The organism is Tabrizicola sp. T46 (assembly GCF_057219895.1).
On sequence record NZ_JBXVVV010000002.1, the window covers coordinates 820524 to 876609 of the forward strand.

The following is a 56086-nucleotide window of genomic DNA, read 5'->3' on the forward strand; positions in this document are numbered from 1 at the left end:
TGAAGCGCGAGGAGGTGTCCTTCGGCCCCTCGACCAGCGCCAATACCTATGTGCTGGCGCAGGCGGTGCGAAAGTGGCTGGAGGGCACGGGCGGCGCGGTGGTGGTGACCGACCAGGACCACGAGGCGAACTCGGGCGTCTGGCGCCGGCTCGCCGACGAGGGGATCGAGATCCGTGAATGGCAGATCGACCGCGAGACGGGGGCGCTGGAACTGCCGACGCTCGCGGCGCTGCTGGCCGACGGAATGGTGAAGCTGGTGTGCTTTCCGCATTGTTCGAACGTCATTGCCGAGATCAACGACGTGGCCGCGATCTCAGCCATGGCCCGCGATGCCGGCGCGCGGACGGTGGTGGACGGGGTGTCCTACGCGCCGCATGGGTTTCCCGATATCCCGGCGCTGGGGTGCGATGTGTACCTCTTCTCGGCCTACAAGACCTATGGGCCCCATCAGGGGATCATGGTCCTTAGCGAGGCCTTCGGGTTCGAGCTGCCCGGGCAGGCGCATTTCTTCAATCATGGAGTGCTTTACAAGCGGCATACTCCGGCGGGACCGGACCACGCCCAGATCGCGGCCTGTGCGGGGATGGCGGATTACGTGGATGCGCTGGCCGAGCGGCATGGCATTGCGGGCGATCCGGCGGCGCGGAACCGGGGGGTGCACGACCTGATGCGGGCGCAGGAGGTGGCGGTGATCCGGCCGCTGCTGGACTACCTCGGCCAGCGGAACGATGTGCGCCTCCTTGGCCCCCGCGATGCGGGGCGCCGGGCTCCGACCGTGGCGGTGGACCTTGGCCGCGTGGCCGAGCCGGTGTCGGAAGAGCTTGGGCGCAACGGGATCGCCTGCTGGGCAGGTGATTTCTACGCTGTCCGACCCCTGCAGGCGCTTGGGATCGACCTGGAAAAGGGGGTCCTCCGGATGTCGGCAGTGCATTACACCAGCGCGGATGAGGTGGCCCAGCTGATCGCCGCGCTGGACCGGGTTCTCTAGCGGCAGCAAGCCGGACGCGCGGTGCCGCGCGACGCCTTTCCTTTCGCCTCTGGTCGTGCAGGCGCGACCAAAGGCGGTACGCGAGGGCATTCTACCCCCGCACCCCCTGAGGATACTTGGGCAGAAAGGAAGCTGCTCGGGTGATCCGGGGCAGGGCGGCGGGCGTATCCGTTAGCCATGGGAAAAAAGTCCGAATGTCCGACCTGCCGTTGATCCTGTGGTTTCGACGCGACCTGCGTCTTGCTGACCAGCCGATGCTTGCGGCAGCGGTGGCGACGGGTCGGCCGCTGGTGCCCGTCTTCATCCTCGACCCCGAGACCGAGGCTATCGGCGCCGCGCCGAAATGGCGGTTGGGGCTTGGTGTCGCGGCCTTCGCCAACGCGCTGGAGTCGCTGGGCGCGCGGCTGATCCTGCGGCGCGGTCCGGCGCTGGAGGTCTTGCGGGCGCTGGGGACGGAGACCGGAGCGGGCGGGGTCTGGTGGTCGCGGCTGTACGATCCGGCCTCGGTGGCGCGGGACACGGGCGTGAAGGCGGCGCTGAAGGCCGAGGGGATCGAGGCGCGGAGTTTCGCGGGGCATCTGCTGCACGAGCCGTGGGAGGTCGAGACCGGGCAGGGCGGGTTCTACCGAGTTTTCACGCCTTACTGGCGGGCGATGCGCGGTCTGGAGGTGGCAGCACCCGAGGCGGCACTGAAGCGGCTGCGCGGGCCCGAGGCCTGGCCCGGAAGCGACCGGCTGGACGACTGGCGGCTTGGGGCGGCGATGAAACGGGGCGCGGCGGTTGTCCTGCGCCACCAAGCGGTCGGCGAGGCGGCAGCGGGGGCGAAGCTCGCGGCTTTTCTTGCGGGGCCTGTGGCAGGCTATGCCGAGGCACGGGACCTGCCCGGGGTGGCCGGCACCTCGCGCCTGTCCGAGAACCTGACCTATGGCGAGATCGGCATCCGCACCGTCTGGCATGCCGGTCAGCGCGCGCGGGACGAGGGCAGGGCAGGCGCGGAAAGCTTTCTGCGCGAGCTTGCCTGGCGCGAGTTCAGCTATCACCTGATGCATCACACGCCGCATATCACCCACGCCAACTGGAAGCCCGAATGGGACGACTTCCCCTGGCGTAGTGACAACCCGGAGGCGGAACGCTGGCAGCGCGGGCTGACCGGCGAGCCTTTCGTCGATGCGGCGATGCGCGAGATGTATGTGACCGGGACAATGCACAACCGCGCCCGGATGATCGCGGGAAGCTACCTCACGAAACACCTTCTGACCCATTGGAAGCTGGGGCTCGACTGGTTTGCCGACTGCCTGACCGACTGGGACCCGGCGGCGAATGCGATGGGCTGGCAATGGGTTGCAGGCTCGGGCCCGGATGCGGCGCCCTATTTCCGGGTGTTCAACCCCGCAGGCCAGGCCGAAAAGTTCGACCCAAAGGGTGACTATCGCCGCCGGTTCGTGGCGGAACTGTCCCGGCAGCCCGGGCAGGATGCGCTGGACTTTTTCGCGGCGGTGCCGCGGTCATGGAATCTTGATCCGAAAGCGCCCTATCCTGCGCCGGTGATCGACCTAGCCGAGGGACGCGCGCGTGCCCTTGCGGCATTTCAGGCACGAAAGGCTTGAGCAGAGGGTGCCTTTCATGGAACTTGCAGACAAGACCAAGAACCCTTGGGGAGGGGCAATGGACGTGACGACCGTTCTGACCGGCGTGCAGGGGGTTCATGACCTGCCGCGCTACTTTGCAACGGCCTTCGAGGTGGCGAAGCGGCTGGCCGAGGGGCGGCTGGACTTCGTGCTTCCCGACGGGCGGCGGTTCCGGGTCGAGGGCGAGGCCCCCGGACCTGCGGCCGAACTGCACATCCACAACGCCGATCTTTTCGCCCGGCTGATCCGCGAGGGCGACCTTGGGTTCTGCGATGCCTATCTGGAGGGCTGGTGGTCGACGCCCGACCTGCAGGCCTTCCTTGACCTCGTGCAGCGGCGCGCGAACAATCCGGTGCAGGACAGCTATCCCGGTATGTCCCTTCTGCGCGCCTATGAACGGCTGCGCTTCTGGCTGCAGTCGAACTCGAAAAGCCAGGCGAAGAAGAACATCTCGTATCACTACGACCTTGGGAATGACTTCTACCGGCTGTGGCTGGACGAGACGATGACCTATTCCTCGGCAATCTTCGAGAACCCGCAGGAAAGCCTCGAGGCGGCACAGCGCCGGAAATATGCCAGCATGGTCGACCAGATGGGCGCGCAGCCGGGCGATCATGTGCTGGAGATCGGCTGCGGCTGGGGCGGCTTTGCCGAATATGCCGCGAAGGAGCGGGGGCTGAAGGTCACCGGGCTGACGATCAGCCAGGCGCAGCATGATTACGCGGTGGAGCGGATCGCGAAAGCGGGCCTGTCGGACCGGGTGGAGATCAAGCTGCAGGACTACCGGGACGAGCGCGGAAGCTATGACGGCATTGCCTCGATCGAGATGTTCGAGGCGGTGGGCGAACGCTACTGGCCGGTCTACTTCGCCGCCCTGCGCGACAGGCTGAAGCCCGGGCGGCATGCGACGCTGCAGATCATCACCGTCGCGGACGACCGCTGGCACGCCTACCGCAAGGGCGTGGACTTCATCCAGAAATACATCTTCCCTGGCGGGATGCTGCCAGCGCCGTCGGTTCTGCGGGCCGAGGTTGAAAAGGCCGGCCTCAAGGTCAAGGGATCGATCGAGTTCGGGGAAAGCTACAGCATCACCTTGCGGCGCTGGCACGAGACGTTCAACGAGCGCTGGTCCGAGGTGCGCCGGCTGGGCTTTGACGAAAGGTTCAAGCGGATGTGGGACTTCTACCTCGCCTCTTGCGCGGGGGCCTTTCAGAGTGGAAACTGCGACGTGACGCAGATCACGGTGACGCGTCCGACCTGAGGTGAGCTGATGGCTGGTACACCCATGCCGACCGGAGCAAAGGCCATGGCCGCCCTTTGCTTTGCAGTGGTGGGCTGGATCACGGCGCATGTCTATGTGCAGAACATGGAGATAGAGACGAGTGTCGGCAGGCTGCGCGAGATCACCGCGTTGCTTGGTGCGATCGTCGGCTGGCGGGTGATGGGAAATTCGGTCGGCAAGGGGTATTTCCGGGCCATCGGGTCGGGCTGGAAGACCATGGTCGTACTGGTCATCGCGACGCTTCTGGCATTCGGCCTGGTCGAAATGCTGCAGCTTTCGGTCAAGATGCGCTATGACGGCCCGATCGAGGCGATCCTTGACGTCTTCCAGCGGATGCTGGACCGGTCCTTCCCGCTTGCAACCGTGCCGGTGCTGGCCGTGATGGTGATCGGCGGCGGGATCGCCGGAATGCTGACGGAAAATGCCAGCCGCCGCTGGCGCTGAGCCGGTCCTGCCGCGCGTGACCGGTCCTGCCGCGCTGCTGGCCATTGTCGCCGGAACGGAGGACGAGGCCGCCCGGTTGGCGTTCTACTGCGAGGTGATGGGGCTGCAGCCGACCTCCGCGCCGGATGGTGCCCCGGTCATCGACCTTGGCCCGGGCGGCGCAGGGCCCGAGGCGCTGGCGGCGGTGATCATGGAGGCCTTTGGCCAGCTTGATGCGGCCTCGGTGCGCCGCCGGTTGGGATCGGTTGCGGTGGCTGCTGCCAGCCGGGTCAGGGCTGCGGCCGCCGCCGGGCGCGCGCTTCGGGTCGGAACCGGAGAGGTTGACCTGGCCGCACGGCGCCAGGCGCATGCCGGGTTCTTCGGGCTGGAGGTTCTGGACCTGGCGCACCGCCGGTTTGACGGCAGCATGGGGCCAAGGATCACGCGCGAGGTTTTCGTCTCGGGCGATGCAGTCACGGTGCTGCCCTATGATCCGGTCCGCGACCGCGTGCTTCTGGTGGAACAGTTCCGTACCGGGCCCCTGGGACGGGGCGACCCCTTGCCGTGGCAGCTTGAGGCCATCGCCGGACGGATCGACCCGGGCGAGACGCCGGAAGACGCCGCCCGCCGCGAAGCGGTCGAGGAGGCCGGGCTGGTGCTGGGCCGGTTGGAGAGGGTTGCGGAGTACTATCCGTCGCCCGGCGCGATGACGGAGTATATCTATTCCTACGTCGCGCTCTGCGACCTGCCGGACGGGGTGGCGGGGGTCTTCGGTTCCGTGGAGGAGGCCGAGGATATCCGGGGGCACCTTCTGTCCTTCGACGCGCTGATGGCGGCGGTTGCGGGGGGTGAGGTGGCCAATGCGCCGATGATCCTGACCGCGTTCTGGCTGCAGCGCGAGAGGGAGCGGTTGCGGCAAGGGGCCGTTCCGGCAAGCCCTTGAGTTCGCGGCGTTAATCGCCGAGCGCGACAAGGCCACGCCCGTCTTCCTTGTGTCTTCCAGGCGTCTTCCTTCTGTCTTCCCTTGGACGGCGCAAGGCTGCGGTTAACCCTGCGCCGCCCGTGGTGCGCGACTCAGAGGTTGAGGCCGACCCACGCGCCGTTGCGGGCCGAGGAACGGACGCAGGCATCGACGAAAGCCACGCCTTCGAGCCCTTCTTTCAGGCCCGGGAAGGTGGTGCCTTCGGGAAGGGCGGTGCCGTCCTTTGCCGCACGGATGGCTCGGGCGGCCTCGGCGTAGATGTTGGCGAAGCCTTCCAGGTAGCCTTCGGGGTGGCCGGGGGGCACGCGGGTCACACGCCCTGCTTCGGGGCCCGCACCGGCGCCGCCCCGGGTGATCAGCCGCTTCGGCTGGCCGAGCGGAGTGAACCAGAGGTAATTCGGGTCCTCCTGCGCCCATTCGAGGCCACCCTTGGTGCCATAGACCCTGAGGCGGAGCGCGTTCTCGTTGCCGGGGGCGACCTGGCTGCACCAGAGCATGCCCTTCGCCCCACCCTTGTAGCGCATCAGGACATGGCCGTTGTCATCGACCCGCCGCCCCGGGACAAAGGCGGTCAGGTCGGCGGCAAGCTGGTCGAGCGTCAGGCCCGAGACGAAGTTCGCAAGGTTGAAGGCATGGGTGCCGATGTCGCCGGTGGACCCGCCCGCGCCCGACCGGGCGGGATCGGTGCGCCAGTCGGCCTGTTTCTGGCCCGAAGCCTCCAAGGGTTCGCTGAGCCAGTCCTGCACATATTCGACGTTCACGAGGCGGATGTCACCGAGCTCCCCCGCCGCGACCATGGCCTTCGCGTGCCGGATCATCGGATAGCCCGTGTAGTTGTGTGTCAGCGCGAAGACGACGCCCGAGGCCTCGGCAGCCTTGGCGAGCTTCTTCGCTTCGGGAAGGGTGGCGGTGAGGGGCTTGTCGCAGATGACGTGGATCCCGCGGCGCAGGAACTGCATCGCGACGGGCGCGTGCATGTGGTTCGGTGTCACGATGGCGACGGCGTCGATGCCGTCCTTCTTGCGCGCCTCGCGGCTGGCCATTTCAGAAAAGCTTTCATAGCAGCGGGCCGGATCAAGCCCGAGGTCGGCGCCCGAAGCCCTGGACTTTTCGGGGCTGGAGGAGAAACAGCCGGCGACCAGTTCGTACTGGTCATCGATCCGGGCGGCGATGCGGTGGACGGCGCCGATGAAGGCATCGCGGCCGCCGCCGACCATGCCAAGGCGGAGGCGCGGCGGACGGGCGGTATGGGCGGCATCAATGGGCATTTTGGACTCCTTTACGCGGCAAGGCCCCGGCGGATCAGCGCGATGGCCTCGGTGGTGACATTCTCGTAACTTGGGAAGAGCGGGCGCCAGACCCTTGTTGCGGCGGCAATATCCGGGAGGGCATGGCCGAAGGCCTCGACCGTCAGCCAGCCGTCATATCCGCCGGCACGGGCGGCCGCGATGGCGGGCAGGATCGGCGCATGGCCGGTGCCGGGGGTGCCGCGGTCGTTCTCGGAGATGTGGATGTGGGTGACCTGGGGAAGGGTGGCGGTCAGTGCGGCGACGGCATCCTTTTCCTCGATGTTCGAGTGGAAGGTATCGAAGAGATAGCCATAGCCGGGCCGGTTCACCGCCTTGACCAGCTCTGCCGCCCGTTCGCAGGTGTTGAGCGCGTAGCATTCGAAACGGTTCAGGGGTTCGACCGCAAGGGTGACCGCGCCGCCCGCATGGTCGGCCATCGCCGTCTGGGTGCGGATAAGGCGCGCCCATTCCTCGTCGCTGAGGGGTTTGCCGGAGAAGACCCCGAGCGGTTGGTAGAACGGCCCGGCCAGCACCTCGGCCCCAAGGGCGACCGAGCAATCGACCAGCCATTTCAGGTAGTCGACCCCGGCGGCCTCATTGGCCGCCGAGAGGGGGTTGCGTGCCTCGTCCTGGACGATGGCGACGACGGTGGAGGCCAGCCCCTCACCGTCGAGCATGGTCTTCACGCCCCGGTAGTAGGCCGGATCGCCGCCGAAGATCGGCACCTCGACCCCGTCATAGCCAAGCGCCTTGAGGGCGCGGAGCGTGGGCAGGAGCGAGGTGTCGAGATGGGTCGTCCAGAGAAGAAGGTTGAACCCGATCTTCATCCTACCCGAGCCCCAGCATCCTGCGGTTGGCAGCGCGGTCGGTGCCGGCGTCGGCGAAATCGTCAAAGGACTTTTCAGTCACGCGGATGATATGGGCATCGACGAAGGCAGCACCTTCGCGGGCGCCGTCCTCGGGATGCTTCAGGCAGCATTCCCATTCCACCACGGCCCAGCCGTCGAAGCCGTACTGGGTGAGCTTGGAGAAGATGCCGCCAAAGTCCACCTGCCCGTCGCCGGGCGAGCGGAAGCGGCCCGCGCGGTTGACCCAGGACTGGAAGCCGCCATAGACGCCCTGCCGCCCGGTCGGGTTCAGTTCGGCATCCTTGACGTGGAACATCTTGATCCGGTCGTGGTAGATGTCGATATGGTCAAGGTAATCAAGGTGTTGCAGGACGTAGTGCGAAGGGTCGTAAAGCATGTTGGCGCGTTTGTGACCTTTCACCCGGTCGAGGAACATCTCGAAGGTGACGCCATCGTGCAGGTCCTCGCCGGGGTGGATTTCGTAAGCGACATCGACGCCGCAATCCTCGGCATGGTTCAGGATCGGGGTCCAGCGGCGGGCGAGTTCGTCGAAGGCCTCTTCCACCAGACCGGCGGGGCGCTGGGGCCAGGGATAGAGGTAAGGCCAGGCGAGCGCGCCGGAGAAGGTGGCATGGGCGCTGAGGCCGAGGTTCTTCGAGGCGGTCAGCGCCTTCTTCACCTGGTCTACTGCCCATTCCGCGCGGGCCTTCGGATTGCCGCGCACGGCGGGGGCGGCAAAGCCATCGAACTGGGTATCATAGGCCGGGTGGACGGCGACGAGCTGTCCTTGCAGGTGGGTGGAGAGCTCGGTCACTTGAAGGCCGGCGTCGTTCGCAATTCCCTTGAACTCGTCGCAATAGGTCTTTGAACTCGCAGCCTTTTCCAGATCGAAGAGGCGCCCGTCCCAGCTTGGAACTTGCACACCGACATAGCCGCAATCCGCGGCCCAGTCGGTGATCGACTTCCAGGAATTGAACGGCGCCGCATCGCCCGCGAATTGCGCCAGGAACAGCGCCGGACCCTTGATCGTCTTCATGTCTTCCCTCCCATCCAGGGGCCGCGGCCCCATTCCACCTTGTCAGGAACCTCAAGCCGCTGTCTCTGGTCAAGCGCGCGCTTCTCGATCGTCGCGACCAGGGCGTGGGCGAGGAAATCACCGGCCCGCCCGACATCCTCGGGCACGATGATGATGTCGCGGCGGAACCGGCGCAGGACCGGGATGGCTTCCTTCGCCACAAGGTCGAAGTCGCGGCCAAGCACGCCGCCGGACTGCTCAGCCCCGGCGATGGCTGACATCGCAGCGGTCGTCGACCCGACGAGGAGCCCGTCCGGCGGGTTGGGCGCGGCGAAGCGGCGGGCGGTCCCCGTTTCGATCACATTGCCGCCGCTGTCCGAAGTGAAGCCTTCGGCGATCTCGAACCGCAGCCCCTGAAGGGCGGCTTCGTCGGAAAAGCCATAGGTCATGTGGCGGGCGTAAAGATGCGAGCGGGGCGGGGCGATCAGCAGAAGGCGCTTTCGGCCACGCTGGACAAGGGCGCGCACTGCGACCCGGGCGAAGGCTTCGTTGTCGAAGTCGAAATAAGGATGGTCGATCCCCATGTCGGTCCGGCCATGGGCCGCGAAAGGGAACCCGCGGTCGGTCATGTAGCGGATGCGGGGATCGTCGGGCATGGTCTGGTTCAGGATGATCCCGTCCGCGCTTTCCGTCTCGACGATGTAGCGGATCGGGTCCATCGGGTCCTGGTCGGGGAAATAGGGCATCACCACCATGTGGTAGGCGGTGCCGCGGAGCGCGTTGGCGATCGAATAGATCAGACGGGAGGTGTGGTTCATCACATCCGCCTCGGTCGACAGGACAAGCGCGATGACATTGGTCTTGCCCGTGCGGAGGCGCACACCGGCGCGGTTCGGGCGATAGCCGAGCTGCGTTGCCGTCTCGCGGACCCGGCGTTTGGTCTCCTCGCCGATGTCGGGGGCATCCTTCAGCGCGCGGCTGACGGTGGCGATGGCAAGGCCGGTGGCGGCGGCGATGGTCTTGAGGGTGGGGCGCTCGGTCTCCGAATCAGGGAGGACGGCGGGGGCTGGATCAAGCGGCAAGGGCATGGCCGGCTCCCTTCGTGATCCGTGGCATTTGCGCGCGGCAGCGAATCTCGCCGGATGATTCGGTCCGTGAGCTGAGTTTCGCGGTCGCAGAAACCCAGCCAGCGAAGCGGGCAGCAAACGCCCGTCCAGCAAGTGTTTCGACGCTGTTTCGGCACTGCGGCATCTTGCGATCCAGACCCAGAAATCCGCTTGGGTTTCCGCCTTCCAATCCCCTCATCAAGACTTGGGCAGCGGGGGCAAACAAGCGAAAAGATTGGTTGATCCATAAAACTACAACGTTATAGAAATCGACTATAACGTTTCAGAAACCGGGAGGAACGGACGAAACTGACGAAACTGACGGCGGTGCTCTGCGCGTCGGTGGCCATGCCTGCCATGGCGACCGAGCTTGAAGTCACCCACTGGTGGACCTCGGGCGGTGAGGCGGCTGCGGTCGCCGAGCTGGCCAAGGCGTTTGACGCTTCGGGCGACAAGTGGATCGACGGTGCCATCGCCGGCAGCGGCGGCACGGCACGTCCGATCATGATCGCGCGCATCACCGGCGGCGACCCGATGGGGGCCACCCAGTTCAACCACGGCCAGCAGGCGCTGGAACTGGTCGAGGCCGGTCTGATGCTGGACCTGACCGACGTGGCCGAGGCGAACAACTGGAAGGAAATCATCTATCCGCCCAGCCTGCTGGATGCCTGCACCGTTGATGGCAAGATCTACTGCGCCCCGGTGAACATCCACTCGCCCGAGTGGCTGTGGCTGTCGAACAAGGTTTACGAGGACCTGGGCATTCCGGTTCCGACCAACTGGAACGAGTTCGTCGCGACCGCCGAGCAGGTGCGCGCGGCCGGCAAGATCCCGCTGGCGCTGGGCGACCAGCCTTGGCAGTCGAACCTTGCCTTCGGCGCGATGCAGATCGCCGTGGCCGGGCTTGACGCCTGGAAGGCCGTGAACGTCGACAAGAACATGGAAGTCGCGGCCGGCCCGGAATACGCCAAGGTCTTCGAAGCGGCCGCCGCGGCACGTGAACTGGCCAAGGGGTCGAACGTGCAGGACTGGAACCAGGCGACCAACCTTGTCATCACCGATCAGGCCGCAGGCCAGATCATGGGTGACTGGGCGCAGGGCGAATTCCAGGTCGCGGGCGAAGTGGCCGGCAAGGATTATACCTGCCTTCTGGGTCTGGGCCTGAACGAGTACATCTCGACCGGCGGCGACGCCTTCTACTTCCCGAAACTGGATGATCCCGAGAAGGAAGCCGCGCAGAAGCGCCTCGCTGCCCTTCTGGTCAGCCCGGAAGTGCAGGTGGCCTTCAACCTGAAGAAGGGCTCGCTGCCGATCCGGGGCGACGTCGACCTTGCATCCGCCAACGACTGCATGAAGAAGGGCCTTGAGGTCCTGGCCGGTGGCAACATCGTCCCGGCGGGCGATATGAACTGGTCGCCCGATACCCAGAAGCAGTCGGAAGACCTGATGGTCGAGTTCTGGAAGTCAGACATGGCCCCTGCCGATGCCCATGCGAAGTGGGTGGAAATCCTGTCGGCCAACTGACCGGCACCTGACACGGACCAAAGACGTCACGGGCCGCCCTTGATCTCGGGCGGCCCGTTCCCGCAACCCCTTGCGAGAAGCCCGCGCCCGTGTTCCTTGACCTTCTGAATGCCGTCGTCGACCTGAACTGGCAGGTCCTTCTGATCGGTTCGATCATCGTCGTGGGCCTTCTGGCCCTCTACAACCGCAAGATCGCCCGGCGGAACCCGTCGGCGCTGATTGCCGGCATCCCGATGGTGCTGGTGGTCTTCTGGGTCTTCGTCTATGGCACCGCCTGGACGGTCCTGTTTTCCTTCACCAATTCCAAGCTTCTGCCCAGGACGAACTTCGTCGGGCTGGACCAGTACGAGCGGCTCTGGTCGAACAGTCGCTGGACGATCTCGATCGAGAACCTCGCCTTCTACGGGGTGATGTCGCTGATCTTCACGATCTCGATGGGCTTCCTGCTGGCCGTGCTGATGGACCAGAAGATCCGGTTCGAGGACACGTTCCGCACCATCATGCTTTACCCCTTCGCGCTTTCGTTCATCGTGACGGGGCTGGTCTGGCAGTGGATCCTGAACCCGGATTTCGGCCTGCAGGGCATCGTGCGCGGCTGGGGCTGGGAAAGCTTTACCTTCGACCCGCTGCACAATCCCGACACTGTGCTCTATGGCCTCTTGATAGCCGGTCTCTGGCAGGGCACGGGGTTTGTCATGTGCCTGATGCTGGCGGGCCTGCGCGGCATCGACGACGATATCTGGAAGGCCGCACGGGTAGACGGCATTCCAACCTGGAAAACCTACCTTGTCGTCGTCATCCCGATGATGCGGGCGGTCTTCATCACCACGCTGGTGATCGTCGCATCCGGCATCATCCGGCTTTACGACCTTGTCGTTGCGATGACCTCCGGAGGACCCGGCGGCAACGCATCCCAGGTGCCGGCGATGTATGTCTATGACTACATGTTCCAGGCGCAGAACCTTGGGCAGGGCTTCGCGGCCTCGACCATGATGCTTCTCTCTGTGCTGATCGTGCTGATCCCCTGGGCCTACCTTGAATTCGGAGGCAAGAAGCATGGCTGACGCCACCATCGGCATGACCGGCACCCGGTCCGACGCGATGACCGGCCCGCGCGGCGCCCGGCCGCGCAAGGCGATCTCGTCGCGCAACATCATCCTTTACGGCATCCTCGGGCTGGTCGCGCTGTACTACATCCTGCCCCTGTGGGTCATGATCATGACCAGCCTCAAGGGCATGCCGGAGGTTCGCCTGGGCAACATCTTCGCCCCGCCGGTCGAGATCACTTTCGAGCCCTGGGTCAAGGCCTGGGCCACGGCCTGCACGGGCCTCAATTGCGACGGTCTGAGCCGGGGCTTCTGGAACTCGGTCATCATCACCGTGCCGTCGGTGATCCTGTCGATCCTGATCGCATCCGTGAACGGCTATGCGCTGATCAACTGGAAGTTCAAGGGATCCGAGGTCTTCTTCACCATCCTGATCTTCGGATCCTTCATTCCCTACCAGATCATGCTTTACCCGATCGTGATCATGCTGCGCGAGATGGGGCTTTACGGATCGCTCTGGGGGCTTGTGATCGTCCACACGATCTTCGGGATGCCGATCCTGACGCTACTCTTCCGCAACTACTTCAGCTCGATCCCGGAGGAGTTGTTCAAGGCGGCGCGGGTGGATGGTGCCGGATTCTGGGGGATCTACTTCCGCATCATGCTGCCGATGAGCCTGCCGATCTTCGTGGTGGCGCTGATCCTGCAGGTGACCGGCATCTGGAACGACTTCCTCTTCGGCGTCGTCTACACCAAGCCCGAGCTTTACCCGATGACCGTTCAGCTGAACAATATCGTCAACTCTGTCCAGGGGGTGAAGGAATACAACGTCAACATGGCCGCTACGCTGCTTACGGGCCTTGTGCCGCTGATCATCTACTTCGTCTCGGGAAAACTCTTCGTCCGCGGTATCGCCGCCGGTGCCGTGAAAGGCTGAAACAGCATGGCTAAATCCATTGAAGTCAAGGACCTGACGCTGAACTTCGGCGCGGTGTCGGTCCTGAAGAACATGAACATCGACGTCGAGGAGGGGGAGTTCATCGTGCTTCTCGGACCCTCGGGCTGCGGGAAATCGACGCTGCTGAACTGCCTTGCCGGGCTTCTCGACATCACCGACGGGCAGATCTGGATCAAGGGCAAGAACGTCACCTGGTCCGAACCCAGCGAGCGCGGGATCGGGATGGTGTTCCAGTCCTACGCGCTTTACCCGCAGATGACCGTGCGCGGGAACCTGTCGTTCGGTCTGAAGAACGCCCGGATGCCGAAGGACGAGATCGAAAAGCGCGTCGCGCGGGCGGCCGAGATCCTGCAGATCCAGCCGCTTCTGGACCGCAAGCCGGGCGCGCTGTCCGGCGGGCAGCGGCAGCGGGTGGCCATCGGGCGGGCGCTGGTGCGGGATGTCGACGTCTATCTTTTCGACGAGCCGCTGTCGAACCTGGACGCGAAACTGCGGTCCGAGCTTCGGGTCGAGATCAAACGCCTGCATGAGCGGCTGAAGAACACGATGGTCTATGTGACCCATGACCAGATTGAGGCCCTGACGCTGGCGGACCGGATCGCGGTGATGAAGGGCGGGGTGATCCAGCAGCTGGCTGACCCGCAGACGATCTACAACCGGCCCTCGAACCTCTTTGTTGCAGGCTTCATCGGCAGCCCGTCGATGAACTTCCTGCATGGCCGGACGGTTGACGGCGGCAAGACCTTCGATTTCGACGGCAACCGGATCGACCTTCAGGGCTATCAGGGCGGCGCGGTGCTGGAGCGCGACCAGGCGATCCTGGGCGTCCGGCCGGAGCACATCACCATTTCGGCCATGCCGATTCCCGGCCCGTCCATCCCGGCAGTGGTGGAACTGGACGAACATCTCGGGGCCGACAGCCTGATGTGGCTGGATGCCGGCGGCAAGAACATCTGCGTGCGCATCCCTGTTGAGGGGCGACTGCCTGCCGGAACGCATGTGCACCTCGGGCTTGATATCGGCAAGGCATCGCTTTTCGACGCCAAGACGGAACAAAGGATCTGACCCATGCTCGACCTTGCGGGCGGCTGGACGCTTTCGGACGAAAGCGGCACCCATGTCATTTCTTTCGATCTGCCCGGCGACGGTGTTTCGGCCCTTGAGCGGGCGGGGGTGATCCCCGATCCCTATCGTGGCCGGAATGAATACGATGTCCGCTGGGTCAGCGAACGCGACTGGCTGGCGCGGCGCTACTTCACCCATGACGGCAGTGCCGCGGCGCTGGTGGTCGAGGGGCTGGACACGGTGGCCGAGGTCCGGCTGAACGGGCAGCTTGTCCTGACGGCAGCGAACGTCCACCGGCGCTGGCGGGTGGATGTGTCCAGCGCGCTGAAGGCGGGTGCCAACACGATCGAAATCCTGTTCCGCAGCCCCGTGCGCGAGGCGGCGGCGCGGGCGGCGCGGATGCCCTTTCCGATTCCCTACCAGCAGGTGAACGGCCCGATCCCGCATGCCAACATGCTGCGCAAGCAGCAATGCGACTTCGGCTGGGACTGGAACATCGCGCTGGGCATCTTCGGGGTGTCGGGCTGTATCCGGTTGGAGCCGATTGGTCCCCGGATTGGCGACATGGTGGTAACGCAGGTCCACCGCCCCGGCATGGCCGAGGTGACGCTGGCGATCCATGCCGAGGGGCTGGACGAGGTGACGGCGAGCCTGTGCGGCGTCATGGGCGTGGCCCCGGTGCGCCAGGGCGTGGCGCGCCTGACGCTGGCGATCCCCGATCCGCAGCTCTGGTGGCCGGTGGGTTTTGGACGCCAAGTGCTGCATGAGCTTGTGGTGACGGGGCAGGGTGCCCGCGTCACCCGCCGTATCGGCCTGCGCGACATGCGGCTGGCCAGCGAACCCGATGCGGCGGGGCGCAGCTTTGGGGTGGAGGTGAACGGCAGGCCGGTCTTTGCGCGCGGTGCGAACTGGATTCCGGCCGATGCCCTCTTTGGGCGGATCACGGTCGAGGGCGTGCGGGGCCTGCTGCAATCCGCGGTCGATGCCAACATGAACATGATCCGCATCTGGGGCGGCGGGCGCTACGAGCCGGACTGGTTCTACGACCTCTGCGACGAGATGGGCCTGATGGTCTGGCAGGATTTCATGTTCGCCTGCCACCTTTACCCCTCGACGCCCGAGTTCCTGGCCGAGGTGGATGCCGAGGTGCGCGACGTGGTGGCGCGCATCAACCACCATGCCTGCATGGCCGTCTGGTGCGGCGACAACGAGCTGATCGGCGCGCTGACCTGGTTCCCCGAAAGCCGCAAGGACCGGGACCGGTATCTTGTGAACTATGACCGGCTGAACCGCACGGTCGAGGCGGCGCTGCATTCGGTCTTGCCGGGGGCGAACTGGTGGCCGTCCTCGCCGAGCCCGGGGCCGCTGGCATTCGGAGATGCCTGGCATGACGACAGCTCAGGCGACATGCACTTCTGGTCCGTCTGGCACGAGGGGCGCGATTTCGACCACTACCGCGACGTCTCGCCCCGGTTCTGTTCGGAGTTCGGCTTCCAGTCCTACCCCTCGCTGACCGCGATCCGTAGCTTTGCCGACGAGGCGGACTGGAACATCGCCGCCCCGGTGATGGAAAGCCACCAGAAGAACCCCGGCGGCAACGCGCGGATCGCCGAGACGATGTTCCGCTACTTCCGCTTTCCGGTGGATTTCCCGAACTTCGTCTACCTGTCGCAGGTCCAGCAGGGACTGGCGATCAAGACGGCGGTCACCCACTGGCGGAGCCTCAAGCCGCATTGCCAGGGCACGCTGTACTGGCAGCTGAACGACACCTGGCCGGTCTGTTCCTGGGCAAGCCTTGATTACGGCGGCAACTGGAAGCTTCTGCATCACATGGCGGCCCGCTTCTACGCGCCGGTGACGGTGGTGGCGGTGCCGAAAGAGGGCGCGATCACGCTGAAGGCGGTGAATGACCGGCCGGAGGCGGTGACGATCACGGTTACCGCCAATGCGGCGGCGATGGACGGGGCAATGCGGAAGCTGGCCGAGGCGACAGTGACCGTGCCGCCGGATGCGGCGGTCCCGGTGCTGACGCTGGCCCCCGGTGCGCTGGCCAAGGGGGAGGTACTGGCCTTCATCTGGTCGGGCGATGCCCAAGGCGGTGACGTTCATGCACCAAAGCCCTGGAAGGCCTATGACCTTCTGCCTGCGGGCCTGACAGCGGATGTGCAACCTGACGGTGCACGGTGGACCCTGACCCTGAAGGTCAAGGCGCTCGCCCCCTTTGTCGCGGTCGAGGCGGATGTTCCTGGGCGGTTTTCAACGAATGCCGTGACCCTGTTTCCGGGGTATCCCTCGACCTTCACCTTCACCCCTGAGGACCCCGCGGCGCGCCCCAGCTTCACCTTCCGAGACCTCCATACCGCCACCTATGGCGGCTGACGAAAGGCCAGACCGATGTTCTCCTACCAGCTCTACTCCTCGCGCAACTTCCCGCCGATGTCGAAGACGTTCGAGATGGTTGCGAAGGCCGGGTACACGGCCGTCGAAGGCTATGGCGCGCTTTACGCCGACGATGCCGCCGTCGAGGCGACGAAGGCCGGGCTTGCCGCAACCGGCCTGACCATGCCGACCGGGCATTTCGGCCTTGGCCAGCTTGAGACGGATGTCGACAAGGTCCTTGGCATCGCCAAGGCGCTGAAGATGGAACGGTTGTACTGTCCCTATGTCATGCCGGATGACCGCCCGACCGATGCCGCTGGGTGGAAGGCCTTCGGTGCTCGGTTGCAGAAGGCGGGTGCGCCCTACCGCGCGGGGGGATATGGCTTCGGCTGGCACAACCACGATTTCGAGTTCAAGCCGCTCGCCGACGGCAGCCTGCCGCAGGACCGCATCCTCGAGGGCGGCCCGGACCTTGAATGGGAGATCGACGTGGCCTGGGTCATCAAGGGCGGTGCGGACCCGCTGGCCTGGATCGAGAAATACAAGGACCGCATCACCGCAGCCCATATCAAGGACATCGCCCCCGCAGGTCAGAACGCGGACGAGGATGGCTGGGCCGATGTCGGCCACGGTACGGTGGACTGGAAGGCGCTGACCGCCGCCCTGCGCGGGATCGGCGTGAAGCATCTGGTCATGGAACACGACAACCCGAAGGACGACGTGCGTTTCGCCACGCGGTCCATCGCATCAGCCAAGACATTCTGAGGACTTGAAAAAATGGCAAAGCTCGGTATCGGCATCATCGGCTGCGGCAATATCTCGACCACCTATCTGCGGCTGGCACCGCTGTTCAAGGGCCTGAAGGTCCGTGCGGTCGCGGACATCAACATGGATGCGGCGAAGGCGCGGGGCGAGGAATACGGGGTCAAGGCCCAGTCGGTCGATGACCTTCTGGCGAACCCCGAGGTCGACGTGGTCATCAACCTGACCATCCCCGACGCGCATTTCGGGGTGACGAAGCGGATCCTTGAGGCGGGCAAGCACGCCTATTCGGAAAAGCCGCTGGTCCTTTCGCTGAAGGACGGCAAGACGCTGCGCGATCTGGCCACAAAGAAGGGGCTGGCCGTCGGCTGCGCGCCCGACACCTTCCTTGGCGGCGCTCACCAGCAGGCCCGCGCCGCGCTGGATGAGGGAGACGTCGGCACGATCACCTCCGGCTCGGCCGCCGTGCTGAACCACGGGATGGAGCATTGGCATCCGAACCCCGACTTCTTCTTCCTGCCGGGTGCCGGGCCGATGCTGGACCTTGGGCCCTACTACGTGGCGAACCTGATCAACCTCTTGGGCCCGGTGAAGCGGGTCGGGGCGCTGACCTCATCGGCGCAGGCGGAACGCACCATCTCCAACGGTCCCCGCAACGGCCAGACCGTCCCGGTCAAGACGCCGACGAATATCCATGCGCTCCTGGAGTTCCACTCGGGCGCGACGATCAACCTGTCCACCTCCTGGGATGTCTGGCACCACAAGCGCAACCATTTCGAGCTTTATGGCACCGAGGGCACGCTTTACGTCCCCGACCCGAACTTCTTCGGCGGCACGGTCGAGATCGGCAGCAAGGCGGGCAAGCTGAAGGCGCTGAAGCCCTGGAAGCACCCCTTCGGCAAGATCAACCAGAACCACAACGGGCGGGAGCTGGCGAACTACCGCACCGCCGGGCTGGCCGACATGGTCGCGGCGGTGATGGAAGGCCGCGATGCCCGGTGTTCCCTGGAACGCGCGCTGCACGGGGTGGACGTGATGACCGCCTGCCTGACCTCGGGCGAGACGGGCAAGTTCGTCACGCTCAGCACGACATGCACGCGTCCCGCGGCGCTTTCCCCGGCCGAGGCGCGCGCGCTTCTGAAATAGGACAGCCGCTTCCGGCGCCTCCCTGCCGGAAGGGGCCTTGCGGGTGGAAGGTTCCCAAGGGCCTTCCGCCCGCACTCATGTGCAAGGTGGACCATGCTGCAGAACCCCGTGATCCGAGGCTTCAACGCCGACCCCAGCTTCTGCCGTGTCGGGCGGGACTACTACATCGCCACCTCGACCTTCGAATGGTATCCGGGGGTGCAGATCCACCATTCGCGCGACCTTTCGAACTGGCGGCTCGTCAGCCGCCCCTTGCGCCGGGCCAGCCAGCTGGACATGCGCGGCAACCCGGACAGCTGCGGCATCTGGGCGCCCTGCCTCAGCCATGAGGACGGGCGGTTCTGGCTGGTCTATACCGACGTGAAGCGGCTGGATGGGGCGTTCAAGGATGCCCACAACTACATCGTCACCTGTTACACCATCGACGGTGACTGGTCCGATCCGGTTTACGTCAATTCCTCGGGCTTCGATCCGTCGCTGTTCCACGATGACGACGGGCGGAAGTGGTTCGTCAACATGCGCTGGAACCACCGGGGCAAGGGTACTGGCCTCAACCCCGCGCATGACAGTTTCGACGGGATCGAGCTGCAGGAATGGCATCCGGAACGCGGCCTGCTGGGCGAGGTCACCACGATCTATACCGGGACCGACCTTGGCCTGACCGAAGCGCCGCATCTCTTCAAGCGCGACGGCTGGTACTACCTGACGACCGCCGAGGGCGGCACCGGCTATGACCACGCGGTGACGATGGCGCGGTCGCGCGACATCCGGGGGCCTTACGAGACGCATCCGGCCAAACACCTGATCACGGCGCGGTTCAACCCCGAAAACCCGATCCAGCGGATGGGCCACGGGCAGTATGTCGAAGGCCATGACGGGCGGCATTGGCACAGCTTTCTTTGCGGTCGCCCGCAACAGGGGCCGCGCGGCCCCTTCTGCGCCACCGGGCGTGAGACAGGGCTCGCCGAGGTCATCTGGCGCGACGGCTGGCTTTGGCTGAAGGGCGGGGGGCAGTTGCCGCCGACGACGGTGGACCTGCCTGCGGCGAATGAACCAGCCGCTGCGGAGGAGACGGACTTCTCCGGCCCCGACCTTCCGGCAGCATTCCAGTGGCTCCGCACCCCCCATCCCGAACGGCTGTTCACAATGTCCGGCAAGGCCCTTCGGCTGACCGGGCGGGAAAGCCTTGGGTCGTGGTTCGAACAGTCACTGGTCGCGCGGCGGCAGGACGAAGCGGCCTACGAGGCCGAGGCGGATTTCCATGCCGATCCCGTGACCTGGCAGCAGGCGGCAGGGCTGATCACCTATTACAACCGCCACAAATTCCACGCGGCGCTGATCACCCGCGAGGGCGGCGAGCGCGTCGTCACCCTTGTCTCCTGCCTCGGCGACTGGCCGGGCGAGGCGCTGACCTTTCACGGGCGGTTCCCGGTCGCGGACGGCAAGGTGACGCTGGGGGTTTCGGTTGACCGGGCGAGCCAGCAATTCCGGGTGAACGGCACGCCGGTCGGGCCGGTTCTGGATGCCTCGATCGTCTCGGACGAAGGGGGGAGGGGGGAACATGCCTCGTTCACCGGGGCTTTCGTCGGAGTCGTGGCCCATGATCTGACCGGGCAGGGCTGGACGGCGGATGTCACCCGCTTCCGCTATGCGCCGGTTGTCGCCTGAAGTCCGGGCCGGAAAATTTGATCACATCTTGATTGCCGGGCGGATGCGGGCATAAAGGGCCGTGGAAAAGGAAGGCCCGATGGACGCAGATTCCCGCAAGATTCCCAGCCACGAGGTCACCTACGCGCGCTTGCGCGACATGATCCTGTTCGGCCATCTGGCACCGGGTCAGCCGGTCACGATCCAGGGCCTGATCTCGGACCTTGGGGCGGGCATGACCCCGGTGCGCGAGGCGATCCGTCGGCTGACCGCCGAAGGGGCGCTTCTGCCGCAGGGAAACCGCCGCGTCGCGGTGCCTGCCATGTCGGCGGAAATGCTGGACCAGGTGGCCTTCGCGCGCCTTGCCATCGAGCCAGACCTTGCCGCCCGCGCGGCACCCCGGCTGACCAAAGCCGAGATCGACCGGCTGGAAGCCATCGACGCGCAGGTCAACCGGGCGATCGATGCCGGGAACCTGCCGGATTACCTTGCCGCCAACCACGCCTTCCACTTCGCGCTTTACGAGGCGGCGGATGCGCCCGTTCTCCTTGACCTCGCACGGTCGCTCTGGCTGCGCGCCGGGCCGTCGTTGCGCGTGGTGATCGACCGTTTCGGCCGTGAAACGGCCCCTGACCTTCACCGCGAGGCGCTGGCCGCCATGCGCGCTGGCGATGCCGGGGCGCTTGCTGGGGCGATCCGCCGCGATATCGAGCAGGGTGTCGACCATGTCCGGCAGGCGATGACCGAGGCCGGGCGATCCGCACGGTGAAGCAGCCGTTCCTGCGGGGGCGCGTCAGGCACCCAAGGGCTGAAAGGCAATCGACGCAAGAAGGCCAGCGCCCGACCGCCCCCGGCCCAGCCGCAGACCGCTGCTGAAAAGGTCCGCAATCTCGACTGCGACGGCCAGCCCAAGGCCCATGCCGTTCGCCTGACCCTTCGCCAGGTGCGGCAGGGGCCGCGCTGCCCCGCGCCCGGCCTCGACCGCCGCGATCTGCTGATCCGACAGACCGGGGCCATTGTCCTCGACCTCCAGCACCAGCTGTTCGCCATCCCGCTGGACCCGCACGGTCACGATCGCCCCGCGCCCGGCATGGGCGATCGCGTTCGACACGAGGTTGCGCAGAAGTTCGGCCAGTAGGATCGGGTCGGCGGCTACTTCGGCTTTCTCCAGGCCCTCAAAGCCAAGGTCGATGTCCCGGGCCAGCGCCGCAGGCACCATTTCGGCCGTGACTTCCTTGGCGACGGTGACAAGGTCGACCGGGGTCAGCACGGCCTCGCCCGCGCTGGCATCGACGCGGGCAAGCACCAGAAGGTGCGAGAGCACCCGCTCGGCCCGTTCCAGCGCCGCGCGGGCCTTGTCGCTGGCCGCCGCCGTATCGTCCGGGCCGGTGCTGCGGTCGATCAGGGCAAGCTGGGTGCGCACCACGGCAAGGGGGGTTCGCAGCTGGTGGCTGGCATTGCCGGTGAAGTTGCGGAGGCTGTCGAGCGCGCTTTTGAGGCGCCCCATGAAGAGGTTGATCGCCTCGACCAAGGGCTCGACCTCTTCCGGTGTGTCGGCGGTCACGGCGCGCAGGTCATCGGGCGAACGTTCTGCAATCGCTTCGCCCAGCCGTTCCAGCGGGCGCAGCGCCACGGTGACCGCGACCCAGACCAGGACCGCCACGCCCGCCACCAGAAGCGCCAGCCGCAGCGCCGAGCGGATCAGGATCGCCCGCGCCAGGGCCGCACGGGCGCGGGTCGACTCCGCTACCGTGACCGCGAAGAGAATGGACTCCGCCCCGGTCGAGATCTCGCGCATCAGGGTGGCGCTGCGGATGCGGACATCGTCGTAGGTCCCGTCGGCAAAGGCCACGTCACCCGCTACGGGCGTGATCACCGCAAGGTCGGGATAGCCGGTCAGAAAGGTGCCGACCGGCCCATCCACGCGGTAGAACACCTTGTCCTGCGCGGTCGAACTCAGCATTTCGAGCGAGGAGAAGGGGACATCGACTTCCAGCCCCCCGGCCTCGTCCACGCTGACCCGTTCCGCGATGGCCAGCGCCGAACCGACAAGTACGCGGTCCGACACGCTTTGCGCCGTCCGCAGCGCCTCGCGCCAGGTGTCGACCAGCGCCAGAAGGCCAAGGATGGCCGTTGCGAGAAGAAGCCACAGAAGAAGCCGCCGGCGCAGGGAATAGGGTCTCATCCCGCATCGCCCGGCCGTTCCAGAAGATAGCCGAGGCCGCGCACGGTGCGCAGGTTCAGCCCCAGTGGCTGCAACCGGCGGCGGAGGCGCGAGATGTACTGCTCGATGGCGTTGTCCGACAGGATGTCCTCCAGCGATGTCACGGACTGGACGATCGTTTCCTTTGTCACGACCTTCCCTGCGCGCGTCACAAGAAGTTCCAGAAGGGCGCGTTCGCGCGGGGGCAGGTCGATAACCTGGCCATTGCCGGAAAACTGCCGGCTGGTCAGGTCCAGCGAAAGTGCGCCGAGGGTAACGGTCGAGGAACGAAGCCCCGCCTGACGGCGCAGCAATGACCGGACCCGCGCCTCGAACTCGCGGATGTCGAAAGGCTTGGCCATGTAGTCGTCGGCCCCAAGGTCCAGCCCGCGCACCCTGTCTTCGGCCGCCCCGCGTGCGGTCAGGATCATCACCGCCGCGCGGTTGCCTTGCGCACGCATGGTCTTCAGCACCGACAGGCCGTCCAGTTCGGGCAGGTTGAGGTCAAGGATCATCAGGTCGAACTCTTCGGTCGCGACCAGCGCCTTCGCCGCCTCGCCGTCATGCACGCAGTCGACCGCATGGCCGGACGAGACCAGAAGCGCCAGAAGCGCCTCGGCCAGCGGCAGATCATCCTCGACCAGAAGCAGACGCATGCATCCCCCCGGCGGACAGGTTAGGCGCTGTCGGGACGGTTGTGAACTCTTCCCCGTTCGGGCAGGTTTCCGGCATGCGCCTCGTCCTCGGTCTTCTCCTCTGTCTCGCGGCCCCCGCGCTGGCCGACACCACGCTTTACCCCGCGATCGGCGAGGGCAGGCGGGAACTGGTGATCTACTCGACCCTCGACAGCCAGCACGCCTCGCCCCTGATCGAGGCGTTTCAGGCCGAAAATCCCGAGGTCGCCATCCGGTATGAGGACATGCTGGCCAGCGACATCGCCGCGCGGGTGATTGCCGAGACCGATGCCGGGCGACCGACGGCCGATTTCCTGTTTTCCTCGGCGCAGGACCTGCAGTTGAAGCTTGCGAATGACGGCTACGGCCAGATGGCCCCGGTGGACGAGGCGCGCGACTGGCCGGACTGGGCCAAGTGGCAGGATACGGCCTTTGCCCTGACCTATGAGCCTGCGGTCCTTGTCTACCACAAGCCAAGCTTCCCCGACGGCCCCCCGCAATCGCGGCTGGAGCTGCTGGCCTGGCTTGCGGAAGCCCCGGCCGACATGAGCGCCCGGATCGGCACCTATGACATCGACCGGTCAGCCGTGGGCTATCTTTTCCTTGCCCGCGATGCCGAACACTTCCCCGACATCTGGTCGCTGTTGCGGGCGATGGGCCGGGCCGGGTTGCAGACCTATCCGACCTCGCAGGACATCATCGACCGCGTCGTCGATGGCCGGCTGGTCCTTGGTTACAACATTCTTGGGTCCTATGCCGCCGAACAGGCGCGCCTCGCACCGGACCTCGGGCTGGTCCTCTTGCGCGACTACACCGTCGTCGCCTCGCGCGTGGCGATGGTGCCGCGCGCCGCGGCCTCGCCCGAGCTGGGCCGCGCCTTTCTTGGCTTCCTGATGAGCGACGCGGGCCAGACCCTGCTGTCCGATCGGTTGCTTCTGCCCTCGGTCGGCCTTGGCGAGCCTGGCATGGCCCTTGGTCCCGCGATGCAGGCCGAACCGGGAAGCCAGCTGCGCCCGATCCCGGTCAGCCCCGGCGTGCTGGTCTACCTCGACCAGGCCAAACGGCAGCGGCTCCTACGTCTCTGGCGGCAGGCGCTGGCGGGCGAATAGGGTGTCAGCTTCCTGACAGGTTGTCGTGCTGAACTTCACCCAAGGTCGGCGCGAGGAGGCGCTGCCTTGGGATAACCGCACGGGCAAACCCGTGCCTTGGGAGGAGAATCGGAATGAAACACACGCTTCTGAGCGTTGTTCTTGCAACGGCCATGGCCCTGCCGGCGGTCGCGCAGGATTACATGATCATGGCCCCGGCGGCCCCCGGCGGCGGCTGGGACGGCACCGCCCGTGCGATGCAGGAGGTCATGCAGGCCGAAGGCATCGCTGCCTCGGTCCAGGTGCAGAACGTCCCCGGTGCCGGCGGGACGGTCGGCCTGGCGCAATTCGCCTCGACCGCGGCGGGTGACCCGAGCCAGCTGATCGTCGGCGGCTATGTCATGGTCGGCGCGATCCTGACCAACGCTTCGCCCGTCACCCTGGCCGACGTGACCCCGATCGCCCGGCTGACCGGCGAAGCCGTCGGCATCGCGGTCTCGGCCTCGAGCCCGATCCAGAACATCAACGAACTTGTCGAGATGATGAAGGCCGATCCGGGCTCCGTCTCCTGGGCCGGTGGCTCGGCGGGCGGCGTCGACCACATCACCGTCGGTCTACTGGCAAAGGCGGCGGGGATCGACCCGACCAAGATCAACTACGTCGCCTTCTCGGGCGGTGGCGAGGCGCTGGCGGCGATCCTTGGCAACCAGGTGACCGTCGGCATCTCGGGCGTGGGCGAATTCCTGCCCCAGGTCGAGGCGGGGACCATGCGGATGCTTGCCGTCTCGACCGCCGAGAAATGGCCGGGCACCGATGCCCCGACGCTGATGGAATCGGGCTATGACGTGAACGTCCAGAACTGGCGCATGGTCGCCGCAGCGCCGGGCCTGACGGACGAGCAGAAGGCCGCCGTCGCCGCCGACATCGACAAGCTGGCCAACTCGGCGGGCTGGAAGGCGATGCTCGACTCGAAGGGCTGGGCCAACACCTACCTTTCCGGCGCTGACTTCGAGGCGCAGCTTGCCAAGGAGATCGAGGCCACGACGGCTGTCCTGAAGGACATCGGTCTGGTGCAATGAGCGGTTTCGACCCCGCAACCGGACGCCGCCCTGACCGGGCGGCGTTCTTTATCGCGGCCCTTTTGGCCGGTCTCGGCACGCTGGTGATCTGGCAGGGCCTGATCATCCCCGACAAGGGCGGCTACGCCGGGATCGGGTCGGGTGACCTGCCGGTCTTCATCGGCATCTGCCTCTGGCTTCTGGCTGCGGCACACGTCTGGAAAGGTCTTCGCCAGGCCGCGCCGGGCATCCCGCGCCAGCAACCCGTGCCGGTTCTCTTCATCATCGCGGGGCTTCTGCTTCAGCTTGTCCTGCTGCATCCCTTGGGCTTTTCCATCGCCTCGGGCCTTCTGTTCGCCTGCACCGCTGCGGCCTTCGGCAAGCGCAACTTTGCCCTGACGCTGCCGGTCGGCTTTGTCTTCGCCTTCGCCGTCTATGGCGTCTTCGACCAGCTGCTGAAGCTGAACCTTCCTGCCGGGGTCCCCGAGACCCTGATCTTCGGAGGCTGAGCCATGGGCACCTTCGACTTCCTGATGCAGGGCTTCGCCACCGCGCTTGACCCGATGATCCTCTTGTACGCCTTGATCGGCGTCACCCTTGGGACTGCCGTCGGCGTCCTTCCGGGGATCGGTCCCGCGCTGACCGTGGCGCTCTTGCTGCCCGTGACCTACGGGCTTGATCCGGCCGGGTCGCTGATCATGTTCGCGGGCATCTACTACGGGGGCATGTACGGGGGCTCGACCACCTCGATCCTTCTCAACACACCCGGCGAAAGTGCCTCCATCGTCACGGCGCTAGAGGGCAACAAGATGGCCCGCGCCGGGCGCGGCGGGCCGGCGCTGGCCACGGCAGCCATCGGCTCCTTTGTCGCGGGCCTACTGGCGACCCTGGCGCTGGCCTTCCTCGCCCCGCATATCGTCAAGCTGGCCCTGGTCTTCGGCCCCCGCGAATACTTCGCGCTGATGGTGCTGGCCTTCGTCACCGTCTCGGCAGCTTTCGGCGAAAGCACGATGAAAGGGCTAACCTCGCTGTTCGTCGGCCTTTCGCTGGCCATCGTCGGGATCGACGGCCTGACGGGGCAGGCGCGGCTTTCGTTCGGCGTGCCGCAGCTTCTGGACGGGATCGAGGTGACCACCCTCGCCGTCGCCATGTTCGCGATCGGCGAGGCGCTCTATGTCGCGGCACAGGGGACGGGGATGCAGGACAAGGTCCACGCGATCAAGGGTTCGGTCGCGATGACGCGCGCCGACTGGTCACGGTCCTGGAAGCCCTGGCTGCGGGGCACCGCCATCGGCTTTCCCATCGGTGCGATGCCGGCGGGCGGGGCGGATATCGCCAGTTTCCTGTCCTACGGAACGGAAAAGCGGATGACGAAGCACCCGGAGGAGTTCGGCCATGGCGCCATCGAAGGCGTCGCCGGACCCGAGGCCGCGAACAACGCCGCGGCGGCGGGAACGCTGGTGCCGCTTCTGACGCTGGGCCTGCCGACCACCGCCACGGCGGCCATCATGCTGGCGGGGTTCCAGCAGTTCGGGCTGCAACCCGGCCCGCTGCTCTTTGCCACCTCGCCGCAGCTGGTCTGGGGGCTGATCGCCAGCCTTCTCATCGCCAACATCATGCTTCTGGTCCTGAACCTGCCGATGATCCGGTTCTGGGTGAAGCTTCTGACGATCCCGCGCCACTGGCTTTACGCGGGCATCCTGCTGTTCGCGACCCTTGGGACGATTGGCCTCAACCCTTCGCCGGTCGAGCTGTCGATGCTGCTGATCTTCGGTGTGCTTGGCTACCTCATGCGGCTTTACGGCTATCCGATCGCTCCGGTTGTCGTGGGGCTGATCCTTGGACCGATGGCCGAACAGCAGCTGCGCCGGGCGCTGTCGATCTCGCAGGGCGACTGGACGACGCTGGTCAGCACGCCTCTGTCCGCCGGGCTTCTGACGGTGGCGTTTCTTGCGCTGGTCATCCCGCCTCTCTTGCGGTGGCGCGGCAGGGGCGCGGTGCTGACCCAGATTGCCGGCGACACTGACTGAGCCGGTAAGGAAGGGCACGGGGCCTCTGGTCCCGCGCCGCCTCAGGCGACGAGCCGACCCGTCTCGACGTCGAAGAAGCGCAGCGTGTCGGTCGCCACGTCCAGACCGATCTGGTCGGTCCCCGGATTGCTGCGCCCGCCCAGACGCGCGGTCACCAGCTTCGCCCCGAGCCGGAAGTTCACGTAAAGGTCGGATCCCGTGTTTTCGATCAGCTCGGGCTGCACTGAAAGCGCCTTGCCAAGGCTGAAGGTTTCCGGTCGCAGACCGACAACCACCGAGCGCCGGCCCGTCACCGCTTCGGGCAGGTCAGGCACCGGCAGGACCGTCTCGCCAAAGCGCAGGGCGCCGGGGCCGACTTCGGCCTCGACCAGGTTCATCGGCGGCACGCCCATGAAGTCGGCGACGAAGGTGTTCGCGGGGCGGTTGTAGATCTCGTCCGGGGTGCCGACCTGCTGCACGATCCCGTCCTTCAGGACGACGATCCGCGTTGCCAGCGTCATCGCTTCGATCTGGTCATGGGTGACATAGACGATCGAGGCGTGCGTGGTCTGGTGCAGCCGCTTGATCTCGGCCCGCATCTCGACCCGGAGCTTGGCGTCAAGGTTCGAGAGGGGTTCGTCGAACAGGAACAGCGCCGGGTTCCGTACCAGGGCCCGGCCCATGGCCACCCGCTGCCGCTGCCCGCCCGAAAGCTGGCTGGGACGGCGGTCTAGGAGATGGCCGATCTGCAAGAGCCCCGCGACCTCGGTCACCTTGGCGTCGATCTCGGCCTTCGGCAGGCGGCGCACCTTCATGCCGAAGGCGATGTTCTCGGCCACCGACATCGTCGGATAAAGCGCATAGGACTGAAACACCATCGCGATGTCCCGGTCGCGCGGGGGCAGGGCGGTCACGTCCCGCCCGTTGATCATGATCCGCCCGGCCGAGGTTTCCTCGAGCCCCGCGATGCAGTTCAGAAGCGTCGACTTGCCGCAGCCCGAAGGGCCGACAAGCACGAGGAACTCGCCCGGCGCGATGGCGGCCGAGATGTCCTTCAGCACATGGACCTGCCCGTAGGACTTGCCCAGGGATTCGATGGAAAGGGCGGGGGTTACGTCCATGGCAAGGCTCCGTGGATTGGGCCGGTGGTGGCGCGGATGATAAGCTCGGCCCGGGCGATTGTCTGCAACTCCGCCGCGGGCGTTCCGGCGAGCAGGGCGTGAATCTTGTCGGCCAGCGGGGTGCAGGCCTGAACGAGGGGCGAGCGGGTGACGGTGAGGGCGGGAAGGGCATCAAGGCTGCGGGGCTGGGGAACACCGTCGTCATGGCCGATGAGCGAAACGTCGTCGCCTATCGTCAGCCCCTTGTCCGCAACCGCCGCGAGGATGCCGGCGGCGACAAAAGTGTTCGCAGCGACGAAGGCCGTTGGTGGTTCGGGGTCCGAGAGGCAGGCAAGCGCGGCGCGATAGCCGTAGTCCTCGGTCGGGGTGTCCTGCAGGATGAACCTTTCCGGCACCGGAAGCCCGCGTTCCTCCATCGCCTGAAGAAACCCGCGCCGCCGCGCCTCGGCATAGGCAAAGCCAAGCGGCCCGTTCAGAAGCGCAATCCGGCGGTGGCCAAGGTCCAGAAGCAGGCGCGCGCTGTCGAAGGCAAGCCCGAAGTTGTCGATATCGTAGAAGGCATGGTCCGGCGCATCCTCGCTGCGGCCGTGGACGACAAAGGGGATGCCTTCGGCACGCAGGAAGGCGATCCGCGGATCGTCCAGCTTCGGCGCGTTCAGGATGAAACCGTCGAGGAGGTTCTTCGCGACAAGTCGGCGGTAGGGCGACACCTCGTCTCCGCCAGGCACGGCGTGGAATACGAGGTCCACATCATGGTCGGCCAGCCGTTGCGACAGGCCCGTCATCACCTGGAAGAACGACGGGTCCATTGCGGCATCCGCAGCCGACCGCAGGACCATCCCGATCATTCCCGACCGCCCGGTCACCAGCTTCTGCGCCACCTGGTTCGGGCGGTACTTCAGCCGCGACGCCGCCTCGGTCACCCGGGCGCGGGTGCCGGCATTCACCTCGGGAAAACCGTTCAGCGCCCGGCTGACGGTCGCCGGGGACAGGCCAAGCTCGGCCGCGATCTTCTTGAGAGTGGTCAAGCGAAATTCCCGCCCGAAGTCCTGCAATCGTTTTGAACGTGCATCAATGATCACCGAAACTCAACCATTTTCTTCCTATCTTTGTTGACGCAGCGGCAAATTCAAAACGTTTTGAGAATTCCGAAAAGCCGACTAAGCTGTGGGGCGAATCATGCGGCGATGGATCGCCCGGGGAGGGCATGGATGCGGGACTGGTGGCGGGGGTCAGTGACCTATCAGGTCTACCCCCGGTCGTTTCAGGACACGAACGGCGACGGCGTCGGTGACCTGCCCGGGATCACCGCGCGGCTGCCCTATCTGGCCGATCTCGGCGTCGATGCCATCTGGCTTTCGCCGATCTTCCGCAGCCCGATGGCCGACATGGGCTACGATGTGTCCGACTACACCGACATCGACCCCCTCTTCGGCAGCCTGGCCGATTTCGACACCCTCGTCGCCCGCGCGCATGACCTTGGCCTCAAGGTCATCATCGACCAGGTCATCAGCCACTCCTCCGACCAGCACCCCTTCTTCGCCGAAAGCCGCCGGAGCCGGGTGAACCCGAAGGCCGACTGGTATGTCTGGGCCGATGCGAAGGCCGATGGCAGCCCGCCGAACAACTGGCTTTCGGTCTTCGGCGGGTCGGCCTGGGAATGGGACGCGCGGCGGCGGCAGTATTACCTGCACAATTTCCTTGCCAGCCAGCCGGACCTGAACTTCCACAACCCGGATGTTCAGGACTGGGCGCTTTCGGTCCTGCGCTTCTGGCTGGACCGGGGGGTGGACGGCTTCCGCCTCGACACGGTCAACTACTACTTCCACGACCGCGACCTTCGGTCGAACGGTCCGCTGCCGCCCGGCAACGGCCCCTCGCCGCACAATCCCTATGAGATGCAGGACCATCTCTATTCCAAGTCCCGGCCCGAGAACCTCGGCTGGCTGGAACGGATGCGCGCGCTGTTGGACGAATACGACGGCCGCATGCTGGTGGGCGAGGTCGGCGACAACCCCCTCCGCAGCATCGGCCTCATGGTCGACTACACGCGTCCGGGGCGGCTTCACATGGCCTATAGCTTCGACATGCTTGGGCCCCAGTTCACCGCCCGCCACTTCCGCTCGAAGATCGAGGGGTTCTTTGCGGCCGGTCCCGAAAGTTGGCCGATGTGGGCCTTTTCCAACCACGACGTGATGCGCCACGTCAGCCGCTGGGAGGAATTCGGCACGCAGGAAGACGTCGCACGCTTGGCAGCCGCGATGCTTCTCTCGTTCGAAGGCTCGATCTGCCTTTATCAGGGCGAGGAGCTTGGCCAGACCGAGACTGAGCTTGAGTTTCACGAGCTTACCGATCCCCCAGGCATCCGCTTCTGGCCCGAACACAAGGGCCGCGACGGATGCCGCACGCCGATGGTCTGGGATGCCTCGCCCCACGGCGGCTTCACCTCCGGCACGCCCTGGCTGCCGGTCAAGGCCCCGCAGGCCGCACGCCATGTCGAAGGCCAAGCGGGCAAAGCCGGATCCGTGCTCGAATTCTACCGCCAGATGCTGGCCCATCGCCGCAGGACGCCCGCGCTCCTGACCGGCCGCACCCGGTTTCTTGACCTTGCCGAGCCGGTGCTGGGCTTCCTGCGCGGGCCGGACCTCGCCTGCCTTTTCAACCTCTCGCCCGACCCCGTCACGCTGACGGTCGAAGGCCGGCTTGCCGACGCTCCAAGCCAGGCTGCCGCCCTTGCTGGCAAGACGCTGACCCTGGGCCCGAACGGGTTCTGCCACCTTTCCCCGGCAGCGGGGAAGCTTTCCGTAACCGACTGAAAACCGGGGCAGACTGCCCCGCCATCCTTGGGAGGACACCATGAAGAAGACATTCCTGGCCGCCAGCCTGATGCTGACGACTGCCCTGCCGGCGCTCGCGCTGGAAGAAGGCACGCTGACGATCTGGCTCGGGCCCCAGAAGGCCGATGCGAACCTTGCCTCGGTCGCCGAGAAGTTCACCGCCGAGCTTGGCGTGCCCGTCAAGGTCGAGGTCGTGGACCCCGCCGTCGAGAAGTTCCAGAACGCCGCCGCCACGGGCGACGGCCCCGACATCATGATCTGGGCGCATGACCGCTTTGGCGAATGGGCCGCCGGGGGCCTGATCCAGGCCGTGTCGCCCAGCCAGGAAGTGGTCGACGGCATCCTGCCGACCGCCTGGGACGCGGTCAGCTTCGGCGGCAAGGTCTGGGGCTACCCCGTCTCGGTCGAGGCGGTGGGCCTGATCTACAACAAGGCCCTCATCCAGACCCCGCCGGCCGACTTCGCCGACATCGCGAACATCACGGTTCCCGAAGGCGTCAAGCCGATCATGTGGGACTACAACAACACCTACTTCACCATGCCGCTTCTGATGGCGAATGGCGGCTATGCCTTCGTCAAGAAGGACGGCAGCTATGACGGCAAGGACACCGGTGTGGCCAACGAAGGCGCCATTGCCGGGGCCACGGTTCTTGACGGCCTGATCGAGAGCGGCCTCATGCCGGCGGGCGTCGACTACGGCGTCATGGATGGCGCGATGGCCAAGGGCGAGGTCGCGATGGTCCTCAACGGGCCCTGGGCCTGGTCGGGCTACAAGGCGGCTGGCATCGACATCGGCGTGGCGCCGATCCCGATGGTGAACGGCAAGGTCTCGCCGCCCTTCCTCGGCGTCTATTCGGCCGCGATCAACGCCGCTTCGCCGAACGCCGACCTTGCGGTCGAGTTCATCGAGAACTTCATGCTGACCGACGAAGGCCTTGCCGCCTGGAACGCGAACGGCGATCTTGGCGCTTTGGCCGACATCTCTGCCGGTGCGGCGCAGAACGACCCGCTGGTCACTGCGACGCTCGCCAATGCGGCGACTGGCATCCCGATGCCGTCAAACCCGGAAATGGGCGCCTTCTGGTCGGCCATGCAACCGGCGCTGACCTCGATCACCACGGGGGCGGCCGATCCGAAAACTGCGCTGGAAGACGCGGCCAAGCGCATCCTCGGCGGCGAATAAGACGACAGGGCAGGGCGGCCGGGGCGATCCCCGACCGCCCTTTCCGACTTGAAGGGGGGACCATGGCAGACGTGACCGACCGGGCCGCCGAGCCCTTTCCCGTCGCGCGCATCGCGCTGGCGACACTGGCCGCAATCGCCTCGGCCTACGCCGCCTTCCTGCTCTATGCGATGGCCGAGCCGATGTATGGCGCGATGGCCCTTGCCCTCGCGGTCCTGACCGCCCTTGTCTATTTCTGGCGTGGTGCCTCGGCCTGGCGCTTCGTCTTTCCGGGGCTTGCCGGCATCTTGCTCTTTGTCCTTTTCCCGGTCGTCTACACGATCTGGATCGGGTTCACGAACTACTCGTCCTTCAACCTTCTCAGCTACGACCGGGCCGTGCAGGTCCTGATGTCGAACCGCACGGTGAACAAGGACAGCGAGCTTGGCTTCGTCGTCGCCCGTGACGGCGACCGCTACCGGCTCTGGTTCGAGGATGCCGCCCTGATCTCGCCGCCTCTTGCGCTTGACGGCAGCGAGACCGCCGCCACCCTTGAACCCGGCACCACGCCCGCCGAGCTGCTTGAAAGGCGCGACGCGATCAAGCTGCGCGATGCGCTCCAGGCGCTGGAGCTGACCCGCCCCGACGGCAGCGTCATCCGTAATTCGGGGCTCAGGACTTTCGCCGAGGTGATCTCGGAATACGAGCGTATCGACGCCGACACCCTGCGGCGCGTCTCGGACGGCGCGCTGCTGACCGCCGACCATTCCACTGGCTTCTTCGTGACCGAGGCGGGGGAACAGGTGCCGCCCGGCTGGCGGGTGATAATCGGCTGGGACAATTTCACCCGGGTCTTCACCAACCCCGGCATCTCTGAACCGATGGTGTCGATCTTCATCTGGACGATGGTCTTTTCCACCGTCTCGGTCCTTGGCACCTTCGCGCTGGGGCTTCTGCTGGCGGTGATCCTGCAATGGCCGCATCTGAAGGGAAAGGCGGTCTACCGGATCCTTCTGATCCTGCCCTACGCGGTGCCAAGCTTTATCTCGATCCTCGTCTTCCGCGGGCTCTTCAACCAGAACTTCGGCGAGATCAACCTGATCCTCGAAAGCCTCTTCGGCCTGCGTCCCGAATGGTTCACCGACGCGGGGTTGGCGCGGACGATGATCCTGATCGTGAACCTCTGGCTCGGCTATCCCTACATGATGCTTCTGGCGATGGGCTTCCTTCAGGGCGTGCCCGAGGACCACAAGAAGGCCGCAGCACTCGAAGGGGCGGGGCCCTTGCGGGTGTTCTTCACCATCACCCTGCCGCAGATCCTGCCGCCCTTCCTGCCCCTTCTGATCGCGTCCTTCGCCTTCAATTTCAACAATATCGTCCTCGTGCTCCTCATGACGCGCGGCGGCCCTGACATCCCCGGCACCGCGATCCCCGCCGGGGCGACCGACATCATGGGAAGCTTCACCTACCGGGTCGCCTTCATGGACACGGGCACCCAGTTCGGCCTCGCCGGGGCGATCACCTTCCTGATCTTCATCGTCGTGGGGGTCATCGCCTACGTCAACTTCGTCGCCATGCGCCGCGCCGCCAACCGGAGCCTTGCCCGATGATCGTCGAGAACCCCCGCCGCCTGCGCCTGCAGAAGATCGCCGCCCACGGCTTCCTGTGCATTTTCCTTGCGCTGATCCTCTTTCCCTTCGCGATGGTCCTGTCGATCTCCTTGCGCGAGGGCAACTTCACCATCGGCGAGCTGATCCCCTCGAACCCGACGCTGGAGCATTGGTATCTCGCGCTTGGGCTGGACTACGCACGCGCCGACGGGACAGTCGTGTCCCCGCCCTATCCAGTGCTTCTATGGATGTGGAACTCGGTCAAGATCGGCCTCGCGGCGGCCTTCGGCGTGCTCGTTCTCTCGACCGTCTCGGCCTATGCCTTCAGCCGAATCCGCTTTCGCGGCAAGGGCGCGCTTCTCGACAGCCTCCTGATCCTGCAGATGTTCCCCACCACGCTGACGCTGGTCGCGCTCTTCGCGATCTTCGACAGCCTCGGCTCCGTCTCGCCTGTGATCGGGATCGACAGCCACATGTCGCTGGTCCTTGTCTACATGTCCGCGATCATGATGCACATCTGGACGCTGAAGGGCTATTTCGACAACGTCGACCCCGCGCTTGACAAGGCGGCAGCGATGGACGGCGCGACGCCCTGGCAGACCTTCCGCCACATCTTCCTGCCGCTGGCCGTTCCCATGATGGCGGTGATCTTCGTCCTCGTCTTCATTGGCTGCGTCAACGAATACGCGACCGCCAGCGTCCTGATCCGGTCGGAAGAGCAGATGACCCTTGCCGTCGGCTCGCGGCTTTACCTCAACGAATTCAAATACCTCTGGGGCGACTTCGCCGCCGCCGCGATCCTGTCGGGCCTGCCGATCACGGTGGTCTTCCTCATCGCGCAGAAATACCTCGTCAGCGGGCTTTCGGACGGCGCAGTCAAGGGCTGACCGCGCCATTCTTGTCCCGCCGGCCTGCCACGGAACCGATCACGCCCTGACACCGTTATCGCTTTGCCGTCATCCACAGGCGACACCTGCGGAAACCTGACTTTCGTCGCCCATTCGACCGGCTGAAGGCGAACGCGCAACGAAGGGTCCGGTTTGGATAAAGGCAGCCCTCACGCCAGAAGGATTCGCAACGGACGCGGCAGGCATCCCCTGTCGCGGGATCGGTCGTGGTGTGCAAGATGACGCCCGCACCCCGTGATCAGACCCGGGTCGCAAGCCTTGTCGGGCCCGTCACCCTTGCGACCCTCCACCAGCACCGGGCCATGCTGCAGGACTGCCGGGCCGGGGTTCTGGACCTCTCCCAGGTCACCATGCTTGATACTGCCGGGGCCCGGGCCATCGCCTCCTTCCTCGCCACCGAGCGTGCCAAGGGCCGCACAATCACGACGCAAAACGCCACCGAAGCGCAGGCCCTCCTCCTCCGGACGGTCGCCGATGCGCTGCCCCCCATCCGCAAGCGCCGCCGCCGCCTTCCGCATCATGAGGCCGGCGACCTCCTCCTTCAGATTGGCCGGGCCGTCACAGGCTTTGCTGCAAGCCTTGGCCAGAACCTCGGCTTCCTTGGCCTTGTCCTCTCGCGGCTGGCCTTCGCGCTGCTGCATCCCTCGCGCCTGCGGCTGACCTCGGTCACCCATCACATGCAGCAAACGGGCCTCCACGCCGTCCCGATCGTCGCGCTGATGGGCTTCCTGATCGGGATCGTCCTGGCCTTCCAAGGCGCCTCGCAGCTCGAACAATTCGGAGCCGAGATCTACGTCGCCGACCTGATCTCGATCTCGATGCTGCGCGAGCTTGGCATCCTTCTGACCGCCATCATCGTCGCAGGACGGTCGGCCTCGGCCTTCACGGCCGCGATCGGTTCCATGAAGATGCGCGAAGAGATCGAGGCGATGCGCGTCCTTGGCCTTGACCCGGTCGAGCTTCTGGTCCTTCCCCGCGTGCTGGCCACGCTGATCCTTCTGCCGGTCCTTGGCTTCATCGCCAGCATGGCAGGCCTTCTTGGCGGGGCGCTGATGGCCTGGATCGACCTTGGCATTTCGCCCGCGCTCTTTCGCACGCAGCTTGTCGCCAACACCTCGGTCACCCATGCGCTGGTCGGCCTTTCCAAGGCCCCCGCCTTCGCCATGATCATCGCCCTTGTCGGCTGCTACCAGGGGCTGCAGGTCGAAGGGACCACGGACTCGCTCGGCTCCCGCACCTCACCGTCGGTGGTCGTCGCGATCTTCCTGGTGATCGTCGTCGATGCGCTGGCCTCGATCTTCTTTTCGGTCTGGGGGGTCTTATGGACGACATTGCCATCAGCGTGCGGAACCTCACCAACCGCTTCGGCGCCAATGTCGTGCACCAGAACCTCGACCTCGACGTGCGGCGGGGCGAGGTGCTGGGCGTGGTGGGCGCCTCGGGCAGCGGCAAGTCCGTCCTCCTGCGCAGCATCGTTGGTTTGCAGCGTCCGGCCGCCGGAACGATCACTGTCCTCGGAACCCCGGTGCTGGACGACACCGCCGATCCCGGTGACCCCGGCAGCCTGAAGGCGGTCCAGGATCGCTGGGGCGTGATGTTTCAAGACGGGGCGCTTTTCTCGTCGCTGACGGTGCGGGAAAAGGTCGAAACACCGATGCGCGAGAAGCTGGACCTCGACCGGACCACCCGCGCGGCACTCGCCGACCTTCGCATCGCGATGGTGGGCCTCCCGCCCCGCGCGGGCGACCTTTACCCGTCCGAATTGTCCGGCGGCATGCGCAAGCGCGCCGGACTTGCCCGCGCGCTGGCGCTGGATCCGGAGATCCTGTTCCTTGACAAACCCACGGCCGGGCTCGACCCGATCAGCGCGACCGAATTCGATACCCTCATCGTTTCCTTGCAAAAGGCCCTTGGGCTGACTGTGTTCCTTGTCACCCACGACCTCGACACCCTGCATGCCAGTTGCGACCGAATCGCCGTCCTTGCCCAGAAGAAGGTGCTGGTGATCGGCACTATGGCCGAGATGATGTCCGTCGATGACCCCTGGGTCCGGTCCTACTTTCACGGCCCCCGCGCACATGCCGCCCAGCCGACCGGGGCCGCGTGATGGAAACGAACGCCCGATACATCCTCGTCGGCGCCTTCACCCTCGGGTCGATCGCCGCCCTCCTGGCTTTTCTCCTGTGGCTCGCCCAGGTCGAGCTCAACCGTACATATGCCCAGTACGACATCGTGTTCGAAACGGTCTCGGGACTGAACGAGGACAGCGTGGTGCTTTACAACGGGGTCGATGTGGGTCGGGTGCTTTCGATCGATCTCGACCGGCAGAACCCCCAGTTCGTTCGGGTCCGGGTCGAAGTCAGCGCTGCCACGCCGGTGCGTCAGGACACGGTCGCGACGCTTGCCACTCAGGGTGTCACCGGGGTCTCGGTCGTGGCGCTGGAAGGCGGTAGCCCGCGTTCCCCGCCACTTGCCGCCGTGCCGCCAGCTCGCGTTCCCGTGATCGCGGCAAAGCCTTCGATGGTGCAGGAACTGACCGATGCCGCGCCCGACCTCCTCAATGAGGCCGTGGCGCTGATCGAGGATGTGCGCCAGTTCACCACGCCGGCGCACTCGCCACCGACCGCATCCTGATCAAGCCCTTGCCCTACCAGGCGCAATGCCTGCCCGACGGCCGCTGGTCCGAGCCTGCTCCGAACCTGGTGCAGACCCTTCTGGTCGCGTCGTTCCAGAACCTTGGCGGCTTCCGGTTGGTCGGGCGCACGGCCAACGGGCTGATGCCGGATTACACCCTGATGACCGAACTCCTCGACTTCCAGGCCGAGCCCGGAGCCGAGCCGTCCGAATACATCGTCCGGGTTACCCTGATGATGACCCTGATCCGCGAATCCGACTGGCGCATCGCTGACACCCGCCGGTTCTCCGTGACCGGGACCGTAGGGTCGGACGACACCGCCGCGCTGGTTGCCACCTTCGATCGCGTGCTTCAGGGCCTTCTGCCCGAAATCGTTGCCTGGACCGCCCGCTGAACCACGCGTCAGCCTTGCGCATCCCAAGGGCCACCATGTATGCGATACTGCCTCAGGCCTTTGCATCCAGCCAAGGCGGGGACCAAGGGTCTTTCCGGGGCAAGTGCTGCATGAACAGTTCCTCACCAAACAAGGACAAGCCGGAAACCGCCGTTGGGCATGGCTCCCAACGCCTTTCCGTCGCGCCGATGATGGACTGGACCGACCGCCACTGCCGCGTCTTTCACCGGCAGATGACGCGCCGTGCGATGCTTTACACCGAAATGGTCACCGCTCCGGCCATCGTGCACGGGCCGAAGGCGCGGTTGCTTGACTATTCACCCGTCGAACATCCCGTCGCGCTGCAGCTTGGCGGCTCGGACCCCGGCGAACTCGCGCAGGCGGTCCGCCTTGCCCAGCCTTGGGGCTATGACGAGATCAACCTGAACTGCGGCTGCCCCTCGGACCGGGTGCAGTCCGGCTGCTTCGGTGCCGTCCTGATGGAACGCCCCGCCCTCGTCGCCGAGATCCTTTCCGCCATGCGGGCGGAAACCGATGTCCCGGTGACCGTGAAATGCCGCATCGGCGTGGATGACCAGGACCCGGAAACCATCCTGCCGCATTTCATCGAAACCGTCGCCGGGACTGGCATCCGCCACGTCATCATCCACGCCCGCAAGGCCTGGCTTCAGGGCCTGAGCCCCAAGGAGAACCGCGAGATACCGCCCCTCGACCACGCCCTTGTGATCCGGATGAAGCGGCAGTTCCCCGAGCTCACCATCTGCATCAACGGCGGCATCACCTCGCTGGCCGAGGTGCGCGGCTTTCTCGACGCGGGCCTTGACGGGGTGATGCTCGGCCGCGCGGCCTATCATGACCCGGCCTCCGTCCTGATCGGGGTCGACGCGCTTTGGGGCGAGGATTTCGCCCCCGACGCCGTCACCGTCGTCCAGTCGATGCGTTCCTACATCGCCGATCATCTGGCCGCAGGTGGCAGGCTCCACCAGATCACCCGCCACATGCTTGGGCTTTTCCACGGCCAGCCCGGCGCGCGCGGCTGGAGGCGCGTGCTCTCGGAACAAGCCAGCCGCGACGGCGCCGGGCTTGAGGTCCTTGACCGCGCTCTGGATCAGGTCCTGACTGCCGCGGCCTGACGCGGGATCAGCCACGACAGCCCCAGCGCCAGCGCCCCGCAGAGGGCGATCGCCGCCTGCATCGGCACGACCGTCCCGTCAAGGAACGGCCCCGCCGCCCCGACCAGCACCCCCGCCGCCACCATCTGCTGCGTGCCGCCAAGCGAGGACGCCAGCCCCGCATTCGCCCCGTGATCCTCCAGCGCCTGCACCTGCGCGGTGGGCAGGATCACCCCCAGGAACACGTTCCCGATGAACAGCGCCGCCATCGTCACCGGCAGGCTCGCGAGCCCGGCAAGCCCAAGTCCGAAGCCCGCAAAGGTCGACAGCGCGAACCCTGTGGTCGCCGCCCGGATCATCCGCAAGGTGCCGATCCGCCGCGCCAGATTGCTTGCGAACTGCGAGGCGACGAAGAACCCGAACGCATTCACCGCGAAGGCGAAGGAGAACTGCGTCGGGGTCAGGCCGAACTGGTCGCGGTAGACGAACGAGGCGCTGGCGATGAAGACGAAGAAGCTCGCGAAGGCAAAGCCCGCAAGGAAGGTTATCACCATGAACGGCCGGTCCGTCATCAGGCCCGCCGTCCCCCGCCGCATCGTGGCCGCATCGAACCGCTGCCGGTTCGCGTCGGTCAGGGTTTCCGGCAGCGCGTAGTGGATCAGGAAGAAGCTCAGCGCCGCCGCCACCAGAAGCGCCCAGAAGATCAGCCGCCAGGACCCTGCCGCCAGAAGCGCCGAGCCCGACAGGGGCGCCAGAAGGGGCGATACCGCGATCACGATCATGATGGTCGACATCATCCGCGTCGCGGCATGCCCGGTGGCAAGGTCACGGATCACCGCGCGGAGGACCACCATGTTCGCGGCCCCGCCCAGGCCCTGCACGACGCGGCCCAGGATCAGCACCTCGACCGTCGGGGCCAGCGCACAGACCACGGTCCCGCCGATGAAAAGCGCAAGGCCGGTGTAAAGCGGCGGCTTCCGGCCTGCCTGGTCCGCCCAGGGCCCGTAGACCAGCTGCGCGAGACCAAAGGCGATGAAATAGGCCACGATCGTCCACTGCACCGCCTGCATCGACGCCCCAAGGTCGCTGCCGATCTCGGGCATCGCGGGCAGGTACATGTCGATGGCAAAGGGGCCAACGGCCGCGACAAGGCCAAGGATGACCGAATACGCGGTCAATGAGAGGGTGCGGGCCATGTTCGGCCTTCCTTCCGGGGATGATGCGGTGTGAAGACGGCAGTGCTACGCCGGATCGCCGCCGAGGGAAAGGGCAGATCGCCACTGGCAGCCGCACAGGCCAAGGGCTAGTTTGGGCAGATTGACACGCGAAAGAGATGACGGATGCCCGATCCCACCGACCTTCTGCCGATGCTGGCCCTGCTTCTTGTCATCGGTGGCTTTGCCGGGGTGATCGGAGGGCTTCTCGGTGTGGGCGGCGGCATCGTGCTGGTGCCCGCCTTCTTCTATGCCTTCGGCCACCTTGGCTATGGCGGCGACCAGCTGATGCAGATCTGCGTCGCAACCTCGATGGCCACCATCGTCGTCACCTCGCTGCGGTCGGTCTCTTCGCACAACAAGAAGGGCGCCGTCGACTGGGACGTCCTGAAAAGCTGGGGCCCCACGCTCGTCATCGCCTCCGCCATCGGCACCTTCGTCGCCTCGCGCGTGCCCTCGGTCACGCTGCAGGCCGTCTTCGGTGCGCTGGCGGGCCTCGCCGGTCTCTGGATGGCCTTCGGGCGCGATGACTGGCGGCTTGGATCCGCGATGCCGGGACAGCCGACCCGCAGCGCGCTTGCCGGTGGGGTCGGCTTCTTCTCTGCCATGATGGGGATCGGCGGCGGCACCTTCGGCGTACCCCTGATGACGCTTTACGCGATGCCGATCCACCGCGCCGTCGCCACCGCCTCGGGCTTTGGCCTTCTGATCGCGGTGCCGGCGGTCCTCGGCTTCCTGTTCCTTCCGGTGGAGGATGCGCCGCCTTACACCGTGGGGGCGATCAACCTTCCGGCCTTCCTCGTCGTCATCGGCACCACGCTTCTGACCACGCCCCTCGGTGTCCGCCTTGCCCATGCGATGAACCCCAAGCCCCTGAAGCGCGCCTTCGCGATCTTCCTGACGCTCGTGGCGCTCAACATGCTGCGGAAGGTCCTGGGGTGGTAGGGCAGGGGCCAGACCCGCATCCCGACCCGGGCTGGCGGCGCATCGGTCCCCACCCGGCGATCCTTGCCTGGGCCGAAGCCGCCCGCGAAGCCGCGCTGAAGGTCCTCGCCACCAGCCCGGAACCCTGGCGCTGCGGCGGCACATGGTTTGTCGGCGTCGATGCCCTGCCGAACGGCCCCGACGGCGCGGTCGGCGGCATCCCCTTCCCCTGGAACGCGCTCCCCCTTGCGCCCGAACCCCTGCACGCTGCACAGCTTTCGGTGATCCGTCCCGGTTACCCCCAGCCTTCGCCGGAGGAGTCGGACACCGCCTTCGCCTACCGCCGCGACCGGGACGCTGCCCACCTCGACGGCCTTCTGCCCATCGGCCCCGAAAAGCGGCGGATGGTGAAGGAACCCCATGCCTGGATTCTCGGCCTCCCCCTGAACGAAACCACCGCCTCGCCGCTCACCGTCTGGGAGGGCAGCCACGAGGTCCTCCGCGCCGCGGTTCTTGAGGCGCTGAGGCCCCACCTGCCCGAAACCTGGGGCGACGTCGACATCACCGAAGCCTACCAGTCCGCCCGCCGCACCGTCTTCGCCACCTGCCGGCGCATCGAACTGCCGACCCGCCCTGGTGAGGCGACGCTCCTTCACCGCCTGGCCCTGCACGGTGTCGCCGCATGGCGGCCCGGTGATGAAGCCCCACCCGAGGGCCGAATGATCGCCTATCTGCGCCCACAACTCGCTAGCGTCGCCGACTGGCTCACCCGCCCCTGATTTCCTTTCTGCCCAAATATCCTCGGGGGTTCGGGGGGCGAAGCGGCCCCGACAGGGCCAAGCGGCCCCCGGGCCGCGCCGGCGACCCCAAAGGCTTGCGCCTCTGGCGCTCGACTTGAATACCGTCCGTCGCGAAGGACGGCCTCAGCGCTCCAGCCGGCCCATCCGCCCGCCGCGCCGCCTCGCGAGGGTCGGCGCCCGGGCGGGCAGTTCCGCCATCACCGCCGCGCGTTCCTCATGGGTCAGCCGCGACCAGCCCGAGATCTCGTCGATCGTCCGGTAGCAGCCCACGCAGATGCGCGCCTCGGGGTGAACGACGCACAGCTTCACGCAAGGCGAGGCGATCTCGTCGCGCTTCCAGACGTCATCCTTCAAGACGGCTCACTCCGGGCCAGATGCGCCAGCCTGTCCAGCGCGCCTTGCAGGATATAGCCCGCAGCGACCTGGTCGATCACCTCTTTCCGACGCTTTCGCGACGTATCCGCCTCCAGAAGTGCCCTTTCTGCCGCAACCGTGGACAGACGCTCATCCCAATAGCAGATCGGCAGCGGTGTCAGCTTTTCGAGGTTGCGGGCAAAGGCCTGCGTCGCCTGCACGCGCGGGCCGGTCGTCCCGTCCATGTTGAGGGGCAGCCCCAGCACGATCCCCGCAGCCCCGCGCTCTTCCAGAAGCGCCAGAAGCTTCGCCGCATCCAGCGTGAATTTCTCGCGCCGGATCACCTGGATCGGGGTCGCCACCTGGCGCCGCAGGTCGGAAAGTGCCACGCCGATGGTCTTGTCGCCAAGGTCCAGCCCCGCGATCGCCCGGTTCGGGGGTAGGGCGGCCGCGAAGGCCTCGATCGTGGCTGCGATCATGGGTTCAGCCCGCTTTCCACCGCGGCCATCCGCAGGAAGGACAGCTCCGCCGGACGCCCCTCGAACTTGACCTTCGCCTCGTCATAGATCGTCTGCGCCTCGCCCAGCCGTTCCAGGACCGCCAGCGACCGGATCAGCCGCTCCCAGTCCTCGACATCGCCACCCTCTTCGGCAAGCCGCGCGGACAGTTGGGCCACCATCCCCTCGATCATCGCCTGCCGGTCCTCGGGCGACATCTCGGCCGCCGCCGCCATGTCTCCCGCCGTCGGCCCCGCTGCACCCGGCACCTCGTAGCGCACACCGGCAAGGTCGGCGACCATCCCGATCCGGTCGCGGATCGAGCTGACCCAGGGCGCATCCTGGTTCCCGCTCTCGATCAGCGGACGCCAGAAGCGGAAGGCCTGGTCGAACCGCCCGCCCTGCAGGAACATCTCGCCGACGAGGTACCGCGCGAGTTCGTTCGACAGGTCCCGCTCGAGCGTCGCGCGCAGCGCCGCCTCCGCCTCGGGCGAGACATAGCCGCCCGCTTCCGCCACCAGCGCCAGCGCCAGGTTGCCGTGGTCCGCCGCCGTGGCGTTCTCGCCCGTGATCTCCAGCACGCGTTCCTGCGTGCGGACAGCCGCAAGAAGTGCGCCCTCTTCGAAATGCCGCCGGAAGGCCGCGCGCAGCGCCTCGGCGTCCGTCACCGCCGCCAGCTCCGCCACCACCGCCGCACCCGCCGCCGCATCGCGCGGCGCACCGATCCGCTCAAGCTCTTCCTCTTGGCTCGGCCGCGCCGCGATCCCCGCATCCAGCGCCGCGATCCTGGGGCCAAGCGGCATGTCGGGATAGCCAGGCGCCCCCAGCCACCAATAGGCCGCCCCGGTCGCCGGGATCATCGCCGCCACGACCACGCCCGCCACAACCGCTGCCCCCCGGCCGCCCCCGGCCGCCCCGGTTGCCGCTCCCGCGCTCCGGTCGGCCTCCAGCACCCGGCGGCCAACCTCCGCCCGCAGCCGCTCGGCCTCTTCGGGCCCGATCGTCCCGCGCCCCAGGTCGCGCGCGATCTCGGCCAGCTGGTCCTTGTAGATCGCAAGGTCCGGATCGCTCTCGGAACCCTCCCGGTCGCGCCGCAGGGCGGACACCAGAAGGCCGACCACGATCCCCGTGATCATCAGGGCCGCCGCCCAGAAAAGCCACACGTTCATCGGTTCGATCCCACCGTCCGCCGAAGATCCCGCCCAGACCGCGACATAGTTGTTTCGCCCCCCCGCCGAAAGGGGCATTCCGCCGCAAGTCCTTGCCTCACCTGCGGCAGATGCGACAGCGGGGCCGATGTCGCAAATTTCCCGATTGTGCCGCAGACGGGCAGGGCTATAACCCGCAACCGACCCTAGAGAGTGAAGCCGGTCATTGCCATCCGGCCAGTGTGACAAGAGGCCCCCGATGAAGCGCTACTCGGTCTTTGCCATCGCCCGCGAGGCCATGCGCAACCACCTCGGCTGGGACCGGGCCTGGGCCTCGCCCGAACCGAAAGCCGCCTATGACGCGATCATCGTCGGCGCCGGCGGCCACGGCCTTGCCACCGCCTACTACCTTGGCAAGAACCATGGCATCACCAACGTGGCGATCCTGGAAAAGGGCTGGCTCGGCGGCGGCAACACCGGGCGGAACACCACGATCATCCGGTCGAACTACCTCCAGGACTCCTCCGCCGCGATCTACGAAAAGTCGCGCAGCCTTTACGAGACGCTCAGCCAGGACCTGAACTACAACGTCATGTTCAGCCCCCGCGGCGTGATGATGCTCGCGCAGACCCACCACGAGGTCCGCGGCTACCTCCGCACCGCCCATGCGAACGCGCTCCAAGGCGTCCAGACCGAATTCATCAGCCGCGAACGGGTGAAAGAGCTTTGCCCGATCCTCAACATCGACGGCCCGCGCTACCCCGTCCTCGGCGCCCTCTGGCAGCCGCGAGGCGGCACCGGGCGGCATGACGCCGTCGCCTGGGGCTATGCCCGTGCCTGCTCGGCGATGGGCATGCACATCATCCAGAACTGCGAAGTGAAGGGTGTCCGGTCGGAAAACGGCGTTGTCACCGGGGTGGAGACGACGAAAGGCTACATCGGCACGAAGAAGCTCGGGATGGTCGTCGCCGGTCACTCCGGGCAACTGGCCGAGATGGCCGGCTTCCGCCTGCCGATCGAGGCGGTGGCGCTGCAGGCCCTCGTCTCGGAACCGATCAAGCCCTGCATGGACGTGGTCGTGATGGCCAACACCGTCCACGGCTATATGTCGCAATCCGACAAGGGCGAAATGGTGATCGGCGGCGGCACAGACGGGTTCAACAACTACACCCAGCGCGGCTCCTTCCACCATATCGAGGAAACCCTTCGCGCGCTGGTCGAGACCTTCCCGATCATCAGCCGCCTCAAGATGCTCCGCCAGTGGGGCGGGATCGTCGACATGACCGGCGACCGGTCGCCCCTCATCTCGAAGACGCCCCTTGGCAATTGCTTCATAAACTGCGGCTGGGGCACCGGCGGGTTCAAGGCGATCCCCGGCTCCGGCTGGGCGATGGCTGAGCTCATGGCCAAGGGCGAACCCGGGCCGCTCGCCGCCGAATTCAACATGTGGCGCTTCAAGGAAGGCCAGTTCATCGATGAATCGGTGGCCGCAGGAGTGGCGCACTGATGCAAAGCCCCGATTTTTCGCAGAAAAATCGTGCACGAGTTTTCTGCGAAAACTCGGCGACAACGACCGGAGAGCGCCAATGCTGACCCTCGAATGCCCCTACTGCGGTGTGATGGCCGACGAGACCGAGCTTTCTCCCGGCTACGAGGCGCATCTGAAACGCTTCGGCCCCGGCTCCTCGCCCGAGGAGTTCGAGGCCTACATGTTCGCCCGCAAGAACCCCAAGGGCGTCCACTTCGAACGCTGGCGGCATACCTACGGCTGTGGCAAGTGGTTCCTCGCCGCCCGCTGCACCGCAACGCTGGAAGTGTTCGGCACCTACCCCGCGCAGATCTCCGAACCCCCGCCCGAGATCATCGCCAAGATCAAGGCCCGCCGGCCTGACTGGAAGGGCTATAAATGAGCACCCGTCTTGCCAAGGGCGGCCGCCTGATCGACCGCACCGCGCCCGTCGAGTTCACCTTCAACGGCAAGCGCCTGCGGGGCTATCAGGGCGACACCCTCGCCTCGGCGCTTCTGGCCAATGACCAGATGCTCGTCGGCCGCAGCTTCAAGTACCACCGTCCGCGCGGCATCGTCGCCTCGGGGCCGGAAGAGCCGAACGCGCTTGTCAACCTCGGGTCCGGCGCGCGGCTGGAACCGAACCAGCGCACCACGACGACCGAGCTTTTCGACGGGCTTGAGGCCACCAGCCAGAACCACTGGCCTTCGCTCGACTTCGACGTGGGCGTGGTGAACAACTATGCCGCCCGCTTCCTGCCCGCGGGCTTCTACTACAAGACCTTCATCCACCCGCGCCCCTTCTGGAAGCACGTGTTCGAGCCGATCATCCGCCGCTCGGCCGGCCTCGGCAAGGCACCCACAGAAGGCGATGCCGACCGCTACGAACAGGCCTATGCCTTCTGCGACGTGCTCGTGGTGGGGGCAGGGGTTGCCGGCCTTCTGGCCGCGAAGGCCGCCGCCGAGGCTGGCAGCCGCGTGATCCTTCTGGAACAGGCCCCGACAGTCGGCGGGCGCAGCCCGGTCGACGAGACCGAGGTGCAGGGCCAGCCGGTCGAGACCTGGCTTGCCGCCATCGAAGCCGACCTTGCCGCCCGCGATAACGTGACGATCCGCACCCGCACCTGCGCCTTCGGGGTCTATGACCACGGCTACGTCCTTGCCGACGAACGTGTCGCCGACCACACCCCCGGTGACGGGCGGCCTAAGCACCGGCTCTGGCGTATCCGGGCGGGCCGGATCATCACCGCGACCGGCGCCATCGAACGCCCGCTCTCCTTTGCCGGGAACGACATCCCCGGCGTGATGCTGGCCGGGGCGGTGCGCGACTATGTCGTGAACCACGCCGTCTCGCCCGGCGACCGCACCGTTGTCGTCACCAACAACGATTCCGCCTACCAGACCGCCCTTGCGCTCAAGGCTGCGGGGCTGGACGTCCCCGCGATCCTCGACGCCCGCGACACGGCGACCGGTGCGCTGCCCGAGGCCGCCCGTGCCGCCGGCATCCGCGTCCTGACCGGCAAGGCCATCGCCAAGGTGAAGGGCGGCAAGCGCGTCACCGGCGTCGCGATCTGTGCCCAGGCCGGCGAGGGCGCAGTGCAGGAAGAAATCGCTTGTGAGGCCGTCGCCATGTCCGGCGGCTGGTCGCCCGTCGTCCATCTGTTCAGCCACTGCGGCGGCAAGCTGGCCTGGGACCAGACGATCTCTGCCTTCGTCCCTGACCCGAACCGCCCGCCCCTGAACCATGACGGCTCGGCAATGGTGACGGTGGTCGGTGCCGCCGCTGGCCACCTCGATCTGCCCGCCATTATGGAGGGGGTTGCGCAAACCGCCGTCTCTGCGCGCGTAGAGACCAAAGGAAGACGCAAGGAAGACGCGAAGAAGACGCCGAAAACCACGGTCGAAATCCCCCCGGTCTGGGTCATGCCGCAGGGCGCGCCGGTGGCGCTGCGGTCGAAGATGTGGCTCGATTACCAGAACGACGTGAAGGTTTCCGACGTCCAGCTTGCGGCCCGCGAGGGCTATCAATCGGTCGAACATACCAAGCGCTACACCACGCTCGGCATGGCGACTGATCAGGGAAAACTCAGCAACATCAACGGTCTCGCGGTCCTTGCTGATGCTTTGGGTGAGGAGATTCCGCAGGTCGGCACCACCACCTTCCGCCCGCCCTACACCCCCGTCACCATCGGCGCGCTGGCGGGTGAGGCGCGGGGCGAGATCTTCCAGCCCCTGCGCCGCACGCCGATGCACGAAGCGCATGAGAAATCAGGGGCTTACTTCGAACCCGTCGGCCTCTGGCGCCGCCCCTACTGCTTCCCGCGGGCGGGCGAAACCCACGAACAGGCGGTGCATCGCGAGGTTCTGAACACCCGCCACAACCTCGGCCTCCTCGACGCCTCGACCCTTGGCAAGATCATCGTCAAGGGGCCGGACGCGGGGAAATTCCTCGACATGTTGTATACCGGCGTCATGTCGACGCTACCGGTGGGCAAGTGCCGCTATGGCCTGATGTGCAACGAACAGGGCTTCCTCTCCGACGACGGCGTCGTCGCCCGGATCAGTGAGGATACCTGGCTTTGCCACACCACCTCTGGCGGGGCCGATCGTATCCACGCCTGGATGGAGGACTGGCTCCAGTGCGAATGGTGGGACTGGCAGGTCTACACCGCCAACGTGACCGAACAATACGCGCAAGTGGCCGTCGTCGGACCGAACGCAAGGAAGCTCCTGCAAGTCCTTGGCGGCATGGACGTTTCCAAGGAAGCGTTGCCCTTCATGCAATGGGCCGACGGCACCCTCGGCGGCTTCCCCGCGCGGGTCTACCGGATCAGCTTCTCGGGTGAGCTATCTTACGAGATCGCCGTCCCGGCAAGCCATGGTGCCGCCTTCTGGGCGGCCAGCATGGAGGCCGGAAAGGCCTTGGGCGCAATGCCTTACGGGACGGAAGCCCTGCATGTGATGCGCGCCGAAAAGGGCTTCATCATGATCGGGGACGAAACCGACGGCACGGTGATCCCGCAGGACCTTGGTCTTGACTGGGCGATCTCGAAGAAGAAGGTCGACTACCTTGGCAAGCGCGGGCAGGAACGCACCTTCCTTGCCAGCCCCGACCGCTGGAAGCTCGTGGGCTTCGAAACCCTTGACGGCTCGGTCATCCCCGATGGCGCCTATATCGTCGCCGAGGGCGTGAACGCGAATGGGCAACGCAACGTTCAGGGACGGGTAACCTCGACCTACTATTCCCCCACGCTTAAGCGGGGAATCGCGATGGGCCTTCTGAAGCATGGGCCAGAGCGGATGGGTGAGGTGGTGGAGTTCAACACGGTTGCCGGCGGCACGGTGAAAGCGCGGGTGCGCGATACCGTGTTCTACGACAAGGACGGGGAGAAGCAGAATGTCTGATCCGGTCTCGGCCCTCGGCGGCGCAAGCTTTACCGGTTTTGCCAACATCCGCGAAATCGGCCCCCTTGGCATGGTAACACTCCGCGCCAAGGGGTTGAAAAATCTCGAGAAGGCGGTCAAGGCTGCGACCGGAACACGGACCCCCACACAACGCCGGATCGAGGTTTCGGGTGACCGCGCCTGCGCCTGGATGAGCCCGGATGAATACCTGCTCGTCATGCCCTATGCCGAGGTTGCAAAGGCCCTGGCCGCCATCGCCAAGGCCCTTGGGGCGGATCATCACCTGGCCGTCGACGTCTCCGATGCACGGGCCGTCTTCCGGATCGAGGGCGACCGTGCCGACCAGGTCCTGCGGAAGCTTTCCCCCGCCGACTTCGACCGGCTGGAGGCGGGCGAGATTCGGCGGACCCGCGCGGCGCAGGTTGCCGTGGCCTTCTGGCAGCAGGACGGCGGCTTCACGCTGGTCTGCTTCCGTTCAGTTGCAGGTTATGTCATGGGCCTTCTGACCAACGCTGCCCAGCCGGGAAGCGAGCTTTCCTGACCCGGTTGGGGTGGGCGAAGGCCCATTGACCCGGAAAGCCGTTCCGCCCGATCATTCCGATGGCAGGGCGGTACCGGATGATCATGGCGCGCAGGCTTGGCGGATTTCTGGCGGTCCTCGGTGGCCTTGGCGCAGCGCCCGCGCTGGCCTTGACCATCGAATGCACCATCCCCCAGTCGGCGGCCGGCGGGGGCTACATCACTGAAACCTATGTCTTTCACCATGACACGGGCGACAGCACCGCCGTCGCTTCGGATGCGGTGATCCTTTACTATTACGACGCGCCAATCGAGGTGAAGGTCACAAGCGACACCGCGGCAAAGCTTGTCCTGTCATGGAACGTGCCCATGACCAACCGCATCGGCCAGCAGACCAAGATGATGTATCGCGCGACCTTCTTCCGGCAGACGGGCCAGATGACCGTGCGCGCGACCCCCGGCGGCGGATATGTCAACACCTTCGAGGGCCGGGGAACTTGCCGCCAGGTCTAGGGTTCCTGCTTGAGGAAACGCGCCCGAAGCCTTGACCTTCCCCGAAGTTGCCCCCTTATTCGCCTGTGACCGTACTTGCCGCAACAGGAGTATTTCCGATGGCCTTCACCCTTCCCGATCTTCCCTACGCGCATGACGCGCTGGCCTCCCTCGGCATGTCGAAGGAGACGCTGGAATACCACCATGACCTGCACCACAAGGCCTATGTCGACAACGGCAACAAGCTGATCGCCGGGACCGAGTGGGAATCGAAGTCGCTGGAAGACATCGTCCGCGGCACCTATCAGGCCGGTGCGGTCGCGCAGAACGGGATCTTCAACAACGCCAGCCAGCACTGGAACCACAACCTCTTCTGGGAAGTGATGGGCCCGGGCGAAGGCAAGAAGATGCCGGGCGCGCTCGAAAAGGCGCTGACCGATGCCTTTGGTTCGGTCCAGAAGTTCAAAGACGATTTCGCCGCCGCCGGTGCGGGCCAGTTCGGCTCGGGCTGGGCCTGGCTGGTCAAGGACAAGGACGGCAGTCTGAAGATCACCAAGACCGAGAACGGGGTGAACCCGCTCTGCTTCGGCCAGACGGCACTTCTGGGCTGCGACGTGTGGGAGCACAGCTACTACATCGACTTCCGCAACAAGCGCCCGGCCTATCTCACCAACTTCCTCGAAAAGCTGGTGAACTGGGAAGCCGTCGCCGCGCGGATGTAAGCGTCCGACCTGCTGGAAACTGGGCCGCAGCTTCCGCGCTGCGGCCCTTTTCATTGCCGTAGGTCGGTTGCCAGCGCGGCGGCCAGCGCCTCGGGTGAGGGGATCGTCCGGTAAAGCCCAAGCATCGAGGGATCGGCGAAGCCCTCAGCAACGACATGGGCCAGAAGAGCGGTCAGCGGGTCCCAGTAGCCGTCGATGTTCATGAGGTAGATGGGCTTGCGGTGCAGCCCGATCTGCGCCCAGGTCAGGACCTCGAAGAACTCGTCCAGGCTTCCCGCTCCGCCAGGCAGCACGACGACGGCGTCCGAGTTCATGAACATGACCTTTTTCCGTTCGTGCATGTCCTCGGTGACGACGATGTTCGACATGTCGCGCTTCTTGCGCTCGCGGTTCAAAAGATGGACCGGGATCACCCCCAGCGTGGGCGCACCAGCGGAAATGGCCGCCGCCGCGACCTCGCCCATCAGGCCGACATCGCCCGCACCGAAGACCAGCCGGCAGCCGCTTTCCGCGATCACCCGGCCGGTCGCCCGCGCCGCCTCGGCATAGGCCGGTCGGTTGCCGGAGCGCGAGCCGCAGAAGACGCAGATCGATGGCTTGGTCATTGCGGGCACCTGAAAACGGTTGCTTTGTCCGGCGATATAAAGATTCCTGAGCCCAAGGAAAGCCGCGCGGCACTGAACCGCGCGAAAGGGGAGATGCGGCATGTCGGCTTGGGGGTCCATCGGCCCGGGGACGCGGGTTCTTGTCCTGGCCCTTGGCGGCGGGGTGCTGGCGGGGGCCGGGGCGCTGATCTGGCAAGCCACGCGTCCGGTGGCGCCTCCACCAGCCGCCGATGTCGCAGCGGTCGAGCCTGCGCCCGTTGCGGCACCCGAGGCCGCAGCTCCGGCCGCAGAGGCCGCCGCCCCGGCACCCGAGCCCGATCCGGTTCCGGTTCTGCCCAAGATCGACACCTGGCGCGTCGCTCAGGACGGCGAGGCGCTGGTCGCGGGCCTTGCGGAGCCCGGTGCCACGGTTTCGGTGGTTGTCGACGACCGCACTGTTGCCGAAGGCGCAGCCCTTCCGTCGGGCGAGTTCGTGCTGCAGTTCACGCTGCCGCCGAACCCCGAGCCGAGCCTTCTGAGGCTGTCCATGACCGGCCCGGACGGTGCGCCGGTCGTTTCGCCCGAGATCATCGCCCTCGCGCCGGTCGCCGGGCCGGAGCCAGAGGTTGCGGCGGCGGCGGAACAGGTAGCCAGTGTTGCCGAGGAACCATCCGCAGCCGTGCCCGAACCTGTGGCCGAAGCCGCGCCCTCGGCCCTTCTTGTAACCGACGAAGGCGCGGTTGTCCTGCAGGACCCCGTTCCGCCCGATCCCGCGCTGGCCGCCGAGGTGCAGATCGATACCATATCCTATCTGCCGTCAGGCGAGGTCCAGCTTGCCGGGCGCGGCACGGCCGGGGCGGCCTTGCGCCTTTACCTCGACAATGCCGATGTCGCGGTCGGTTCGGTGGAAGGGGACGGGCGCTGGCAGGTCACGCTCGGGGACACCGCGCCGGGGATCTACACGCTGCGGGTCGACCAGTTGGATGCGACCGGGAAGGTCTCGTCTCGCTTCGAAACGCCCTTCAAGCGTGAGACGGTGGAAGCGCTGGCCCTTGCCGCCGAGCCACCCGCCGAACCCCCCGCCGCGCCCGAACCCGCCCCGGAAACCGCTGTGGCAGAGCCATCCGCGCCGGTGGAGGCGGCTGAGGCCACGCCCGATCCGGTGACGGAAACCGCAGCCGAACCGGTTGCCGAGGCCGCTCCCGACCCGGAACCCGCTGCGGAACCCGTCGCCCTTGCCGAAGCCGCCCCGCCGCCGGTGACGATCACGGTGCAGCCCGGCTTCACGCTTTGGGGCATTGCGCAGGAAAGTCTTGGCGATGGAGTCCTTTATGTGCAGGTCTACGAGGCCAACCGCGACCGGATCAAGGACCCGGACCTGATCTATCCCGGTCAGGTCTTCTCGCTTCCCGAAGCCCCGCCCCCTTGAAGGGCAGGCTCTGCGCGCCGGTGACCGCAGGCCGCCAGCACCTCGGGGTGGTCGGCGCAGCAGTCGTTCAGGAGGTACGAGATCGTGCGCCCAAGCCCTGCGGCATCGAGGCTGTAGATCACATTCCGCGCAACCCGGCGCGACCGGATGAGGCCCGCCTGTTCCAGCGCGGCAAGGTGGAAGGACAGTCTGGGCGCCGCCAGCCCCAGGGCTTGCGCGATCTGCCCGGCAGGCATACCAGCGGCACCGAGTGGCGTCAGAAGCCGGATCAGGTCCAGCCGCGTCTCATGGGCCAAAGCCGCCAATGCGACGAGAACCTTTTGCCGATCCACTTTACATTGCTCCATCGTTCAAATATTCAAGAACGGTTGAAATGACACTAACTGAACCGGAGCCCCGCTGCAAGGTCCCGGACAAGAGGACCAAAGAATGCGCCGGGTGACTGCCAACGCGACCTCAGCCGACACTCCATCCAAGGCGGCCTCGGGCTGGCAGACGATCCGCAGGGTGGCTCCCTATCTCTGGCCGGAAGGGCAGGGCTGGATCAAGCGGCGGGTCGTCGGGGCGCTGTTCTTCCTTCTGCTCGCCAAGCTCGTCTCGATCTCGACGCCCTATATCTACAAGCTGGCGGTCGACAGTCTTGCAGGCGAGGGTCCCGACACCGGGATGATCCTCGGCCTCGGCGCGGTCGGCCTGGTCGTCGCCTATGGCCTTGCACGCCTTGGCGCGGTCCTTTTCGGGGAACTGCGCGACGCCGTCTTCGTGCGGGTCGGCCAGCGGGCCATCCGCCGCCTGGCGATCGAGACCTTCACCCACATCCACCGGCTTTCCTTGCGCTATCATATCACCCGCAAGACCGGGGGCCTTTCACGCATCATAGAACGCGGGGTCAAGGGTGTGGATTTCCTCCTGCGCTTCATGCTCCTCTCGATCGGCCCGCTGATCCTGGAACTGACCCTTGTGGCGATCATTTTCGCGCTGGTTTTCGGCTGGCAGTATTCGGCGGTCGTCGTCGTCACCATCGCGCTTTACGTCTGGTTCACCTTCACCGTCACCGAATGGCGGGTGAAGCTCCGGCGCGAGATGAACGACCAGGACACCGACGCCAACCAGAAGGCGATCGACAGCCTGCTGAACTACGAAACCGTCAAGTATTTCAACGCCGAACAGCGTGAAGCCGACCGCTACGATTCCGCGATGCGGCAGTACGAGACGGCGGCGGTGAAGACCGGCCTGTCACTCTCGTTCCTCAACATCGGCCAGGCCGCGCTGATCACCACCGGCCTTGTCATCGTCATGGCGATGAGCGCGCTTGGCGTGAAGGCGGGGACCCTGACGGTCGGCGACTTCGTCATGGTCAATGCCTACATGATCCAGATCACGCTGCCCCTGAACTTCCTTGGCACCGTCTACCGCGAGATCCGGCAGGCCCTGGTCGACATGGGCGAGATGTTCGGCCTTCTCGGCCAGCCGGCCGAGATCGTCGATGCCCCCGACGCCAAACCCCTTGTCGTCCACGCCGGCAACATCGTCTTCGACCATGTCCGCTTCGGCTATGAACCGACGCGCGAGATCCTGAAGGACGTCTCGTTCACACTTGCCCCCGGGCAGAAGCTGGCACTGGTCGGCCATTCCGGTTCCGGCAAGTCGACGATCGGGCGGCTTCTCTTCCGCTTCTACGACGTCACCGCCGGGTCGATCCGCATCGACGGGCAGGACCTTCGGGACGTGACGCAAACCTCGCTTCACGCCCAGATCGGGGTCGTCCCGCAGGACACCGTGCTTTTCAACGACACCATCCGCTACAACATCGCCTATGGCCGCGACAATGCGACCGAGGACGAGATCATCGCCGCCGCCAAGGCCGCGCGAATCCACGACTTTGTGACCAGCCTGCCCGAAGGCTATGACACCAAGGTGGGCGAACGGGGGCTGAAGCTTTCGGGCGGCGAAAAGCAGCGCGTCGGCATTGCAAGGACGCTCTTGAAGAACCCGCCGATCCTGATCCTGGATGAAGCGACCAGTGCGCTCGACACCCAGACCGAACGTTCGATCCAGGATTCGCTGGCCGAAATGGGCGCCGGGCGCAGCGTCATCGCCATCGCGCACCGGCTGTCCACCATTGCCGATGCGGACCTGATCCTTGTGCTGGAAGAGGGCAGGGTGGTCGAACGCGGCCAGCATGACCAGCTTCTGGCGCAGGGCGGCATCTATGCCGCGATGTGGCAGCGGCAGGTCATGGAAGGCGAGGATTTCGCCAGTCCGGGCATCGACCTTCCCGGTGCCAGACCCGACCACGAAGTGACAGACCTGCCGAAAGGCGGTGAATGGCGCTGGGCGCCGAAGAACTGACGCCCCCCAGCGCCTCTAGGCCTATCCCAGTCGAGTCTTGTCGGCCCGCAACCAATCGCCCATCCGGACGGGGCAGGGCTTGGCAACCTCTGGCCTTTGCCTGTAAGACGACTGAAACCAAACCAGAGGCTTGGGCGTGAGCAATCCCGACAGTTTCATCGAAGAAGTCACCGAAGAGGTGCGCCGCGACAAGTTGTTCGCGATCTTCCGTAAATACGGTTGGATCGCGATTGTCATCGTGCTGGCGCTGGTTGGCGGCACGGCCTGGACCGAATGGTCGAAATCGCGCGCAGAGGCACGCGCCCAGGCCTTCGGCGACGCCCTGATCGACGCGCTGGACCAGGGCACCCCCGCTGAACGTCGCGAGGCGCTTGCTGCGATTCCGACCGATGGGGCGCAGACGGCCCTTCTGAAGCTGATCATGGCGTCGGACCCAGACGAGGACCCTGCGGCAACGCTTGCAGCCCTTGATGCGGTTGCTGCCGATGCCACCCTTCCGGCGGTCTACCGCGATCTTGCCGCGCTCCGCCGTGTCCTGGTTGGGGGAACCGAGGTGCCGCTGGCGGACCGCCGCACCGCCTTGCAAGCAATCGCGGCTCCGGGCCGTCCCTACCGGACCTTGGCCGAGGAACTCCTGGCGTATCTTCTGGTCGAGGAAGGCAAGATGGACGAGGCGATCGCGGCAATGAGCACGCTGATGCAGGACCAGGAGGCCTCGACCGCGCTGCGTGGCCGGTTGGGCCAGATGATCACGGCCCTTGGTGGCACGCCGCCCGCGGCGTCGGCTGGCTGACAGGGCAAGGGAAGGATCCGGTCAAGTGAAAGGCACGGCAAAGTTCAGGCTGATGATGGGCGGAGCCCTCATGCTGGCGCTTGCCGCCTGCGCCGAGAAGGAACCGATCCTGGAAGGTGAACGCCTTTCGGTCCGGAGCGACCTTACCCTTGCCGAACCCGCCGAAGGCCAGCCCGCCGCGGCAGAGGCCACCGCGCCCGCCAGCACCAACCGCAGCGCGCCGATTTCCCTCCCGGCGCAAAGCAACGCTGCCGACTGGACCCACCGTGGCGCGAATTCGCGCCACCTGATGCCGCATGCCGCCCTCAGCCCGGCCCCCCAGCGGGTGTGGAGCGCGACGATCGGCGAAGGCTCCAGCCGCAAGAACCGCATCTCGGCCGCTCCGGTCGTATCGGCCGGGCGCGTCTTCACGATGGACGGTGCTGTCACCGTGGCCGCGACCTCGA

52 protein-coding genes and 1 pseudogene (2 of these 53 only partly in view) are annotated in these 56086 nt (G+C 66.2%); 39 read left to right on the forward strand and 14 right to left on the reverse strand.

The window, feature by feature from the left end; genetic code table 11:
* From AC2D9V_RS11725 to AC2D9V_RS11745, 5 genes are all read left to right on the forward strand, one after another.
* Nucleotides 1–989: the 3' portion of an aminotransferase class V-fold PLP-dependent enzyme gene (locus AC2D9V_RS11725; protein WP_484714492.1), read on the forward strand. The gene continues 238 nt to the left of window position 1, outside the view; 989 of the gene's 1227 nt are visible here — the last part of the coding sequence; the start codon falls outside the window, past its left edge; its stop codon occupies nucleotides 987–989.
* Nucleotides 990–1183: 194 nt separating this feature from the next.
* On the forward strand, nucleotides 1184–2596 hold the full coding sequence (locus AC2D9V_RS11730; RefSeq protein WP_484714248.1) for a cryptochrome/photolyase family protein: 1413 nt from the start codon (nucleotides 1184–1186) through the stop codon (nucleotides 2594–2596).
* Between the two features lie 58 nt (nucleotides 2597–2654).
* Nucleotides 2655–3878, forward strand: coding sequence for a class I SAM-dependent methyltransferase (locus AC2D9V_RS11735; protein WP_484714493.1), 1224 nt, complete (start codon nucleotides 2655–2657; stop codon nucleotides 3876–3878).
* A gap of 9 nt (nucleotides 3879–3887) precedes the next feature.
* Complete coding sequence (locus AC2D9V_RS11740; protein ID WP_484714249.1) at nucleotides 3888–4343, forward strand: TrgA family protein; 456 nt, start codon at nucleotides 3888–3890, stop codon at nucleotides 4341–4343.
* A 16-nt stretch (nucleotides 4344–4359) separates the two neighbouring features.
* Nucleotides 4360–5265 (forward strand): NUDIX domain-containing protein, encoded by a 906-nt coding sequence (locus AC2D9V_RS11745; RefSeq protein ID WP_484714250.1) that lies wholly within the window; start codon nucleotides 4360–4362, stop codon nucleotides 5263–5265.
* A gap of 131 nt (nucleotides 5266–5396) precedes the next feature.
* Here the strand turns inward: AC2D9V_RS11745 and AC2D9V_RS11750 are convergent, their stop codons facing one another.
* Genes AC2D9V_RS11750 through AC2D9V_RS11765 form a run of 4 tightly spaced genes read right to left on the reverse strand, consistent with a single transcriptional unit; the run spans nucleotide 5397 to nucleotide 9544 of the window.
* Complete coding sequence (locus AC2D9V_RS11750; RefSeq protein ID WP_484714251.1) at nucleotides 5397–6572, reverse strand: Gfo/Idh/MocA family protein; 1176 nt, start codon at nucleotides 6570–6572, stop codon at nucleotides 5397–5399.
* Nucleotides 6573–6583: 11 nt separating this feature from the next.
* The gene (locus AC2D9V_RS11755) at nucleotides 6584–7420 is read right to left on the reverse strand and encodes a sugar phosphate isomerase/epimerase family protein (protein ID WP_484714252.1); all 837 of its coding nucleotides are present in this window, start codon (nucleotides 7418–7420) and stop codon (nucleotides 6584–6586) included.
* A gap of 1 nt (nucleotide 7421) precedes the next feature.
* Nucleotides 7422–8477: a sugar phosphate isomerase/epimerase family protein gene (locus AC2D9V_RS11760; RefSeq protein WP_484714253.1), complete on the reverse strand. Its 1056-nt coding sequence runs from the start codon at nucleotides 8475–8477 to the stop codon at nucleotides 7422–7424.
* On the reverse strand, nucleotides 8474–9544 hold the full coding sequence (locus tag AC2D9V_RS11765) for a LacI family DNA-binding transcriptional regulator (RefSeq protein WP_484714254.1): 1071 nt from the start codon (nucleotides 9542–9544) through the stop codon (nucleotides 8474–8476). The genes AC2D9V_RS11760 and AC2D9V_RS11765 overlap by 4 nt, the downstream gene beginning before the upstream one ends.
* Nucleotides 9545–9919: 375 nt before the next feature.
* Here AC2D9V_RS11765 and AC2D9V_RS11770 point away from each other — a divergent pair, with 375 nt between their 5' ends.
* The 9 genes from AC2D9V_RS11770 (at nucleotide 9920) to AC2D9V_RS11810 (ending at nucleotide 20858) form a co-directional block, all read left to right on the forward strand.
* The gene (locus AC2D9V_RS11770; protein WP_484714255.1) at nucleotides 9920–11086 is read left to right on the forward strand and encodes an ABC transporter substrate-binding protein; all 1167 of its coding nucleotides are present in this window, start codon (nucleotides 9920–9922) and stop codon (nucleotides 11084–11086) included.
* 233 nt (nucleotides 11087–11319) lie between these two features.
* On the forward strand, nucleotides 11320–12150 hold the full coding sequence (locus AC2D9V_RS11775) for a carbohydrate ABC transporter permease (protein ID WP_484714494.1): 831 nt from the start codon (nucleotides 11320–11322) through the stop codon (nucleotides 12148–12150).
* Nucleotides 12143–13069 (forward strand): carbohydrate ABC transporter permease, encoded by a 927-nt coding sequence (locus AC2D9V_RS11780; protein ID WP_484714256.1) that lies wholly within the window; start codon nucleotides 12143–12145, stop codon nucleotides 13067–13069. Before AC2D9V_RS11775 ends, AC2D9V_RS11780 begins: the two co-directional genes overlap by 8 nt.
* Nucleotides 13070–13075: 6 nt before the next feature.
* Nucleotides 13076–14155: an ABC transporter ATP-binding protein gene (locus tag AC2D9V_RS11785; protein ID WP_484714257.1), complete on the forward strand. Its 1080-nt coding sequence runs from the start codon at nucleotides 13076–13078 to the stop codon at nucleotides 14153–14155.
* A 3-nt stretch (nucleotides 14156–14158) separates the two neighbouring features.
* Nucleotides 14159–16534, forward strand: a complete 2376-nt coding sequence (locus AC2D9V_RS11790; RefSeq protein ID WP_484714258.1) for a glycoside hydrolase family 2 protein — start codon at nucleotides 14159–14161, stop codon at nucleotides 16532–16534.
* A gap of 15 nt (nucleotides 16535–16549) precedes the next feature.
* Nucleotides 16550–17299: a sugar phosphate isomerase/epimerase family protein gene (locus tag AC2D9V_RS11795; protein ID WP_484714259.1), complete on the forward strand. Its 750-nt coding sequence runs from the start codon at nucleotides 16550–16552 to the stop codon at nucleotides 17297–17299.
* Nucleotides 17300–17311: 12 nt separating this feature from the next.
* On the forward strand, nucleotides 17312–18442 hold the full coding sequence (locus AC2D9V_RS11800; protein WP_484714260.1) for a Gfo/Idh/MocA family protein: 1131 nt from the start codon (nucleotides 17312–17314) through the stop codon (nucleotides 18440–18442).
* Nucleotides 18443–18535: 93 nt separating this feature from the next.
* Nucleotides 18536–20110 carry a glycoside hydrolase family 43 protein gene (locus tag AC2D9V_RS11805; protein ID WP_484714261.1) on the forward strand — a complete coding sequence of 525 codons (1575 nt, stop codon included), beginning with the start codon at nucleotides 18536–18538 and terminating at the stop codon, nucleotides 20108–20110.
* Nucleotides 20111–20189: 79 nt separating this feature from the next.
* On the forward strand, nucleotides 20190–20858 hold the full coding sequence (locus AC2D9V_RS11810) for a GntR family transcriptional regulator (protein ID WP_484714262.1): 669 nt from the start codon (nucleotides 20190–20192) through the stop codon (nucleotides 20856–20858).
* Nucleotides 20859–20882: 24 nt separating this feature from the next.
* On the opposite strand, the gene AC2D9V_RS11815 is transcribed toward AC2D9V_RS11810, so the two are convergent.
* Both AC2D9V_RS11815 and AC2D9V_RS11820 read right to left on the reverse strand, forming a co-directional pair.
* On the reverse strand, nucleotides 20883–22274 hold the full coding sequence (locus AC2D9V_RS11815) for a sensor histidine kinase (RefSeq protein ID WP_484714263.1): 1392 nt from the start codon (nucleotides 22272–22274) through the stop codon (nucleotides 20883–20885).
* The gene (locus AC2D9V_RS11820) at nucleotides 22271–22948 is read right to left on the reverse strand and encodes a response regulator (RefSeq protein WP_484714264.1); all 678 of its coding nucleotides are present in this window, start codon (nucleotides 22946–22948) and stop codon (nucleotides 22271–22273) included. The genes AC2D9V_RS11815 and AC2D9V_RS11820 overlap by 4 nt, the downstream gene beginning before the upstream one ends.
* A gap of 74 nt (nucleotides 22949–23022) precedes the next feature.
* Between AC2D9V_RS11820 and AC2D9V_RS11825 the strand changes: the two genes are divergently transcribed.
* From AC2D9V_RS11825 to AC2D9V_RS11840, 4 genes are all read left to right on the forward strand, one after another.
* Nucleotides 23023–24075 carry an ABC transporter substrate-binding protein gene (locus AC2D9V_RS11825; protein ID WP_484714265.1) on the forward strand — a complete coding sequence of 351 codons (1053 nt, stop codon included), beginning with the start codon at nucleotides 23023–23025 and terminating at the stop codon, nucleotides 24073–24075.
* A 113-nt stretch (nucleotides 24076–24188) separates the two neighbouring features.
* Nucleotides 24189–25133, forward strand: a complete 945-nt coding sequence (locus AC2D9V_RS11830; protein WP_484714266.1) for a Bug family tripartite tricarboxylate transporter substrate binding protein — start codon at nucleotides 24189–24191, stop codon at nucleotides 25131–25133.
* The gene (locus tag AC2D9V_RS11835; RefSeq protein ID WP_484714267.1) at nucleotides 25130–25621 is read left to right on the forward strand and encodes a tripartite tricarboxylate transporter TctB family protein; all 492 of its coding nucleotides are present in this window, start codon (nucleotides 25130–25132) and stop codon (nucleotides 25619–25621) included. The genes AC2D9V_RS11830 and AC2D9V_RS11835 overlap by 4 nt, the downstream gene beginning before the upstream one ends.
* A 3-nt stretch (nucleotides 25622–25624) precedes the next feature.
* The gene (locus AC2D9V_RS11840) at nucleotides 25625–27142 is read left to right on the forward strand and encodes a tripartite tricarboxylate transporter permease (RefSeq protein WP_484714268.1); all 1518 of its coding nucleotides are present in this window, start codon (nucleotides 25625–25627) and stop codon (nucleotides 27140–27142) included.
* A 41-nt stretch (nucleotides 27143–27183) separates the two neighbouring features.
* Here AC2D9V_RS11840 and AC2D9V_RS11845 read toward each other — a convergent pair whose 3' ends face one another.
* A complete protein-coding gene (locus AC2D9V_RS11845; protein ID WP_484714269.1) occupies nucleotides 27184–28242 on the reverse strand; it encodes an ABC transporter ATP-binding protein in 1059 nt (352 codons plus the stop codon).
* Entirely contained in the window at nucleotides 28233–29270 is a 1038-nt protein-coding gene (locus tag AC2D9V_RS11850) for a substrate-binding domain-containing protein (protein ID WP_484714270.1), read from the reverse strand. The genes AC2D9V_RS11845 and AC2D9V_RS11850 overlap by 10 nt, the downstream gene beginning before the upstream one ends.
* A 183-nt stretch (nucleotides 29271–29453) precedes the next feature.
* Between AC2D9V_RS11850 and AC2D9V_RS11855 the strand changes: the two genes are divergently transcribed.
* The 9 genes and pseudogenes from AC2D9V_RS11855 to dusA all read left to right on the forward strand — a co-directional run bounded on the left by AC2D9V_RS11855 (nucleotide 29454) and on the right by dusA (nucleotide 38921).
* Nucleotides 29454–31058, forward strand: coding sequence for an alpha-glucosidase (locus AC2D9V_RS11855; RefSeq protein ID WP_484714271.1), 1605 nt, complete (start codon nucleotides 29454–29456; stop codon nucleotides 31056–31058).
* Between the two features lie 40 nt (nucleotides 31059–31098).
* Nucleotides 31099–32262 carry a maltose/maltodextrin ABC transporter substrate-binding protein MalE gene (malE, locus tag AC2D9V_RS11860; protein ID WP_484714272.1) on the forward strand — a complete coding sequence of 388 codons (1164 nt, stop codon included), beginning with the start codon at nucleotides 31099–31101 and terminating at the stop codon, nucleotides 32260–32262.
* 62 nt (nucleotides 32263–32324) lie between these two features.
* Complete coding sequence (gene malF, locus AC2D9V_RS11865) at nucleotides 32325–33851, forward strand: maltose ABC transporter permease MalF (RefSeq protein WP_484714273.1); 1527 nt, start codon at nucleotides 32325–32327, stop codon at nucleotides 33849–33851.
* A complete protein-coding gene (gene malG / locus AC2D9V_RS11870; RefSeq protein WP_484714274.1) occupies nucleotides 33848–34738 on the forward strand; it encodes a maltose ABC transporter permease MalG in 891 nt (296 codons plus the stop codon). The genes malF and malG overlap by 4 nt, the downstream gene beginning before the upstream one ends.
* Before the next feature lie 239 nt (nucleotides 34739–34977).
* Nucleotides 34978–36078 (forward strand): annotated as a pseudogene (locus AC2D9V_RS11875) (ABC transporter permease); the annotation flags it as partial.
* A gap of 2 nt (nucleotides 36079–36080) precedes the next feature.
* The gene (locus AC2D9V_RS11880; protein ID WP_484714275.1) at nucleotides 36081–36866 is read left to right on the forward strand and encodes an ABC transporter ATP-binding protein; all 786 of its coding nucleotides are present in this window, start codon (nucleotides 36081–36083) and stop codon (nucleotides 36864–36866) included.
* Entirely contained in the window at nucleotides 36866–37393 is a 528-nt protein-coding gene (locus AC2D9V_RS11885; protein WP_484714276.1) for an MlaD family protein, read from the forward strand. Before AC2D9V_RS11880 ends, AC2D9V_RS11885 begins: the two co-directional genes overlap by 1 nt.
* 8 nt (nucleotides 37394–37401) lie before the next feature.
* Nucleotides 37402–37788: an ABC-type transport auxiliary lipoprotein family protein gene (locus AC2D9V_RS11890; protein WP_484714277.1), complete on the forward strand. Its 387-nt coding sequence runs from the start codon at nucleotides 37402–37404 to the stop codon at nucleotides 37786–37788.
* A 188-nt stretch (nucleotides 37789–37976) separates the two neighbouring features.
* A complete protein-coding gene (dusA, locus tag AC2D9V_RS11895) occupies nucleotides 37977–38921 on the forward strand; it encodes a tRNA dihydrouridine(20/20a) synthase DusA (protein ID WP_484714495.1) in 945 nt (314 codons plus the stop codon).
* Here dusA and AC2D9V_RS11900 read toward each other — a convergent pair.
* Nucleotides 38897–40096 carry a multidrug effflux MFS transporter gene (locus tag AC2D9V_RS11900; protein WP_484714278.1) on the reverse strand — a complete coding sequence of 400 codons (1200 nt, stop codon included), beginning with the start codon at nucleotides 40094–40096 and terminating at the stop codon, nucleotides 38897–38899. The two genes, dusA and AC2D9V_RS11900, sit on opposite strands and share 25 nt — an antisense overlap.
* A 144-nt stretch (nucleotides 40097–40240) precedes the next feature.
* On the opposite strand from AC2D9V_RS11900, the gene AC2D9V_RS11905 reads away from it, so the two are divergent.
* Nucleotides 40241–41059: a sulfite exporter TauE/SafE family protein gene (locus AC2D9V_RS11905; RefSeq protein ID WP_484714279.1), complete on the forward strand. Its 819-nt coding sequence runs from the start codon at nucleotides 40241–40243 to the stop codon at nucleotides 41057–41059.
* The gene (locus AC2D9V_RS11910; protein ID WP_484714280.1) at nucleotides 41053–41817 is read left to right on the forward strand and encodes a hypothetical protein; all 765 of its coding nucleotides are present in this window, start codon (nucleotides 41053–41055) and stop codon (nucleotides 41815–41817) included. Before AC2D9V_RS11905 ends, AC2D9V_RS11910 begins: the two co-directional genes overlap by 7 nt.
* Before the next feature lie 144 nt (nucleotides 41818–41961).
* Here AC2D9V_RS11910 and AC2D9V_RS11915 read toward each other — a convergent pair whose 3' ends face one another.
* Genes AC2D9V_RS11915 through ccmI form a run of 3 tightly spaced genes read right to left on the reverse strand, consistent with a single transcriptional unit; the run spans nucleotide 41962 to nucleotide 43936 of the window.
* Complete coding sequence (locus AC2D9V_RS11915; RefSeq protein ID WP_484714281.1) at nucleotides 41962–42192, reverse strand: DUF1289 domain-containing protein; 231 nt, start codon at nucleotides 42190–42192, stop codon at nucleotides 41962–41964.
* A complete protein-coding gene (ruvX, locus tag AC2D9V_RS11920; RefSeq protein WP_484714282.1) occupies nucleotides 42189–42671 on the reverse strand; it encodes a Holliday junction resolvase RuvX in 483 nt (160 codons plus the stop codon). Before ruvX ends, AC2D9V_RS11915 begins: the two co-directional genes overlap by 4 nt.
* A complete protein-coding gene (gene ccmI / locus AC2D9V_RS11925; RefSeq protein ID WP_484714283.1) occupies nucleotides 42668–43936 on the reverse strand; it encodes a c-type cytochrome biogenesis protein CcmI in 1269 nt (422 codons plus the stop codon). The genes ruvX and ccmI overlap by 4 nt, the downstream gene beginning before the upstream one ends.
* Nucleotides 43937–44096: 160 nt before the next feature.
* Between ccmI and AC2D9V_RS11930 the strand changes: the two genes are divergently transcribed.
* The 6 genes from AC2D9V_RS11930 (at nucleotide 44097) to AC2D9V_RS11955 (ending at nucleotide 50482) form a co-directional block, all read left to right on the forward strand.
* On the forward strand, nucleotides 44097–45344 hold the full coding sequence (locus AC2D9V_RS11930) for a sarcosine oxidase subunit beta family protein (protein ID WP_484714284.1): 1248 nt from the start codon (nucleotides 44097–44099) through the stop codon (nucleotides 45342–45344).
* Nucleotides 45345–45423: 79 nt separating this feature from the next.
* A complete protein-coding gene (locus AC2D9V_RS11935; protein ID WP_484714285.1) occupies nucleotides 45424–45747 on the forward strand; it encodes a sarcosine oxidase subunit delta in 324 nt (107 codons plus the stop codon).
* On the forward strand, nucleotides 45744–48749 hold the full coding sequence (locus AC2D9V_RS11940; RefSeq protein WP_484714286.1) for a sarcosine oxidase subunit alpha family protein: 3006 nt from the start codon (nucleotides 45744–45746) through the stop codon (nucleotides 48747–48749). The genes AC2D9V_RS11935 and AC2D9V_RS11940 overlap by 4 nt, the downstream gene beginning before the upstream one ends.
* A complete protein-coding gene (locus AC2D9V_RS11945) occupies nucleotides 48742–49290 on the forward strand; it encodes a sarcosine oxidase subunit gamma (RefSeq protein ID WP_484714287.1) in 549 nt (182 codons plus the stop codon). Before AC2D9V_RS11940 ends, AC2D9V_RS11945 begins: the two co-directional genes overlap by 8 nt.
* A gap of 59 nt (nucleotides 49291–49349) precedes the next feature.
* On the forward strand, nucleotides 49350–49781 hold the full coding sequence (locus AC2D9V_RS11950) for a hypothetical protein (RefSeq protein WP_484714288.1): 432 nt from the start codon (nucleotides 49350–49352) through the stop codon (nucleotides 49779–49781).
* 98 nt (nucleotides 49782–49879) lie between these two features.
* Nucleotides 49880–50482, forward strand: coding sequence for a superoxide dismutase (locus tag AC2D9V_RS11955; RefSeq protein ID WP_484714289.1), 603 nt, complete (start codon nucleotides 49880–49882; stop codon nucleotides 50480–50482).
* Nucleotides 50483–50532: 50 nt separating this feature from the next.
* Here AC2D9V_RS11955 and AC2D9V_RS11960 read toward each other — a convergent pair whose 3' ends face one another.
* Nucleotides 50533–51087: an LOG family protein gene (locus tag AC2D9V_RS11960; RefSeq protein WP_484714290.1), complete on the reverse strand. Its 555-nt coding sequence runs from the start codon at nucleotides 51085–51087 to the stop codon at nucleotides 50533–50535.
* Nucleotides 51088–51187: 100 nt separating this feature from the next.
* Here AC2D9V_RS11960 and AC2D9V_RS11965 point away from each other — a divergent pair, with 100 nt between their 5' ends.
* On the forward strand, nucleotides 51188–52495 hold the full coding sequence (locus tag AC2D9V_RS11965; protein ID WP_484714291.1) for a LysM peptidoglycan-binding domain-containing protein: 1308 nt from the start codon (nucleotides 51188–51190) through the stop codon (nucleotides 52493–52495).
* Here AC2D9V_RS11965 and AC2D9V_RS11970 read toward each other — a convergent pair.
* A complete protein-coding gene (locus tag AC2D9V_RS11970; protein ID WP_484714292.1) occupies nucleotides 52459–52827 on the reverse strand; it encodes an ArsR/SmtB family transcription factor in 369 nt (122 codons plus the stop codon). The genes AC2D9V_RS11965 and AC2D9V_RS11970 overlap by 37 nt on opposite strands.
* A gap of 97 nt (nucleotides 52828–52924) precedes the next feature.
* Here AC2D9V_RS11970 and AC2D9V_RS11975 point away from each other — a divergent pair, with 97 nt between their 5' ends.
* The 3 genes from AC2D9V_RS11975 to AC2D9V_RS11985 all read left to right on the forward strand — a co-directional run.
* The gene (locus AC2D9V_RS11975; protein ID WP_484714293.1) at nucleotides 52925–54847 is read left to right on the forward strand and encodes an ABCB family ABC transporter ATP-binding protein/permease; all 1923 of its coding nucleotides are present in this window, start codon (nucleotides 52925–52927) and stop codon (nucleotides 54845–54847) included.
* A 136-nt stretch (nucleotides 54848–54983) separates the two neighbouring features.
* Nucleotides 54984–55640, forward strand: coding sequence for a tetratricopeptide repeat protein (locus AC2D9V_RS11980; protein ID WP_484714294.1), 657 nt, complete (start codon nucleotides 54984–54986; stop codon nucleotides 55638–55640).
* 25 nt (nucleotides 55641–55665) lie between these two features.
* Nucleotides 55666–56086, forward strand: the beginning of a protein-coding gene (locus AC2D9V_RS11985; RefSeq protein ID WP_484714295.1) for an outer membrane protein assembly factor BamB family protein. The gene runs 941 nt beyond the window's last position; only the first 421 of its 1362 coding nucleotides appear in the window; it begins with the start codon at nucleotides 55666–55668; the stop codon falls past the right edge of the window.

Excerpts from the sequence above, each read along its gene's own strand:
- AC2D9V_RS11730 (WP_484714248.1), top strand. The coding sequence starts at position 1,184 with ATGTCCGACCTGCCGTTGATCCTGTGGTTTCGACGCGACCTGCGTCTT.
- AC2D9V_RS11735 (WP_484714493.1), top strand. The coding sequence starts at position 2,655 with ATGGACGTGACGACCGTTCTGACCGGCGTGCAGGGGGTTCATGACCTG.
- AC2D9V_RS11740 (WP_484714249.1), top strand. The coding sequence starts at position 3,888 with ATGGCTGGTACACCCATGCCGACCGGAGCAAAGGCCATGGCCGCCCTT.
- AC2D9V_RS11750 (WP_484714251.1), bottom strand. The coding sequence starts at position 6,572 with ATGCCCATTGATGCCGCCCATACCGCCCGTCCGCCGCGCCTCCGCCTT.
- AC2D9V_RS11755 (WP_484714252.1), bottom strand. The coding sequence starts at position 7,420 with ATGAAGATCGGGTTCAACCTTCTTCTCTGGACGACCCATCTCGACACC.
- AC2D9V_RS11760 (WP_484714253.1), bottom strand. The coding sequence starts at position 8,477 with ATGAAGACGATCAAGGGTCCGGCGCTGTTCCTGGCGCAATTCGCGGGC.
- AC2D9V_RS11765 (WP_484714254.1), bottom strand. The coding sequence starts at position 9,544 with ATGCCCTTGCCGCTTGATCCAGCCCCCGCCGTCCTCCCTGATTCGGAG.
- AC2D9V_RS11770 (WP_484714255.1), top strand. The coding sequence starts at position 9,920 with ATGGCGACCGAGCTTGAAGTCACCCACTGGTGGACCTCGGGCGGTGAG.
- AC2D9V_RS11775 (WP_484714494.1), top strand. The coding sequence starts at position 11,320 with ATGGTGCTGGTGGTCTTCTGGGTCTTCGTCTATGGCACCGCCTGGACG.
- AC2D9V_RS11780 (WP_484714256.1), top strand. The coding sequence starts at position 12,143 with ATGGCTGACGCCACCATCGGCATGACCGGCACCCGGTCCGACGCGATG.
- AC2D9V_RS11785 (WP_484714257.1), top strand. The coding sequence starts at position 13,076 with ATGGCTAAATCCATTGAAGTCAAGGACCTGACGCTGAACTTCGGCGCG.
- AC2D9V_RS11790 (WP_484714258.1), top strand. The coding sequence starts at position 14,159 with ATGCTCGACCTTGCGGGCGGCTGGACGCTTTCGGACGAAAGCGGCACC.
- AC2D9V_RS11795 (WP_484714259.1), top strand. The coding sequence starts at position 16,550 with ATGTTCTCCTACCAGCTCTACTCCTCGCGCAACTTCCCGCCGATGTCG.
- AC2D9V_RS11800 (WP_484714260.1), top strand. The coding sequence starts at position 17,312 with ATGGCAAAGCTCGGTATCGGCATCATCGGCTGCGGCAATATCTCGACC.
- AC2D9V_RS11805 (WP_484714261.1), top strand. The coding sequence starts at position 18,536 with ATGCTGCAGAACCCCGTGATCCGAGGCTTCAACGCCGACCCCAGCTTC.
- AC2D9V_RS11810 (WP_484714262.1), top strand. The coding sequence starts at position 20,190 with ATGGACGCAGATTCCCGCAAGATTCCCAGCCACGAGGTCACCTACGCG.
- AC2D9V_RS11815 (WP_484714263.1), bottom strand. The coding sequence starts at position 22,274 with ATGAGACCCTATTCCCTGCGCCGGCGGCTTCTTCTGTGGCTTCTTCTC.
- AC2D9V_RS11820 (WP_484714264.1), bottom strand. The coding sequence starts at position 22,948 with ATGCGTCTGCTTCTGGTCGAGGATGATCTGCCGCTGGCCGAGGCGCTT.
- AC2D9V_RS11825 (WP_484714265.1), top strand. The coding sequence starts at position 23,023 with ATGCGCCTCGTCCTCGGTCTTCTCCTCTGTCTCGCGGCCCCCGCGCTG.
- AC2D9V_RS11830 (WP_484714266.1), top strand. The coding sequence starts at position 24,189 with ATGAAACACACGCTTCTGAGCGTTGTTCTTGCAACGGCCATGGCCCTG.
- AC2D9V_RS11835 (WP_484714267.1), top strand. The coding sequence starts at position 25,130 with ATGAGCGGTTTCGACCCCGCAACCGGACGCCGCCCTGACCGGGCGGCG.
- AC2D9V_RS11840 (WP_484714268.1), top strand. The coding sequence starts at position 25,625 with ATGGGCACCTTCGACTTCCTGATGCAGGGCTTCGCCACCGCGCTTGAC.
- AC2D9V_RS11845 (WP_484714269.1), bottom strand. The coding sequence starts at position 28,242 with ATGGACGTAACCCCCGCCCTTTCCATCGAATCCCTGGGCAAGTCCTAC.
- AC2D9V_RS11855 (WP_484714271.1), top strand. The coding sequence starts at position 29,454 with ATGCGGGACTGGTGGCGGGGGTCAGTGACCTATCAGGTCTACCCCCGG.
- malE (WP_484714272.1), top strand. The coding sequence starts at position 31,099 with ATGAAGAAGACATTCCTGGCCGCCAGCCTGATGCTGACGACTGCCCTG.
- malF (WP_484714273.1), top strand. The coding sequence starts at position 32,325 with ATGGCAGACGTGACCGACCGGGCCGCCGAGCCCTTTCCCGTCGCGCGC.
- malG (WP_484714274.1), top strand. The coding sequence starts at position 33,848 with ATGATCGTCGAGAACCCCCGCCGCCTGCGCCTGCAGAAGATCGCCGCC.
- AC2D9V_RS11880 (WP_484714275.1), top strand. The coding sequence starts at position 36,081 with ATGGACGACATTGCCATCAGCGTGCGGAACCTCACCAACCGCTTCGGC.
- AC2D9V_RS11885 (WP_484714276.1), top strand. The coding sequence starts at position 36,866 with ATGGAAACGAACGCCCGATACATCCTCGTCGGCGCCTTCACCCTCGGG.
- dusA (WP_484714495.1), top strand. The coding sequence starts at position 37,977 with ATGATGGACTGGACCGACCGCCACTGCCGCGTCTTTCACCGGCAGATG.
- AC2D9V_RS11900 (WP_484714278.1), bottom strand. The coding sequence starts at position 40,096 with ATGGCCCGCACCCTCTCATTGACCGCGTATTCGGTCATCCTTGGCCTT.
- AC2D9V_RS11905 (WP_484714279.1), top strand. The coding sequence starts at position 40,241 with ATGCCCGATCCCACCGACCTTCTGCCGATGCTGGCCCTGCTTCTTGTC.
- ruvX (WP_484714282.1), bottom strand. The coding sequence starts at position 42,671 with ATGATCGCAGCCACGATCGAGGCCTTCGCGGCCGCCCTACCCCCGAAC.
- ccmI (WP_484714283.1), bottom strand. The coding sequence starts at position 43,936 with ATGCCCCTTTCGGCGGGGGGGCGAAACAACTATGTCGCGGTCTGGGCG.
- AC2D9V_RS11930 (WP_484714284.1), top strand. The coding sequence starts at position 44,097 with ATGAAGCGCTACTCGGTCTTTGCCATCGCCCGCGAGGCCATGCGCAAC.
- AC2D9V_RS11935 (WP_484714285.1), top strand. The coding sequence starts at position 45,424 with ATGCTGACCCTCGAATGCCCCTACTGCGGTGTGATGGCCGACGAGACC.
- AC2D9V_RS11940 (WP_484714286.1), top strand. The coding sequence starts at position 45,744 with ATGAGCACCCGTCTTGCCAAGGGCGGCCGCCTGATCGACCGCACCGCG.
- AC2D9V_RS11945 (WP_484714287.1), top strand. The coding sequence starts at position 48,742 with ATGTCTGATCCGGTCTCGGCCCTCGGCGGCGCAAGCTTTACCGGTTTT.
- AC2D9V_RS11950 (WP_484714288.1), top strand. The coding sequence starts at position 49,350 with ATGGCAGGGCGGTACCGGATGATCATGGCGCGCAGGCTTGGCGGATTT.
- AC2D9V_RS11955 (WP_484714289.1), top strand. The coding sequence starts at position 49,880 with ATGGCCTTCACCCTTCCCGATCTTCCCTACGCGCATGACGCGCTGGCC.
- AC2D9V_RS11960 (WP_484714290.1), bottom strand. The coding sequence starts at position 51,087 with ATGACCAAGCCATCGATCTGCGTCTTCTGCGGCTCGCGCTCCGGCAAC.
- AC2D9V_RS11965 (WP_484714291.1), top strand. The coding sequence starts at position 51,188 with ATGTCGGCTTGGGGGTCCATCGGCCCGGGGACGCGGGTTCTTGTCCTG.
- AC2D9V_RS11975 (WP_484714293.1), top strand. The coding sequence starts at position 52,925 with ATGCGCCGGGTGACTGCCAACGCGACCTCAGCCGACACTCCATCCAAG.